Genomic DNA, 57,368 nt, shown 5'->3' on the forward strand with positions numbered 1-57,368 from the left:
AACCACAGACCCCATCAGGCCTTGGCAGGACAAACTCCCAAGGCCTTCGCCGCTACCAAGACCACCGCGATCCAATCAGCGAATTATTGAACATCGACAATTGCGAGCCAACGGGCCCGCGCCAAGCGCGGCCCGATGGCAGGCTCAGCCAAGCAATCCAGAGTCCCTCCGCGGTGATAGACTGGATTGCTTCGCTACGCTCGCAATGACGGTGGAGAGAGCCGCGCCCCTTTCAAATCTTGCACTCGCGGAAGCAAAGAGAGCGCATCCCACCGCGCCAATTCCCTCGCATTTTAGCAATTGCCTTGAAGGAAATTTCGCTCCTCACAGGGCAGGCTCGATTGCTTCCATGTGTGAGGATTGCGGATGAAGGTTTCTACCGTTGCGCCGCCGCCGATCGCGATCGTGGTTCCGAACTACGACACGACCAAGCAGCAGGACGATCAGGCCAAGGTCAAGGACGAGGATCCGACCTATAAGCCGCAGCCGCCCGCGCCGTTGCCGCCCGGTCAGGGCACGCGGATCGATCAGCTCGCCTGATCAGGCTTGCCAAGGCAGAAGCGCCCGATCCGGTCGATCGAGCCTTTGGTGCATCCGGCCGCATCTTTGCCGGATAGCGGGACCATGATCGGGCGCGGTCATCCCGGGATCCTGCGCATGATCGCACGCTTCCTGTTGCAGAACACGATCTTCGTCGTCGGCATGGGCGCGCTGTTGTTCGCCTCCGCCGGAACGTGGCACTGGCCTTCGGCCTGGGTGCTCCTCGCCACCTCTGCCCTGCTCGGTCCGCTCTGCGGCTGGTGGCTCTACCGGATCGATCCGGCGCTGCTCGCCGAACGTCTGCGGCCGGTTCTACAACGGGATCAGCCCGCCGCGACAAGATCTTCGTGACTGTCTTCGTCATCACGATGTTCGCCTGGCTGGCGCTGATAGGTTTCGACCGACGCATTCAATCCTCCGAGATGCCGGTTGCGTTCCAGATCCTCGGCCTCGTGTTGTTCCTGGCTTCGACGCTGTTCACAATGTGGGTCTTCCGCGAGAACTCGTTTGCCGCCCCCGTGGTGAAGCTCCAGGCCGAGCGCGCCCAGCGGGTGATCTCGACCGGCCCCTACGCCCATGTCCGCCATCCCATGTACAGCGGCATGATCCTGTTCTTCACCGGCGTGCCGCTGCTGCTGGGGTCGTGGTGGGGACTTGCGATGCTGCCGCTTTTCGCCGCTCTGTTTGCGGTCCGCATCGGGATCGAGGAGCGCACCTTGCGCGAGGGCCTGCCGGGCTATGCGGACTATGCGGCGCGGGTGCGCTATCGCCTCGTGCCGGGCCTCTGGTGAGGGCAATCCACTGCCGTCCGACCGGCTAATTATCCAGCTCGCGATAGCGGCGGAAGATGCCCTGCTCGTTGAAGGGAATGCGGCGGTCGCTTTCGAGATAGGCCTTGATGTTCGGCCGCGCAGCGATGCGGTCGTGCAGGCCGACCAGGGTCGGAATATCCGTCTCGAACGCCTTCATGCGCCTGGGGAAGGCATAGCGGAGCCCCGCGACGATCTGGAACAGCGAGAGATCGACATAGGTCAGTCGGCGGCCGGTGACATAGGTGCCGCCACTCTCGGTGAGAAGCTGCTCGAAATAGCCGAGATATTTCGGCACGCGCTCGCTCCAGAAATCGGCGGTGCGCTTCTTCGCCGCTGGCTTCTGGTCCTCGTAATAGAGCGAGGGTCCGAGCGGATGATGGGTGTCGTGGATCTCGACGACGAGGTCGGTGACGGTGAGCTGGAGCTGGTGCACCCAGAGCCTGCCGCCTTCGGTCTTCGGCGCAAGGCCATGGCGGGCACCGAGATAGAGCAGGATGTTGGCGGTCTGGCCGATGACGAGCTTGCCCGCTTTCAGGAACGGCGGGGCAAAGGGCGGCGTGCCTTCACGCGCATTCATTATCTTCATCATCGCAGCCGTTCCGCCCGGCCCGCGTGCGACGTCGATATAAGCGGCGCCCGCCTCCTCCAGCGCCAGCCGCACATATTCACCGCGGCCCTGGATCTCGGGCCAGTAATAGAGCTCGTATTTCATGGAGACCGTCCGTGATTGCGTTGCGGCAAGTGCAGTACGCAACCACGAACGCCATGACGTGAGAAGGAGTTCCGCGCCTCAATTCGCCGCAAAACAATAGAACAGGCCGTCGCCGCCGGTGCTCTTCAGATCGGCCTGCGAGCAGCCGCCGTCGGGGCCGCGGGACGGGTGAGAGCTGTTCCACGATTTCGAGGGCTCATCGTCGCGCAAGCCCCGTCGATCGAGATGGCCAACCATCGCGGCGCCTTGTGTGCTCGATGTCCAGTTCTTGCAGGTGCGATCGTCCGGACCGCCAAACGCGGTGCCGTCTGGTTGCGATCCCGTGAGGACGTCATGCCGGTTTGGCTGGTCGCCAACACCATTGATCCCCTCGCCCTTCTCGCTGAGCGCGGTCTGCTTGGTGAGGTTGTTGGCCGGGCTGTGCAGATCGGCAACGTCCTTGGCAATCACCGCGCCCTTGGCGTTCTGCCACGGTCCCTTGCCGATGCGGTCTCGGGCGTTGATTGCCGGCTTGCCGTCGGCGGCCTGGGTCGAGAGATAGGCGCGCCAGGTTTTGTTGCCTGCGCCGGCGGCCTGAGCGAGCTTCTGGCAGTGCGCGTCGGCTCCCTCGAGGCCGCCGAGATCGGCGCCCTTGCCGAGGCCGCTTGAGGTCACGAAAAACGTCATGTCGGCCGATTGCGCCAGCGCCGATGGGGCCGCAAGCAAGGCCAATACGAGTGCGAGGCCTGAAATCGTCGAGGATTTCGCGGTGCGGATCATGGTGTCCTCCTGTTGTGGTTGTCGTTTGGCCGCCTGATTTCAACCCGACGCACGCGTGCTTATTCCGATGCGGCGATGCGAGGCGCCCCAAAGAAGAGACGCGCATAAGAAAAGGCGCCGTGCCGGAGCACGACGCCTTGGTTTCTCATGTCACGAGCGATCAGTTGGTCTGCTGGATCGCCGACAATTCCCAGCCGGTGCCCGGCCGGCGGGCGAACGTCCAGATCTCGGTCGCCTCGCCCGGCTGCTCGCTGCCGGCAACGACTGCGCCGGTGTTGCGGTCGACCGTCTTGTCGGTGAGCGCGAAGCGCAGCGCCACCGTGGCGTAGTCCGTCTCGCCTTCGCGCCAGGCTTCCGCGAGGTCGCCCTGCAACAGCTTGACGTTGGTCACCTTGTTGACGACGTTGCGCGCGCGGTTCTGGGCGAGGTCCTGCTCGAAGTACGAGACCATCTCCGGCGTCGCGAGCGTGTGCAGCTTGGCGACGTCCTCGTTCGACCAGGCGGCCTGGACCTCGCCGAGCAGGCGCTCGAACGCTTCATAGTCGTCCGGCTTGATCTCGAGCGGCGCGTTGTTGGCGCCGAAGCCCAAGCCACCGAGACCGCTGCGATAGTTCGGCTGCGGTCCGGGACCTGCGCCCGCATCAGCATTGGCATAGGCCGCCTGCGGCGAGTGACGGCGCTGCCACCAGGACATCGCCAGCCGTACCACGAGTACCACCAGCGCGATCTGGATGATCAGGCCGAGGATCGAGGACAGGCCGCCGAGGCCGCCGAACAGACCGCCGCCGAACAGCATGCCGAGCAGGCCTGCGCCGAGGAAGCCGGCCGCAAGGCCGCCCAGGAAGCCGCCGCCGCGACCGAACAGGCCGCCGCGCGCCGGCGAGGTCGCGGCCGAATTCATGCCTGCGCCCGGCTGGGTGTAGGTGCGGTTGAACTGCGAGGTCGAGCCCGGCGCGGTCGTGGTCGATGGCGGCGCCGAATAGGTCCGCGAGCCGCGCGAACCCGAGGAGAAGCCGCCGCCAGCGCGGGCGTCGGCAGACGAGATCGCCAGCGCGGTCGGCAGCGCAAGCGCCAGCACGACGGCAATCGCCTTGAAGACACTGCGGGAGCGTTGCGAGAAAGTCATGTGCGTTTCCCAAATCCCCGGCATGGGGACGTGCGCTTAAGATGGGCAGACTTCCCGAAAAGTGAAGCGGGTTTCGGAACCTGTGGCTGCGGCCCTCAGTCGCGGGGATGTGGCAAAAGCCCATATTTGGCGAGGTTTGGCCGAGTAAACGGGGGAACGGGGGTCGCTGGATACCGGCGGGTTTGCAATGCGATTTCCGCTTTCTCCCCTCGTCATTGCGGAATAACTGGAGAGGACGCGCCTCATCCCGCCTTCGTCATCGTCTCCTTCACCGCCGCCACGAGCTGGCTGAGCGTGAACGGTTTTGGCAGGAAGTCGAACTGCTGGCCTTCGGGGAGGCTCTTCTCGAACGCATCCTCGGCGTAGCCGGAGACGAAGATGAACTTGATATCCGGGTTCTTCTGCCGCATCGCCGTCAGCAGCGTCGGGCCGTCCATCTCCGGCATCACCACGTCGGAGACGACGAGATCGATCGCGCCGCTCTGCTCCTCCAGCACCTCCATGGCCTCGACGCCGTTCTCGGCCTCGACCACCGTGTAGCCGCGCGAGCGCAGGCCGCGTGCATTGAGGGCGCGCAGGCCCTCTTCGTCTTCGACGAGAAGGATGGTGCCCTGGCCAGTGAGATCGGTGCGCGGCTTGGCCTCCGCCGCCGGTGCGGCGTCCTTCGCGGCGCCATGGCTCGCGCTGACCACGGCAGCGGGCTGCTCGACCTGTAGCTCCGGCTCCGCATGATGGCGCGGCAGGAAGATATGGAACGAGGTGCCCTGCCCCGGTTCGGAATCGACGTAGATAAAACCGCCGGTCTGCTTGACGATGCCGTAAACGGTGGAAAGCCCGAGGCCGGTGCCCTTGCCCACCTCTTTCGTGGAGAAGAACGGCTCGAAAATCTTGTCGCGGATGTCGGCGGGGATGCCGGTGCCGGTGTCGGCGACCTCGATCCGGACATAGTCCGCGGCCGGCATGCCCTTGTAGGCGAGCTTGCCGGCATCGTCGCTGGTGACGTTGGCGGTGCGGATGATCAGCTTGCCACCATCAGGCATGGCATCGCGCGCGTTCACCGCGAGGTTGACGATCACCTGCTCGAACTGAGAGACGTCGACCTTGACCGGCCAGAGGTCGCGGCCGTGGACGAGATCGAGCTTGACCTTCTCGCCGATCAGCCGGCGCAGCAGCATGGTAAGATCGCTCAAAGCATCGCCGAGATCGAGCACCTGCGGCCGCAAAGTCTGCCGACGCGAGAACGCCAGCAGCTGCCGCACCAGGGTGGCGGCGCGCGTCGCGTTCTGCTTGATCTGCATGATGTCCTGGAACGACGGGTCGGTCGGTTTGTGCGCGTTCAGCAGGAAATCGTTCGCCATCATGATGGCGGAGAGCACGTTGTTGAAGTCGTGGGCGATGCCGCCGGCGAGCTGGCCGACGGTCTCCATCTTCTGCGACTGGTTGATCTGGTTCTCCAGCGCGCGCCGCTCGGTGGTCTCGAGCATGTGCACGATCGCGGCTTCCGCGTCATTCTCGGCCGAATCGACCGGCGTGACGAAGAACTGGCCCGAGCGCTCCTTGGTCCCTTCCAGCGCCACTTCGACCGGCGCGACGTCGGCCTGGCCTTCGGCGGCCTGGTTGATGGCCGCGATCAAAAGGTGCCGGTCGCGCGAACTGACCGCGCGGAAGATCGACTTAGAGGCGCTGTCGAGCCCCAAGGCTTGCCCAAGCTTGGCGTAGCGGGCGTTGGAGCGCACGACGTTGCCGGCGCGGTCGACGGTCGCGATTGCCATCGGCGTGTGGTCGAAGAAGCGCATGAAGCGCACTTCGGCGGCGCGGTCGGGATCGCTGCGCTCGTCGCGGGCACGGCTGATCACGAGCGTGCGCGACGGCCCCGGCGCGCCGTCGGCGCCGAAGGCAAGCTTGTGATAGAGCCGCACCGGCATGGTCTTGCCCGTGCGCATGCGCAGGTCGATATCGAAGACCTCGGTCTTCACCTCGCCAGGTACCGCCACGATCGAGGTCAGCAGCGAGGCGCCGTCGCCGGAGACGATGTCGGTAAGCTTCAATCCGCCCGAGCCGATCTCGGCGAGGTCGTAGTCGAGCCAGTTCGCCAGCGTCGCGTTGACATAAGCGAGCTCGCCGGCCGGATTGACCGAGAAGAAGCCGCACGGCGCGTGATCGAGATATTCGATCGCGTGCTGGAGCTCCTGGAACACGTCCTCCTGGCGCTCCCGATCGCGGGTGATGTCGGCGATCGACCACACCGCATATTTCGCCTCGCGCTTGCCGGTGCCGAGCGGGCGCACCCGCATGCGCAGCCAGCGGCCCTGGTTGCCGTCATGACCGGAGATGCGCACCTCCTCCTGCTGCCGTTTGCCTTCGCGGGCGGCTTTGAGCAGGCGGAACACGGCTTCGGAGACGTCGGGGTTGCCGATAAAGACGCGCTCGACCGGACGCACGTCCTGTGGACCGGTGGCGCCGGTCAACGTCAGATAGGCCGCGTTGGAATAGACCACATGGCCGCGCGCATCGGTGACCGCGAGCCCGTCGAACGCGTGATCGGAGATGCGGCCGATGATGGGATCGTAGAGATTGCGGTCGGCGAAGCGGATGATGCCGGCGGCGAAAGCGAACAGGTTGAACAGGCCGACCATCGCCAGCACGGCGAGGATGCCGAGAATATATGGCTGCGCCTGCGCGCGCCCAAGCGTCATCAGCCCGACGGCGACCGCGACGAGCCCGGCGGCCACCAGCAGCACGAGCGCGATGCTGCCCGAGCGCGGCGACGGCTCATGCGCCGCAACGGGCTCGCGTGACAGGTCGTGGTCGGTCTCAGCAGTCATTTCACGCTGGCGTAGCCTGTCGGCAGAGAATCAACGCGCTACGGGGCGCGCAGGGTCCTCCCTGCCTGAATCGGACCCGAAGGCGCAAGGGCAGCAGGGGCGAAAGGTACGCTGATTCCCAGATTACGGCCATTTCCGGTACTTTCCGGGCATTTTATCCCCGCCCGGCGCTGAATCCGCGCTTCAGCCGCATGACGTAGCCGATGACTTCGGCGACCGCATGGTAGTGCTCGGTCGGGATTTCCTCATCGATGTCGACGGTGGCGTAGAGCGCGCGGGCGAGCGGCACGTTCTCGACAATCGGAATGTCGTGCTCGCGCGCGATTTCCCGGATCTTGAAGGCGAGGTTGTCGACGCCCTTGGCGACGCAGACCGGCGCCGACATGCCGCGCTCGTAGGACAGCGCCACCGAATAGTGGGTCGGGTTGGTGATGATCACGGAGGCCTTGGGAACCGCCGCCATCATGCGCTTCTTGGCGCGCTGCTGCCGCAGTTGCCGGATCTTGCCCTTGATGTGCGGGTCGCCTTCGGACTGCTTGTACTCTTCTTTGATCTCCTGGAGCGACATCTTCTGCCGCTGGAACCAGCTTCGGTACTGGAAGAAATAGTCGGCGATGGCGACGATCGCGAGCGCCGCCACCACTGCCCCGAGCAGATGGATGGTCATGCTGATGGTGGCTCCGAGCATGGCAGCCGGATCGAGCTTGACCATCGCTTCCATGCGGTGCCGCTCCGGCCACAGGATCATGGCCATGACGACGCCGAGCCCGATCAGCTTGCCGAGACCTTTCAGGAAGTTCGCCGCCGCCTGCTTGCCGAAGATGCGCTTGAAGCCGGCACCGGGCGAGATTTTGCTGAATTTGGGTTTCAGCGATTCGGCGGACCACACCAGGCGATGCTGGAGCATGTTGCCGGCAATCGCCGCCAGCACCAGCATCAAGAGGGGCACGCCGATCGCGGCGAGCACGGCGAACTCGATCTGCTGCATCAGCGCGAGCAGAGCCCTGCCGTCGGTCTTGATCATCCAGGAATTGGCGAGCAGGTTGCGCATCGGCGTCAATAGCCCGCTGCCGACCGAGGCCGAGAAGGTCGAGACCACGAGCGTGCCGCCCGCCATCATGAACCAGGTGTTGATCTCCTGGCTCTTGGCGACGTCGCCACGTTCGAGTGCATCGTCGAGGCGCTTTTGCGTCGGGTCTTCTGTTTGACTCTCCGGATCGTTGTCCTCCGCCATCGATCGATCCCTATCATTTGAGCGGCATCATCTGGTGCATGACACCGATGAAGTAATCCAGATACGTACCCATCATCGCCGTGAGCACCACGGCGAGCACCAGAAAGCCCGCGAAGATCGACAGTGGCACGCCGACGAAATAGACCTGCATCTGCGGCATCAGCCGCGCCAGCACCCCGAGCCCGATGTTGAAGACGAGGCCGAACACCAGAAACGGTCCGGAGAGCTGCAAGCCGAGGCGAAAGGCGGCGGCGAAGGCCCGCGTTGCCAGCGAGGCGACATCGCCGCTCGAGACGGTCTCGCCCGGTGCGAAGATCGTGTAGCTGTCGTTCAGCGCCGCGATCACCAGATGATGGCTATCGGTGGCAAACAACAATGTCACGCCCAGCATGGTCAGGAAATTGCCGACCAGCACGCCCTGCTGTCCCTGCGTCGGATCGACCGAGGTGACGAAGCCGAGTCCCATCTGCTGCGCGATCACGGAGCCGGCGACTTGCAGGGCCGAGAGCGTCACACGGGCGGTCGCACCCAGCACGATGCCGATCGCGATCTCATGCAGCATGAGGACCAGGAGCGGCGCGAGCGAGCCCATGTCGACTTGATAGGCATTGCGATGCAGCGGCAGGATGATCAGCGTGAGCAGCAGCGCGATCGACAGCTTGATCCGCGTCGGAATGTTGGTCTCGCCCAGGCCGGGCAGCAGCATCACCATCGCACCGACCCGGGCGAAGGCGAGCATGAAGGAAGCGGCAAGCGCCGGCAGCAGCGAGATGTCGATGCGCATGACCGACGCATTGTGCCTCAGCCGCCGATGATTCGCGACGAGATCCGCAGCATGTGGGCATGGAGCGAGTCGGCCATGAACGGTAGCGCCAATAGCATCGTGGCGAAGATGGCCAGGATCTTCGGCACGTAGATCAGCGTCTGCTCCTGGATCTGCGTCAGCGCCTGGAACAGCGACACGATGACGCCGACCACGAGGCCGACCACCATCAGCGGCGACGACACGATCACGATGGTCCAGATCGCATCGCGCGCGACGTCGAGGGTTTCGGGTCCGGTCATGACACAGTTCCTTTGTTCAAGTCTCATCCTCATCATTCTGACGGGAGGGAATGTTCTCTCCCCGTCATTGCGAGCGTAGCGAAGCAATCCAGACTGCCGTCTGCGGAAAGATTCTGGATTGCTTCGCTGCGCTCGCAATGACGACGGAGGCCGAAATCAGATCGGCATCTTCATGATGTCCTCATAGGCCGCGATCACGCGATCGCGGACTGAAACCAGCGTGGACACCGCGACGTCGGTGTCGGCAACCGCCGTCACCACGTCCATCACGTTGGCTTTGCCGGCGGCCATCGCCACCGTCTGCGCGTCGGACTTGCGGCCGGACTCCATGACGCTGCCGACCGCGTCTTTCAGCAGTGAAGCGAAGGATTGTCCGGTGGGCTCGCTGCCCTTGCCGGCACCGCTGTTTTCCAGCACGCGGGCGAGATTGGCGTAAGCATTGGCGGCGATTGTCGGTGATGCCATGGCTCAGATGTCCTGTTCAGCTCTTGAGGATGTCGAGCGTGCGCTGGATCATCCGGCGCGTCGCACTGATGATATTGAGATTGGCCTCGTAGGACCGCTGCGCGTCACGTATGTCCGTCATCTCGACCACCGAGTTCACGTTGGGATATTTGACATTACCGCTCGCATCGGCGGCCGGATTATTCGGCTCGTATTTGACGCGGAAGTTGGACTGGTCCGGCTTGATCCTGCCGAGCGTGACAACCTGCGCGTCGAGCGTGCGGTCGAGCGCGGACGAAAAGGTCGGCACCTTGCGCCGGTAGGGCTCGCCGCCAGCGGTCTGCGAGGTCGAATCCGCGTTCGCGATGTTCTCCGAGATCACCCGCATGCGGCCGGCCTGCGCCCGGAGGCCGGAGGTCGCGATCGCCATCGAGCGGGCAAAGTCGCTGCTGTCATTGGCCATGATGCGTCTCTAGCTCTTCCGTTCCGGGATCATGCTCTAGCCCTTGCCGATCGCGGTCTTGAGCAGACGCAGGCTCTTGGAATAGAGCGAGGTCGCCGCCGCGTAGTCCATCTGGTTGCTGGCGGCCTTCATCATCTCCTCTTCGAGATTGACGGCGTTGCCGGCAGGGCGGGTCTCAAAACCCGCATTCTTGTTCTGGTCGAATGCGGAGGCCGCCCCTAGCGGCGTCATGTGAGAGGCGCTGGTGCGGGCAAGGGCCAGCGGCCCCATCGAGCCTGTGACGGCGCCGGTCCTGTCGAGCTTAGGCTCGACCAAGTCGCGGGGCCGGAATTTGGGGGTATCGGAGTTGGAGACGTTCTCGGACAGGACGCGCTGGCGCTCCTGGTGCCACTGCATCTTGGTCCGAAGCGCCGACAGCACCGGGAGGTCGTTAATGGACATCGTTGCGGCTCCTTCCACCCCTTGCGGACCTTGAGATCCGAAGCTAGGCAGAATTTGCCGCCTGTATGGTTAACAGCTGGTTAAAGACATCACAGGCACCGGTTCCCCGATGGACACGACAGGCGGGCAGTTCCGATTCGACCTTTCCAAAAGTGGCATTAACCCAACCATTTGGCGGCGCGTACACGGGCCAAGAAGTCGTTTTGGATCGAGCGATTCATGGGTTATTAAGAGTTGGGGACGGCAAAACTTGCCGTGGAACGTTAAGAGATCGCAGTTTGGGGCATCGTATGCCGGTGGTTGGCGCGTCTGACCACGGGCACGAGAAAAGCGCCATTTGTCGGGGACAAGTATGCAAGGCAGCCCTATCACCTTCATCGTCGCGTTCATCGTCGTTCTGGCGTTGATCGGCGTCGCTGCATGGCTGGTTCGCCGATTCGCCAGCAGCCGGCTGGGCGCCAACACCCAGCGCGGCAGGATGCCCCGACTCGCCGTGATCGATGCCGCCGCCGTCGACGGCCGGCGGCGCCTGGTGCTGGTCCGGCGCGACAATGTCGAGCATCTCCTGATGATCGGCGGCCCGACGGACATCGTTGTCGAGCCCAATATCGTTCGCGCCGGGTCCGGCCGCGACCAGTTTCCGCAGCGCTCCAGCGCTGCCGAACCGCCGCGCCTCGCCCCCATGCCCGATTCCGGCGCCTGGGCCGACGAAGCGCCGCGACCCGAACTGCTCGATCACCCCGAGCCGCAAATGCCCGAGCCGCCGCCACGGCCCGCGCGCCCGTCCTTCGCCGACGAGGTGCGCCGGCCCGCTCCCGCGCCGGCCGAGCGCCGCGGCGATCCCCTGGCCGGCTTCCCGCCCGAGCCGATCGCGCCACGGCCCGAGCGCGAACCACGGCCCGAGCCGCTGCCGCCGCGCATCGCCCGCAGCGAGCCGCCGTTGATGCCGCGTCCGCCGCGCCACAACGACCCGGGGAAGGTGCCGCCGGTGCGCGCCGAGCGTGCGGCGCCGCCGCCGCCTCCACCGATTCCACAGGCGGCTCCGCCGGCCCCTGCCCCGGCCGCCACGAGCGCCGAGCAGAATCTCGCCGAAATGGCCCAGCGGCTCGAAGCTGCGCTGCGGCGCCCGGCCGGCGAGACGGTCGCGCCTCCGGTTGCGCCGGAACCGCCGGCCGCTCCCCCACGCGCGGCACGGAGCGATCCGCCGGCGCCACCGGCCCCGCCCGCAAAGCCGGCCACGGAAAAGACCAGCTTTGAAAATCTGGAAGACGAGATGGCGTCCCTGCTCGGCCGTCCGAAGCCGTCTTCGTGAGGTTGCCGGCCCTCCCGCGTAGAGTTCTTTTTCTTTCTGTCCTAATCGGCGCGGCCTCGCTCGCGAGCCTTTCGCATGCGCAGGACATCAGCATCAATCTCGGCGGAGGTCCGGGTGGCGGCGGCGTCACCGAGCGGGCGATCCAGCTCATCGCCCTGCTCACGGTGCTGTCGATCGCGCCGTCGATCCTGATCATGATGACGTCGTTCACGCGCATCGTGGTCGTGCTGTCGCTGCTGCGCACGGCTATGGGCACGGCGACCGCCCCGCCGAACTCGGTGATCATTGCGCTGGCGATGTTCCTCACCTTCTTCGTGATGGGACCGGTCCTGCAGAAATCCTACGACGAGGGCATCCGCCCGCTCGTCGCCAACCAGATCGGCGTCGAGGACGCACTCCAGCGCGCCTCGGTGCCCTTGCGCGGCTTCATGCAGAAGAACGTGCGCGAGAAGGACCTCAAGCTATTCCTGGATCTCTCCGGCGAGGCACTGCCGGCCACGCCTGACGATCTCGCACTGCGCATCCTGGTCCCCGCCTTCATGATCTCCGAGCTGAAGCGCGCCTTCGAGATCGGCTTCCTGTTGTTTCTACCCTTCCTGATCATCGACCTCGTCGTTGCCTCAGTGCTGATGTCGATGGGCATGATGATGCTGCCACCAGCAACGATCTCGCTGCCGTTCAAGCTGATCTTCTTCGTGCTGGTCGACGGCTGGTCGCTGGTGGCGGGAAGCCTGGTGCAGAGCTACGGGGGGTGATGGGGCGTTCGGCGGCAGCTTCGCGCGACGGATCCTCTCCACTCCAGCGCTGGCCTCTCCCCGTCATTGCGAGGAGCCCTTGCGACGAAGCAATCCAGACTGCCGCTGCGAAAAGACTCTGGATTGCTTCGCTGAGCCTGTCATCGGACCGCGCTTCGCGCGGGCCCGTGGCTCGCAATGACGGAGAATGCGGCGCTCTCACAGGCCGCGCTTCGCGCGGCATCAGTCCCCTACCGCGTCATCTTGATCTGCCGCACGACCGGGATCGTGGGCAGCGAGCCGGTGTGGTCCGTCTCGTCCTTGGCCTGCGGCGCGCTAGGTGCGCGGGCGGTGGCGTCAGGGAAGCGCTGCTTCATCTCCCGTAGGAAGCCGTCGAGCGTATCGACGCTGGCGGCAAGCTTGGCGATCTCGGCGAATTCGGCGCTCGAGGCCGCGGCGGGCTTGCTGGCGATGTCGAAGGCGAGACGGTCGGCGCTCTCGCTCATCAGCGGGGCGTATTTCTCGCGGAAGCGCGACAGGCCGATCGAATCGTCGGCGAGCGCGTAGCCGACTGCGGCACGGATGATGTCGCTCTTCTCGACCGCATTGAGCGGCTTGAAGTCACGGAAGCGCTCGCCGTAATAGAGCTCGATCTGCTCGGCGGATTCGCGCCAGCGCCGCGCGGCCCAGAAGATATCGGAGCGCAGGCGCAGCACTTCGCGCCCGGAGACGTTGGAGACGATATCGAGCGCCAGATCGTGACGGCCGACGTCGCTCTGCGCCCGCCCCTCCAGGAGGAGGCGCTGCTGCCTGAGCTCGCCGGCGAGATCGCTGATGCGGCTCGCGCGCAGCGCGGTGATCGCCATGTCGGGCTTGCGGTTGGCGAGATAGATCATGGCAAGGCGCGCGGCGACCTGGGCGCGGGCGGCGCCTTCGAGGCGGTGATCGACCTGGTATTGCAGAAGCTCGGCGGCCTGGTCGAGCAGATCGACTGAGGCGAGACGATCGGCGAGACGGCGGATCAGCTCGTCGCCGCGGCGGCCGATCGGTGTGAGCTCGCGGAACTCGTAGAACATCCCGAGCGCCTCGACCGGCGGCAGATCGTCGCCCTTTGGTCCTAAGAAGATCTGCGTGAACAGGTCGGAGGCGAGATCCTGCGCCTGGCGCGAGGCTTCCGCGTTCGGCTGGAGCTTCGTCGCGGTGCGCGCCGCCGTGAGCGCGTCCCGGTAGCGCCCGTTCTCGGCATAGAGCTGCGACAGCATCTGCAGCGTCTTGACCTCGATCGCATCGCCGCGCCAGGTCATCGATAGCGTCTCGAGCTCGCGCAGCGCTTCTTCCTTGCCGATCTCGTCACGCTTCTGGCGCAGCGCGACCTCGAGCTGCTTGGCCTCGGCCGCTGCCGGTCGGTCGCTCGAGGCGACCGCGTATTTGTAGTCGTCGAGCGCATCCTTGTCGTGGCCGAGTGCCTCGGCGAGCCGGCCCCGCAGCACGGCGAAGCCGGGCGCAGCTTCGGGCGAGACGCCGACCACCTCGAGCTCGCTGCGGCGCTTGGAGGCGCCGGCATAGTCCTTCACCTCGAGCGCGGCGCGCATCGCGTCCATCGTCACGATGCGCTGGATGTCGAGCGGCAGCGAGGCGATGGCGAACTCGACGTTCTTGAATTTCTCGCGCGCGTCCGCCCATTTGCCCTGGCGCGCATAGGCGAGCGCCTTCCAGAGCTGGGAATCATGGCTGTTGCCGATCACGGGACTGGCGAGGTCCTTCAGGCCCTGCGCCGGCCGGCCGATCAGGATGTTCGCGATCGCATGCATGATCAGCGCGCCGCTCTCCTCCTTGTTGAGGGGATCGCTCAGCATCAGGTCCGTCACGGCCTTGGCCTCGTGATACATGGCCCGCGACATGTAGAACTGCGCGAGGTCGAGCCGCGGCAGCGACCGCAGCGCGGGCTCGACGGCCGAGATCGCCGTCGTCAGCTCGCTCTGGCGCGTCCAGAAATTCTCCGACTGCCCCTTGCGCCAGCCTTCAGGACTGAAGATCGGGCGCACCGCGGTCGGGGCGCGCTCGGCCGAGATGTCCACCGGCGACAGCGTCAGCCCGCCCTTCTTGCCGAGAATGACCTTGTCGGCGCCGACCTCGACCCCGACCTCGTCGGAGTTCGGCCGGATCGCGATGCCGTGCGCCGATTCCAGCAGCGAGAGATCGACCAGGTCCTGCCGCTTGATGAAACCACGCACCGGCCGCTGCGCCGTGACGACATAGAGCGTATCGCCGGCATCAGGGTCGGTGAGCTTGTGCAGCAGGCCTGGATTGGCGAAGGGGATCGCGATGTTGGCGAGCGCAGGATCGGTGATGTTGCGCGACATCATCAGCGGCAGCGGCGTCGCCTGGATCTTGTCGGCGAGCGTCAATAGCCAGTTGGTCTCCTTGCCGACCTCCTCGCTCGTCAGCGAGTAGACCAGCGGACGGGTGAGGCGGATGTGAACCGCCTGCCCCTTGTCGAGCGGCACGCAACCGACCTCGCCAATCATCGCCCCGCCCTTGCTGCGGATCGCCTCGACATCGATCGGCCTCAGTGTATCGAACACCAGCCAGACCGTATCGCCGCGGCGGAACGCCGCCGCAGGCGTTGCGACCTGAAGCGGGAACGTGACGCGCAGGCCGTCGCTGTCACGGCGCACATCGACGCCGGCAATACCGGGCTGCACAGCCGCCGGCCCCTGCGCAGGAGCAGCTTTCGGAGCTTCCTTGACGGATTCCTTGGCCGGCTCTTTCGCAGCTTCCTTTACAACCTCTTTCGGTGCTTCGGCAGGGGCGGCTTCGGCAACGTGCGGCGCCGGCTTCGAGGCTTCCATGGGCGCTGCCGGAGCGTGCGCAGCCTCAGTCGCGGGCACCGGTTTCGGCGCTTCGACCGTCGGCATCGCGGCGAGCCCTTCCGGCTTCACCTCGGGCTTGACGTCGGGCTTTGCCTCTATTCTGGCTTCACGCGCGATCGTCTCGGACGTCGGCGGCACGATGTCGCGATGAGCGTCCTTCGGCTTCTCGGCCGCCGGCTTTTCAGGCGCAGGCGCAGGTCCGTGAGATGCGGGCTTGACCTGCGCGATCGCCGCCTCGGGGGTCGCCGCCGCTCTGCCCCTGTCCGGCTGGAAGGCGATGTCGACAATATAGTTCTTCTCGTCGCGGAACGAGTGCACGTCGGAATCGCCGATCAGAGCGATCTCGACACTGGTCTGGTCGATGTCGGCCTTCTGCTTGATCGAGGCGACGTTCGGCGGCGCAGCAACGACCGCATCCGCCAGATCGAAATTGAGGTTGGCGTTGAACGCGAGCGTGAGCTTCTGCTCGTTGAGCACGGAGGACACGCCGACGCCGTCGGGCATCTCGAACACGAAGCGGACGAAGGTCGGCTGCACCGAGGCGCGGACGCGGATCTGCGGACGCTTCTTGGCCTCGGCCGCGGCGCGCTGGGCGCGCAGCGCACGTTCGGCGACGCGCGCGCGCTCGGCCAGCTCCTTGACCACCTCCATCGGCAGGCTCGGCGGCGGCCCCTTCCAACCCTCCGGCAACAGGTCGATGAAGGTGCGCTCGCCGGCATTCATGGTGTTGACGGTGACCCGGCGCGCCAGCGACAGGCGGATGGCGCCGCCATCGGGATCGCGCCGGGCGGAGTTGACGTAGTCGGGCGCGCCTTCCGGAACGCGGTCGACGGGAACGTCGACGGACCGGTCGAAACGGATCACGAGAATGGAGCCGGCCGTCGTCACCTCGGAGGGAACGTCCTCGCCGAGCTTGATCACGAGACGGGCAAAACCGCCACCGGCGGAAAAGCTCGCTTCGCCCCTGACAGGATCGGCCGCCCGGGCAGGCGCAGCGAAACCGATCAGCAGGCAGGCCGCGAGCACCGCGTTGCGGATATGACGCGACAGCCCCAGCGCCAGGGCGCGGGCTCGCGATACAAATCCAGCGGCAGCCTTTCGCGCCATTAGCGGCATTTCTTCCGGTCTGACAATCCATGCCGGCAATCGCGCCGGCCGGTGCCGTCGACTGTAGGTCTCGCCAATTAAGGACTTGTTAATGCTATATCTTGATTTGCTGTGGAGAGAGCACGCCTCGTCAAATCGAGCGTGGGCGGTCCGCCAGCTTTGGATTTGAGACGCAGGCGGTTAAGGAATTGTTCACACCTGCCCAACTGCGCTGCCGCCACCAGTCAATCGTTCGAGGGCACTCCATAGCGGGCAAAGTCCTCGCGGATTCCAGCGTCGATTCTTCTTGCCGCCGAAATATCGCTATCGCCGCCAGCTCTGTCGCCGAGCTTGAGTCTGGCAACCCCGCGGCCGTAGAGCGCGCTCGCAAGCTTGGGCATGAACCGCAGCGCCGAGTTGTAATCATCGATAGCCGCGGAGAGTTGCCCCATTTTCAGGTTTATCAGAGCTCGCGAATCGTATGTTGCGGCGTTGTTTGCTTCGAATAGAAGCGCTCTGTTGCAGTCTTCCAGCGCAGCCTGCAAAGCCCCGAGGACGGCCCGGGCCCAACAGCGTCCGCTCCACATCGCCTCGAGATTCGGATCGAGGCGAATTGCCTCGTCATAGTCCTGCGCTGCACGGTCGTACGCATTCCTCTTCAGGTAGGCCGCCGCACGGTTGGCAAAAGCAGCGGCATAGTTCGGGTTGAGCTTGAGCGCCTCCTCAAAAGCGCCAAGGGCCAGGTCGTACGCGCCCGTTCTTAGATAGGCCACGCCGAGGTTGTTGAAGGCTTTCGGATAATTCGGGTTAAGCCTGGTCGCTTCAACGAAATCCTTGATCGCGCGTTCATAGTTGTTTTTGGCGCTGTAGGCATTGCCCCTGTTGTTGTGGGCGACAGCGAAGCCGTTCGCCGTCCCATCGCCGGCATCGATAAAGGCCGTGCAACCATCGATCCGAGCTTCGGGCGACACGCGGTCTGAGCCGTTACACAGTTCAACATTCTTCAGGGAGCTGCCCTTCTTCGGCTTCTGCGCCCAGCCCGACGAACCGGACAGCACAAGGATAACAATGAGCATCACGGCCTTGATCAAACTGGCTCTTGCGGTCATTTCCACACCAGGCGTCCGACTCCGACAGCGAGCGAAGCGCTAATCCTGATCTCTCTGCCCGGCCGGCGCTGCGCGCGCATTACCGCGGCTTCGGGCCAAGCAAAGTTCTCAGCATCCCCGACAGATGTTGAGCCTGCGATTGCTGCTTCGATCAGGCTCCGGCGCCGCGGATGTCGCCGGCTTCTTCAGGAGCTTACTTTTGCCCTCTTCGATCAGGGTCGAAAACTTGACCGACCCATCATCCGAAATCTCGATATGCGGCGTCGTGCCTCGGATTCCCAGCGTGGCGACGGGAGTCTCGACCTTCATGTCGCCGGTCTTTGCGACACTGCCAGCAACGAACGTGAACGTGCCCCTGGCGAGATTGAACAGGGTTGCATTGGAATTGCCGGCCGGCTCATACACATAATGATCCAACACCATACGGGCGTTGCTCGATAGATTGAACGAGCTGCCGTCGGTGAAGTTGATTCCCACTCGGCCATCGGCCCCGGTCAGCACCACATCACCGAGATATACAGGATCACCGGTGTTGGCCCGGCCGGGCTCACTCGAGACATTCGCCTGAACGACCACTGCGCTCGCATGCTCGATGGTGACCCAGCCTGTGGCCACCACCACCTTCCCAATCGGTTTCGATGACGAGGTAGCAAGGGCGGGCTTGGCGGAATCGATTTGCCCTCGAGCCGCACTCGGCAAGAAATTGGCAAGCGCCAAAACAAGGCCGGTTGCCAAAGCGACCATCGTAGGTTTGCACATGATCCCCCCTTTCTGAGAAGATCTTGTCGGCATCGGCGGCGCATTGAAGCCGCGAACGCAGCACAACAAATATAATTGTTGTTTAATTAGTTTAATTGACTTAATTTATATCCAATATTGCGAAAGCGCCACCTATTTAAATCGTTTGTCAATGCAATCACTTTGGCGGGAGGGGCATGTCGGGAATGACAGTACGGCATCGCCGTCCCCGAGAATGCGTCTCTCTCTCTAGAGCGGATTTGATTATTTCGGCGGGCGAGCCTCGGCTGCCAGCGCCTGGGATATCTGTCCCTTGGCGAGGGTCGCCCTGAGAAGACCATGGCAGCACGCCGAGCCTGAATCGATCACCCAGGCGAGGTCGAACGATGTTAGTTGCATCCGGCATCGAGGTTGGTAACGGGGCCGCCGTGGCCCTGCCCGTCGAAATCATCGGCCATATTCATAAAGTGATCGGTTGCGGTACGCTTACGCGAGCGACCGGCATCGCCACACAGGCGGTAGCTGGTGCGCTTGTCTACCGGGGCGACGTGCTGGAGACCGATGCCGACGGACAGATCACAATTGGCTTCCTCGACGGTACTTTCTTCAACATCGCCTGCGGCACTCGCGTAGTGCTGAGCGAGTTCGCCTTCGACGTCGAAGGCATGTCACCTGCAGCCTTGTTCGACGTGACCCGAGCGAGCTTCAGTTTCGTACCAGGCCGGCTAGTAGAAACCGGGTCATTCCAGCTGAATACCCCCATCGCAGCCATTCGCGCCCGGAGCCACGCGGGCGGCTTCGGGATGCTGACGCTTGCGGCATTGACTTTCTCGACCGCGCAAAATGCCGAGGCCGCGGATCCAGATGTTACATTCTTGGATGACGATTCCATCACTTACAAGGACCTCGCGCACGGTGCATTTGAGCTCGTGACCAAGGAACCGATCCCGCGCCACATCATCGTCGAGGATCCGGGCGAGACGATCGTCCTCAAGAAGGTGGGATCCACCATCAGCGTCAATCAAGTCGCGAACACCGCCGCTCGCATGGACGAGTTGCGCGCCGCGCAACAGGATGTGCTCGCCAATCTCACACAAGGGCAAGGGCCGCATGGCTCGAGCACCCCTCCGTTCGTCAAATCCCAGCCGCTGCAGCCGATCAACTTCGTTCCGCCTGATACGCCGGAGCTGCAGACTTTGCCGATTGTGTTGCCCTTCGCCATTCTGGAGCCTGTGGGACGTCTACCGCCGACGCTCAGCACCGGGGCTGGGCCAGCTGAACGCGACAGGTGGTGTTTGACACATTCACTGCGACAACAGGAACTTTCAGTGCCAGTAGCACCAACGGCGGCGGCCAGCTGACTTTCGGTGTCATCGGGGCGAACGCCGCTCATACGGTCCTGGATGGGGTGACGTACGATCTGTCGAAGACAAGCCCCTACGGGATACTCTACGTCAACAGCACAAGCGGCGCCTATACGTTCGTGCCTAACGACGCTGCGATCAACGCGCTGAAGGCGCCCACGACTGACGGTTTCGTTATCACGGTCTCTGATGGATTCACCTCGGTCAATCAGACGTTCACGGTCACCATTAACGGTGTCAACGACGCTGCAGTGATCTCCGGCACCACGACCGGTTCGATCATCGAGGCTGGCGGTATCGCGAATGGAACGCCCGGCACGCCGATTGCGACCGGCACCCTTTCCGATACCGACGTCGACGATCCGCCCAATACGTTCACGGCCGTGAGCTCGCCAACGACGAGCGCCGGCGGCTATGGCACTTTCACGATGACGGCGGCCGGCGTGTGGGTCTACACCTTGGACAACGCCAACGTCGCTGTGCAAGCGCTCAATGCCGGCGAGACGCTGACCGACAGCTTTACGGTGACCACGATCGGAGGCACCGCCCAGGTAGTGACGATCACCATCCACGGAGCCAGTGACGCGGCGGTCATTTCCGGCACGACGACCGGCGCAGTGATCGAGGCTGGCGGCATCGCCAATGCAAATCCCGGCACGCCCACCGCGACCGGCACGCTCATCGACACCGATGTCGACACGACCGCAAATGCTTTCACGGCAATCGGCTCGCCAACAGCGAGCGCAGCCGGCTACGGCAACTTCACCATGACGGCAGCGGGCGTGTGGACCTACACGCTCGACAACACTAACGGCGCGGTGCAGGCGCTCAATGCCGGCCAGACACTGACCGACACGTTCACCGTGACCACGCTGGACGGATCCGCCCAAGTAGTGACGATCACCATTCACGGCAGCAACGATGCTGCCGTCATTTCCGGCAACACCGCCGGCTCGGTGACCGAGGCCGGAGGCGCTTCCAACGCGACACCCGGCACGCCGAGCGCAACAGGCACGCTCGTTGCGATCGACGTCGACAATACGTCCAATACCTTCACAGCTGTGAGTTCGCCCAAGGCAAGCACGAATGGGTATGGCACCTTTACGATAACCGCCGCCGGCGTGTGGACCTATACGCTCGACAACGCCAACGGCGCGGTGCAGGCGCTCAATGTCGGCGGCGCGCTCACCGACAGTTTCTCTGTCACAACCCTCGACGGCACGCCGCAGGTGGTGACGATCACTATTCAGGGCAGCAACGACGCGGCTATCATTTCCGGCACCACGACCGGCTCAGTGACCGAGGCAGGAACTTTCTCACCCGGCATTCCGATCGCGACCGGCACGCTCACCGATACAGACGTCGACAACGCGCCGAACACGTTCACCGCAGTCTCCTCGCCTGCTGCGAGCGACGATGGATATGGCACGTTCACCATGACGGCGGCCGGCGTATGGACTTACACCCTCGACAACAACAACAGCGTGGTTCAGGCGCTCGAGGTCGGCGACCCGTTGACCGACACTTTCACCGTAACTGCCATCGACGGTACCAGGCAGGCGGTGACCGTCGCCATCCATGGCGCCAGTGACGCAGACCCGAATGACTTTGATTATCTGGCCACCGGATCTGTCGTGATCTCCGATCCACCCAACGTGTATGGGACGCCGGGGCCCGAAACCATCGCGGGCGGCGGCGACACAGGTCAGATCATCTACGCGGGGGCCGGCAATGATACGGTCAATGGCACCGGCAAAGCGGACGTTCTCTATAGCGGCTCCGGCAATGACACGATCAAAGGTAACGACGGGGATGACGCCATCTACGGGGGCTCGGGCAACGATACAATCAACGGCAACAACGGCGGCGACACCATAACTGGTGGATTTGGTGCGGACCAACTCACCGGCAGCAATGGGAACGACCGTTTCGCTTATTTGTTCGTAGCCGATTCCAACGCAAGCCAGTTCGACACCATCACCGATTTCGCATCGGGGTCCGACAAGATCGACTTGACCGCTCTTGGCGCGCTTGGGTTCGTCATCTTGGCCTTGAGCTCAACCAGCACGGCCGTGCCGGCACATACGATCGCCTGGCTCTATGACAGCGCGGCGAATGAAACCATCGTGTACGTCAATCCAACGGACCAGACCCTGCACATCGGCGATTCCGGTCTGCTCGAAATCCATTTGCAGGGGATTGCAACCATCGACGCGTCGGACTTCCTCTTGGCGCCAGCTGCGGCACCTGTGATGGCGGCTGCCAGCGAACCGCTCGACCTCAGCGCAACCGCGCAGAGTGACGCGACGATGATAGCCACTTCCGAGGTCTCGTCCGATTCCGGGAGCGGCGACGGCACGCTATCCGCCAATGGGAGTTCCACGATCCCCTCAAGTGAGGCGACCTACAGCCTGAATTGGAGCTGGGACCAGATCGGACCGACCGAATATTCCAGCCTCTCCAGTTCAGACGACGTGCAAACGCACCTGACCGAACCGCCCCGCAATGACGCATTAGCTCCCTCAGCCAGCGGACTGTCTACGATCTTGCACCACATGGCCGCACCGACGGAGGTCACTTTTATCTTCGATCAGATCGATGTGGCCGACACGGAGACTATCATTGGCAAGAATGGCGAGCTCGCCGGAAGTGCCCACATGCCTGATGTTGCTCTTGCAGCACTGGACATGGCCCACAACCCCGCTGAACAGCACGCCGGGCTTGCGCTGGGGAGCGTTGCCGGGAATCATGGCGCCGCGAGGTCGGAAAACGCTGACAATGCCGCTCTTGCTCACGGCCACACCGGCCATGACGGCGCAGACACGACGCCCAACCCGAGCCTGCTGAAATCGGCTGGCGGCGTCAATCATTCGCCCTCAAGTAAAGCGGCCGACGAGGAGCATGATCCGCACCATGCACCGTCTGGGTCAGCGCCTGCCGATCCCCAGCAGCTCGGCGAATCATTCGAATTCAAGGATGACACTTCACACGGCCGGCGGTCACTGCCCAACGCAGAGCTCGATGATCTTTCTAACCCGGCCGATCATCACGACCACGCTGGAGGGGCCCACGGATCCGAGCTGGTGGCTATGCCTGAACTGTCCCCGCCAAATATTGATCCAACTGACCGGGCAGGTACAGCTCACGGCCACGTGCTGCACGATCTGATCGTGTGACGCCCAACTGCGTCTTCAGTGCTGTTTCCGGTGCCATCCGGCGCGGAGGAGTTCTGTTGATCGAGAGAAGATTCATCATCGTTGCCGTCGACTCCTTCGGGCGGCGCTGCATGCTGATGGCTTAGCGCCGATATCCAGGCGGACGTCATCGCCGCTATGAGGACCCGGTTGACGGCCTCAATTACGCGTTCTGCTGCGGACGAGTAGTTCATGGCCTCCTCCTCCCGCGCTGCTGATTGCGAATGGCCCAAGCCTACGACGATCCCTCGAGTGCCACTGTCCGCTGCTTCACACCCGCGCGCGTCAACTCACCGCAGTCTCAGAAGATGCCGCGTGCGGCAGCTGCACCCGCGACGGGAGGTTGATGTGCTGCATTGATGAGTTGCTGAGCGCGCGCACTCACAACCTTGGAGGCGTTGCGCTTCGCACGCGACTCTGAATCAGATGTGATCTCGGCGATGCGAATCGATTGGTTAGCTTTGGGGGTAATCAATGAGCGGAGAAGCCGGTTGCATTGTGTGTAGCAGGGCAAGAGCGGTCGTAGCGATCGTTCCGATTGCCAGAGGATATGCCCTGAAAGTATATGAATGCTCCTGTTGTCATAGCACGCTGCAGCTCGTGACTCGCGTCACGAAGGCCGCGCTGATCAAGCAGCAGCTCAATACTCTTCCTCGCGTTGAGAAGCAGTTGCGCCCGCCTGTTCGCAGGGTGCAACAGGCGCTTGCAAACTAACCAAGCAAGGGCGTCTCGCTGGGCTGCAGTCGGACAACCGCGCGAACGCAGGTTGCCAAAGCACGCTTCGCCTCGCGCCCTCAATTCGGCTTTTGCGTCGGCTTGCCGTCGATCTTGGGCAGATCGCCGGCCGAGGCGGACTGATCTCCGCCGCCATTGGCCCGCCGGGCCATCTCGACGGTGAGCCGCTCGGCCGCCTCGGGCGACATCAGTCCGAGGATGTCCGACATCTTGCGCGGCGCGATGGCCGAGGCGATCTCGATCAGCACGCCCATCTCGAGCCGGTCGAACACCCGCGCGGCATCCTTCGGCTTCATGCCCTCATACATGGTGACGAGGCCCTTCATGCGCTGGGCTTCGGCCGCCTTCTGCTCGGCCTGGGTTGCGGAGATGCGGGTCTCCACCGCCTTCATCTCCTCGACCTTGTTCTCGATGCGCTTCTCGGCCGACTTCAGCAGGCTCTCGCGAATGTCGATCTCGCGCTGGCGGGCCTCGATCTCCTGGCGGCGCGCCTGCAATCGCTCGAGGATCGCGCGCTCGGCGGCCGAGACCTGCGGCTGGGCCTCGTCCATCTTGATCACGGTGCCTTCGGGCTTGCTTTCGGGAGCAGCCGGCTTCGGCGCCTCCTTGGGCGCGCCATGAGTCGATCCGGTGATGTCAGGATCCTCGCGACCGGTTGGGAAGTTCAGATTCTCCTGCGCCCAGGATTTCTTGGCTTGGTTCGGATTGTAGTCGAACACATAGCCGCCATTGATCGCGAGGCCCGCGACCTTCAGCGTGGCGAGACCTGCGACGGCCACCAGAACGACGGGGATGACGCGGATGTTACGAAAGGACTTCATACCCCTGACTTCATGCGGCAAGGCCGTTGGATCGCCGGCGCTCGGAGAAAGCTTCAGCCGCCGCCGCGACCGCCTTCGCCGTCGTAGGCTTGGCCGCGGGGACGGCAACCGTTTCCGGATTGGTGACGGGACGCGCGGCGGTCGCGATCTTGGACAGGCGCCGCACCACGTTGTCGGCCTCGCCGAGCTGCTTGTGGAGCTGGTCAGACATTTGCGTCGCTGCCGCGAGCTGGCTGCCGAGGTTCTCGTTAACGTCGCGCACGGCGAGCTTCAGTCCGCCGATCGCGCGCTCGGCGATTTCAGTCGCGGTGATCAGCTCGCCGATTACCGCCTTCAGCGAATGCTCGTCCGCCTTCAGCCGCGTCAGCCGCTTGTTGAGCATGACACAATAGACGATCGTCAGCATCAGCAGGATAGCCACCAGCGACTCGATCGCCATTCCCAGGGAGTGGTTCATGGGGCCTCTATCATCTTGTTCTGCTCGTCAACCTTCTCGAACATCGCAAGTGTCGTACTTGGCTTGCGCAGGGGTTTCGTCACCCGGATCGCGACCCGGTCGCCGACCCGGCCCATCCGTCCTTCGGTCAGGGTGACGCTGCCGCAGCGCACCGACACGTTGGCATCCGCGCGCATCTCGAGCGGCAGCGTGTCGCCGACCTTGAGCCGCATCAGCTGCTTGAGCGGAATGTCGGCCTCGTAGAGCACGGCGTCGACGGCGATCTCGGCCTGCACGATCTCGGTTGCGAAATGCCCCTCCCAGACCGGGTCGCGGCCGAACTTTTCGCCCATGAACATCTGGAGCAGGACGCCCCGGATCGGTTCAATGGTCGCGTAAGGCAGCAACAGCTCGATGTTGCCGCCGCGGTCTTCCATGTCGATGCGCAGGCGCACCAGGATCGCGGCGTTGGCGGGACGGCTGATCGCGGCGAATCGCGGATTGGTCTCGAGCCGGTCGATCGTGAAGGTCACTGGGGAGAGCGGCCGGAACGCCTGCTCGGCATCGGCCAGCACCACCTCGACCAGCCGCTTGACCAGCTCGGTCTCGATCGTGGTATAGGGCCGCCCCTCGATGCGGAGCTGGCTGGTGCCGCGGCGGCCGCCGAGCAGCACGTCGATCATCGAGTAGATCAGGTTGGAATCGACCGTCGCCATGCCGAAGTTTTCCCACTCCTCGGCCTTGAACACCGAGAGCACGGCCGGCAGCGGGATCGAGTTCATGTAGTCGCCGAAGCGCACCGAGGTGATGCGATCGAGCGAGACTTCGACGTTGTCGGAGGTGAAATTGCGCAAGCTCGTCGTCAACAGCCGCACCAAACGGTCGAAGACGATTTCGAGCATCGGCAGACGCTCGTAGGAGACCATCGCCGAATCGATGATCGCACGAATGCCGGAGTGGTCGTCGAGCGTGACATCGCCGACGGTGAAGCCGAGGAGATTGTCGATCTCCTCCTGCGACAGCACCCGCTCGCCGGAATTCTTGCCGCTGCCGAGATCGCGGCTGCCGTCCTCGACCATCGCCGCCCATTGCAGGGCCATGGTCTCGGAAAGTTCGTTCTCGGCGGCAGCCTTGGCGGCCTCCGCCGGATCCTCCGAATCGAGCGAGGCCTCCCATTGGGCGGCAATCGCATCCTGGTCCATCTGCTCGGTGCCGGCCATGGCGCTAGCTCATTCCCCTCACTGCACCACGACTTCCTTGAACAGCACCGCGCTGACCTGGATCGGGGCGACCGCCGCGTTGACGCGCTTGGTCAGTTCCTCCTTGAGGCGGAAGATGCCGGCGGAGCCGTTGAGGTCGGAGGGGCGAAGTTCGCGCACATAGGTCTGGAAGATGTCGGTGACGCGCGGCATCGTCGGCTTGATCGCCTCGATCTGCTTTTCTTCCTTCAGCTCCAGCACGATCTTCAACCGCAGATATTGCACGCGCTCGCCGGGCGCGCCGGCGAGGTTGACCATCATGTCGGGAACGTCGACGAAAGCCGGCGGCTTCGGCGGCGGCGCCGCCTCGGCATGGTGCTCGTCGTCGCCATGACGGAAGAAGAAGAACCACGTCGCAGCACCGCCGCCGAGGACGGCGAGCAGGCCGACGGCCATGATGATAAGCTTGAGCTTGTTCTTCGGCGGAGCGGCTTCCGCGCCGTCAGCGGCTGCGCCGCCTTCCGCTTCATTCTCTGCCATGATCGCCGCGCCCGGATCTCTCAAAGGGGTCGAAAGAGCGAAGCCTCAGACAGTGACGCGATACAAATGCCCCAGCGCGATGCGCTCCTCTTCATGGCAAACGCTACGGTAATAATGGTTAACGGAACCTTTCGATTGGGCCTCCGCTAGGAAAAATCTGCCGGGCAAACATGGCTAACAGAACCTTTCTGCCGCCCTCCCGCACCCCTCAAATTTCATCAAGTGCTTTAAATTACACGACTTTTAGAGTTGGCACGGCTTTCGCTGAGAAAGGGCCGAGACCCGACGGTTTGGGAGAACCAGACGGTCTCGTTCACGGGGTCCGCCAAGGCGCTTGGGAGAGCGAGGTGGCAGATCTCACTCAGGGGAGAATTCCGATGCAGAACGCGCTTCTGATCGGCTTGTCACGGCAGATGACGTTGGAACGGCAGATGGATGTCATCGCCAACAATGTCGCCAATGCCAATACCAACGGCTTCAAGGCCGACCATTCGCTGTTCGAGGAGTACCTCAACTCGAACGCGCGTGAGGACAATTTCCTCGGCTCCGACCGCCGGGTCTCCTATGTGCAGGACCGCGGCACCTTTCGCGACGTCGGCCAGGGGCCGATGGAGCCGACCAACAACCCGCTCGACATGGCGATCGACGGCAACGCCTATTTCGCGGTGCAGGCCAATGGCGGCGAGCGTTACACCCGCGACGGCAAGTTCTCGCTCAACAGCACCGGCCAGCTCGTCACCTCCGACGGCAACCTCGTGCTGAGCACCGCCGGCCCGATCACCTTCCAGCCGACCGACCACGACATCAACGTTGCACCCGACGGCACCGTCACCGTGCTCGAGGGCACGGCGAAGACCGACTCCATCCGCGGCAAGATCCGCATGGCCTCGTTCGACGATCCGGCCAAGCTGACCAAGCTCGGCGCCAACCTCTATGACATCGGCTCCGCCGTCCAGCAGGCCGACACCAAATCCAGCGTGCGCCAGGGCTACGTCGAGAAGTCGAACGTCAATGCGGTCGGCGAGATGAGCCGCATGGTCGAAGTCATGCGCAGCTACACCGCCATCGCCAGCCTGCTCCAGCAGCAGAGCGACCTCCACAAATCGGCGATCGAAAAGCTCGCCGACGTTCCGGCCTGATTGAAGGAGAACTGACATGCAGGCGCTTCACACCGCAGCGACCGGAATGGCGGCACAGGAACTCAACGTTCAGGTGATCTCCAACAACATCGCGAACCTCCGCACCACCGGCTTCAAGAAGCAGACCGCGGCGTTTCAGGACCTGATCTACGAGCACGTCCGCCGCGTCGGCGCGCAGTCATCCGACCAGGGCACCATCCTGCCGGTGGGCGTCGACATCGGCGGCGGCGTCAAGACCGTCGGCACGCCGCGCAGCATGACGCAAGGCACGCTGTCGCAGACCGGTAACGATCTCGACCTCGCGGTCTCGGGCGACGGCTTCTTCAAGATCCTGATGCCCGACGGCACCTACCAGTACACCCGCGACGGCACCTTCCAGATGGACAATCAGGGCCGCATTGTCACCGCACAGGGCAACCCGGTGCAGCCGACGATCACGATCCCGAACAACGCCTCGGGCCTGACCGTCAACGTCCAGGGCCAGGTCTCGGTGACCCTGCCGGGCTCGTCGACCTCGACCATCCTCGGCCAGATCGGCCTAACTCGCTTTATCAATAAGGCCGGCCTCCAGCCCGTCGGCAGCAATCAGTTCACCGAGACACCCTCCTCCGGCCCGCCGCAGGACGGCACCGCGACGGCCGAAGGTTACGGCAATATCACGCAAGGCAGCCTCGAGCAGGCCAATGTCGACGTCGTCTCGGAAATGAGCGACCTGATCGCGGCCCAGCGCGCCTACGAAATGAACGCCAAGGTGATCAGCGCCGCCGACCAGATGATGCAATCGACGACGGCGCTGTTCCGCTGAGGTGATGACCATGATCCGGACCACCCTCGCCACGATCTTCGCTCTGCTCGCGCTGGCACTGCCGGCAGCGGCGGCCGACGATTTCATCGCAGCGCCGACGCTGCGCGCGAGCGTCACCGTGACCTCGGACGTGGTGCGGGTCGGCGATCTCATCGACAACGCAGGATCTGCCGCGCTGATCCCCGTCTACCGCTCGCCCGATCTCGGCACCACCGGCGCACTGCCGGTCGCGCAGGTGTTGTCGGTGCTCCGCGCAAAACAGGTGATCGGCATCATGACCGGCGACATCAAAGAGGTCCAGGTCACCCGGCTCGCCCGCACGCTCGCCAGCAAGGACCTCGAAACCGCAGTCGCCTCCGCGCTCGAGCGCCGCTTCGGCCTCGGGGAAGCCGCCAACATCACCGTCACGTTCGACCGCGGCATCTCCGACATGCGGTTGGATGCCTCCAACACCGGCGCGCTCCAGCCGGTTGCAACCCGCTATGACGCCCGCAGCGGCCGTTTCGACGTCGCCTTCGAGATCAACAACGACAACAATCCGACGCCGACCAAGCTGCGCTTCACCGGCACCGCGATCGAGACGGTGGAAGTGGCCGTGCTGACGCGCGACATCGACCGCACCGAGCTCCTGAAATCTTCGGACGTCGCGCTGGAGCGCCGGCCGAAGGCCGAGGTCACCGGCGAGCCCGCCTCGCGCGATCGCACCGTCGGGATGCAGCTGCGCCGGCCGATGCGCGCCGGCATGCCGATCCGCGTCGCCGACATCGTCAAGCCCGACTTCGTGGTGCGCGATCAGACCGTGACCATCATCTACCAGGTGCCCGGCCTCCACCTCACCACGCGCGGCAAGGCGATCGAGAGCGGCGCCGAGGGGGACACCGTCAGCGTGCTCAATTTGCAATCCAAGCGTACGCTGACCGGAACCGTCACCGGCCGCGGCCAGGTCACCGTCCAGGGCGCCAGCCAGTCCGCACCGATGACGCCCGCGATCGAGCAGACCTCGTCGATCAAGCGTGACGACGTGCCGGCGGCCGCAGCCCTCGCCCAAAGTCTGGTCCAAGCCCCTGTGTCTCCGGCCCAGATCGCACAAGCCCAGATCGCGCAAGTTCGCGTCTCGCAAGCTCCAGCCAAGTCAGAGTAAGTTCATGTCTCCGTTCAGTTCGGCTTTCCACCTTCGTCGCATCGCGATCTCTGCCCTGCTGCTGGCGACTTGCGCCCTCGCAACCGGCTGCTCCTCGATCGACCGCCTGTCGCAGATCGGCGAGCAACCGAAATTGTCGGCGATCGACAATCCGACGACGCAGCCCGGCTACAAGCCGGTGCAGATGCCGATGCCGAAGCCGGAAGTCGCCTCCTACAATCCAAACTCGCTGTGGCGCAACGGCAGCCGCGCTTTCTTCAAGGACCAGCGCGCCCGCCAGGTCGGCGACCTCCTGACGGTGACCGTGAACATCACCGACAAGGCCAACCTCTCCAACGAGACCCAGCGCAGCCGCACCAGCAAAGAAGACTCTGGAATTACGGACTTCATCGGCAGCCAGACAGTCACGCAGCCGCTCAAGGTTCTCCCCGGACGTCTTCTCACCACTGACTCGACATCCTCGGCCGACGGCAAGGGCTCGGTCAACCGCCAGGAAGCGTTGCAGACCAACGTCGCCGCGGTGGTCACGCAAGTGCTGCCGAACGGCAACCTCGTGGTCGAGGGCAAGCAGGAAATCCGCGTCAACTACGAGATCCGCGAGCTCGTGGTCGCCGGCATCGTTCGCCCCGAAGACATCCAGAGCGACAACACCATCGATTCCAGCAAGATCGCACAGGCCCGCATCGCCTATGGCGGCCGCGGCCAGATCATGGACGTGCAACAGCCGCGCTATGGCCAGCAGGTCATGGACGTGCTGCTGCCCTTCTAAGCTTCTTTAAGAGCTCCCACATCGTGTTCGCGAACCTAGGCGCGAACGACGATGTACGACGCGGCCTCCGGTAGCTCCCCTGCCGGAGGCCGCATGTATTTTGGAGGTGGATGCTAGCGGGCTGTGAGTCAGGTCGCGCCATAGAAACGACGTCGCTGCCTCAAACACCGTCGCAATGACGAGCTTGCCGGGCGCTATCTACTCTCCCCCCCTGTCATCGTCCGCGAAGGCGGACGAACGATCCAGTACTCCAAGGCGCCCGTTGCTAAATCGATGCGGCGCGGCTTACTGGATTCGCCGCCTTCGCGCGGAATGACAGCATAGAATGCCGTAGCCCCCTCACGTAAACTCCGCCTCCACCGTCCCCAATCCGTCCAGCTCCATGCGCACCTTGTCGCCGGCCTTCAGCCAGAGCGTCTTCACCAGGCTGCCGGTGAGCACGAGCTGTCCCGCATGCAGGCTCTTGCCTTCGGCGGCGAGATGGTTGGCGAGCCAGGCGAGTGCGTTGTGGGGATGACCGAGCACGTCGGCGCCGGTGCCTTGGCTCACCTCCTCGCCGTTGACGATGGCCCCCCCCTTCACCGCGTTCAGATCCGGCACCGACGAGCGCGGAACCAGGGGCCCCAGCACGCAGCCCGCGGCGAAGAAATCGTCGGCGATCAGCGTCGGCGCCCCCATCGTCTCCCACTTCACGTAGCGATCGTCGACGATCTCGATCGCGGGATGGTAGGCGTCGACGGCCTCGCCGACCCATTCGGCCGTGAACGGCGCCTCGCCGGCGGCAAGGTCGCGCTTCAGCCGCACCGCGATCTCGCATTCGACGCCGACGCGGACATAGTTGGACGCGGCGAGCTTGGCGCCGCTGTCATGGACGCCGTTCTGGAACACGCCGCCGCCGCAAGGGTGCGGGATACCGATGTAATCCTGCATCACCTGGCTGGTGCAACCGATTTTGTAGCCGACGAGCGGCCCGACATGAGGCAGCAGGAGATCGTGCAGCGCGCGCTGGACCTGATAACCCTCGGCTTCGTCCGTGGGGGGGCGCTTCAGCGCCGCGAGCGGCGCATGGTTGCGGCGCGCCTGCGCGATCGCCTTTGCGGCTTCGAGAATCCTGTCCATCGGCGCCGCCTCCCACGCTACGCAACATTGCGGCTCAGTTCAGCATTCCCGTCCGCGCCTGACAAGCGCTGCTCGGCGCTGGGCCGAGCCGATTACGGGGGCTCCCGCCGCTTAAGAAAATATTGAGTTGGTTCGGGCCTTATGGAGCCGCGCGCCAGGCCCACTCGCCCCACGCAGCACCGAGGCTCGGATTGCAGCGATGCGTGAAGCCGCTGCGGCGGCGCATCAAGTTGCTGGTCGATCTCGTTGATGCGACTCGCAAAACCCTCCCCGCAGCTGAAGTGAATGTTGTTTCTCATGTGAACTCATGTGAGCTTGCAGGAATCGACGCTACCTCATTGATCCTGATTCATATTTCGCGATCATGAGACGGGCGCCTTGTCGTGGTGCCTGAACCAGCACCACGACAGGCCAAGCGAAGCTGCTCGCCTCAGGCGTAGCCGAGCGCGATCCGGATCGCAATTTCGACCGGCGAGTAGTCATGGTCTACACGGTCCAGCCGATAGGGCTCGGCCGGAGGAAGGTCGGGCTGTGCCATGAAGCGTGGTGTCCGTCCGCGGTGCTTTTGCGCAGCGTGCACCAGGAAAGGATGGCACAGATAGACCGTGCCCGCCTCGCCCGTCGCAAGGGCGATCTCGCAATCGGCCCCCATGTCATCCAGCACCATCCGCGCACGACCCGCCTCTCCCGCCGGCGCGAGATAGCGCGCCATCGGCATGTGCGAGCCGCTCCTGATCCGCGTCGGCGCGTCGTGCTCGCCAACATCGGAGAACAGGAACAACATCAGCAGCGCGCGGCCGCGCGAGACAATATTGGCTCGCCACGGCGAATAGTCGTGCCGCTCGTTGGGGTCGCAGTCCTCGCCGGGAAAGCTGAGGTCGATGTGCCAGCCAGCATCGCCGGGATCGTCCGGATGTGGGAAGCGCACCGCAAAGGTGCCGCCGATATCCTTGCGCGCCCGCCAACGGCCGGCGCCGACCAGCTGGTCGAACGCGCGATGCAGCACCGGCATGTTGGCGATCTCTCGAAATGGCGGACCGCCATAGCCGGACAGCCGGATCACAGGGCGCGTCCAGGTCGACGGATCGTGTTCGCTGCACGGTAGATCGCGCCACAGGATGGCTCGTGCTTGCTCGGCGAGTGCGCGGGGAAAGGCGTTGTCGATCCGGACAAAGCCCTGTTCAATGAATTCCTGGATTTGCGCAGGCTCAAGGGCAAGCGCGTCATCTCGATCGCTCATGATTATTGTCTCTCAAGCTATCGCCAGCCATCCTTGGGCCCGCGTCATGCGGAGCCTGGCCGGCTCATTTCGGTTCACTGGAGTCAGGCCAGGCGGCAGCCTGCGCGGTCGATCAGCGCTTCCGGCTGGAAGCGGGATCAGCCCAAGCGATATTGAGAGTGCGAATCATCATAGCGGCGCGATCTACGCGCCAAACCAGCGGCGTTCAAGCGACGCCCTGCCTCCAAAAACAAAGAGCCGCAACTCTGCGGCTCGGGCTCTATTCGTCGCGATAGACCTTCTCGCGCTTCTCGTGGCGCTCCTGCGCCTCCACCGAGAGCGTCGCGATGGGCCGGGCCTCGAGCCGCTTCAACGAGATCGGCTCGCCGGTTTCCTCGCAATAGCCGTAGGTGTTGTCCTCGATGCGCTGAAGCGCGGCGTCGATCTTCGCGATCAACTTGCGCTGGCGGTCGCGGGCGCGAAGTTCGATGGCACGGTCGGTTTCAGACGAAGCCCGATCGGCGAGATCGGGGTGGTTCACGTTCTCCTCCTGCAGGGCTTGCAGGGTGAGCTTGGACTCTTTGAGGATCTCATCCTTCCAGGCGAGGAGCTTCAGACGAAAGTACTCCTTCTGCCGGTCGTTCATGAAAGGCTCTTTGTCGGTCGGACGGTAGTTTTTCAACTTTTCCAAAGGGCGGCCTATCTGTCTAAGCAACGACTCGCAAACGGAACGGGGTCCGTCGAGCGGGGCGTTATATAGCGGCCTCCTGTGACAGACAATATTTCCCTGCCGCCTCGGTCGCCGCCCCCAAGCCCTTGCACAGGAAGGTTTATCCGCAAAGGCCCGGGGGCGGCTGACAGCTCAGTAGCCGACCGTGAAACGCTGCCTCGGATGGGCCGGCCGCTCGATCTCGTCGGCGAGCGCAATGGCGTAGTCGGCGAAGGTGATCCAGCTCTTTCCGTTCGCATCTGCGAGAAGCTGGTCGCTCCCGAGCCGGAACTTGCCCGTCCGCTCGCCCTCGACGAACAGCGCCGACGGCGAGATGAAGGTCCAGTTCAGGTCCTTTTCCTGCCGCAACAGGTCCAGGAAGGCCCCGCCCTTTTCCGCCTCCGCCTTGTACTGGGCGGGAAAGTTGGGAGTCGTCACCAGTTTCACGCCCGGCGCCACTTCCAGGCTGCCGGCGCCACCGACAACGAGGTAGCGGCCAACCTTGGAGTCCTTCGCAGCGCCGATCAGCCGGAGCGGGTCGCTGGCCAGGAAGTGCACGGAACTCACGGCGACGTCGTGCCCATCCCACAGCTTGGCAAGGCCGGCCTGATCGCGCACGTCGCCCCTGGTGGGCGTGACGTTCGGCAGGGCGGCGATCTTTTCGGGGTTGCGAGCAATGGCGGTGACGCTATGGCCGCGACGAGACAATTCTCTGGTGATTTCCGACCCGGCCCGGCCCGAGGCGCCGGCAACTGCGATTTTCATGGAAGGCTCCTTTGCTTCGTTAGTACCTAGTAGTAACTTGATATCGCAAAGAATGCTGGTGTTAAGAGAGCACTTCGTGCTTACCTGATAACGCTGGAGTAACCGGCGAGCATATTCGCAAAGCACTAGGATGGAATCCGAGGACTCGACGATGAAGCCAGACGTCTATGCAGCGAACTGTCCGACGCGCCAGATCCTCGATCGCGTCGGCGACAAATGGGCGGTGCTGATCCTCTTGCTGCTGCGCGAGCAGCCGATGCGTTTCAATCAGTTGCGCCGCACGATCGAAGGCATTTCACAGAAGATGCTGAGTCAGGTTCTCAAATCGCTCGAACGCGACGGCCTGATCAGGCGCCGCGCCATCGCGACGGTGCCTGTCACGGTGGAATATTCGATCACGCAGCTCGGGCTGACGCTGGCGGCGGCGGTCGATCCCCTGCGCGATTGGGCCGAGCAGAATTTGAAGGACGTGCTCGCTGCCCAGCGCCGCTACGACGCACAACAGAAGGAGGAAGCGGCGTAGGCGCTCTCGCAGGAGCGCGCTCTGCACCCCAACCTCCGCTGTCATGCCCCGGCTTGCCGCCTTCGCTAAGCTCCGGCGGGCCGAGTACTCTTGTGGCCCCGGCGTAGCGTTGGCGGAGACGGGACCGGGCCATCCAGTCCGCCGCGGCTTCTTGAATCAACAACGTCTGTCTCTGGAATACTGGATCGCCCGCCTACGCGGGCGATGACAGCCTGCCTGTCTTACGCCCGGCCGGCCTTCGCCAGTTCGACCTCCACGCGCAGCTCGATCTCCGAGAGCACGGAATCAAGTCCGGGATCGCCCGACGACGACTTCAGGTTCGCCGCCGCGTCGCGCAGCCGCATCACGGTCGAGGCGTCGAGATTGCCGGAGAGGAGCCCCATCTTGAGATCGTCAAGCACGTCGAGCGCAGTCTTGCCGCGGGCGACCGAGCGCTTGCGGCGCGCGACCGGATCTTCTTCGACGCCTTGCAGTGCGAGCAACGCATCGATGTTCCCGGCGGCTTTCGGCGCGGCAGCGCTCCGCGTCTCCTGCGCCGACGAGGTGTCGGGCAGGACAAAGGTGCCGGAACCCGTCCGCCGGGCCTGGCTGGCCGTCGTTCCAAGCGTGGTGCCGTTCGGTCCGTAGATGCGCATCGCAGCAATCCGGGTGGTCGATGCCTCACCTTCGCCGTTTTATGGTTAACGGCGCGTAAACGGCTCGGCAAAATCTGCCGACAGGCGGCAGTTTCGCTCCTCAGGGCGAACGCCGGCTGACACCGGTCGGAACAGATTTACTCAACCTATTCAGCCATCTACCCTGCTGCCCTCGCTTGGCACGGCGCTCGCAAGGAAAGCGCCGGACCAGCTCGTCATGGGAGTGTCGCAGACGGTCCTTTGATTTGAGGAGCCCTTTTTGGGGGGGACCTTTGGGGAGCAGAGGATGCCAGGCGTTCGTTGGGTGAGGATTGTTGGGGTGGCCTGTGCCGCGCTGTCGGCGCTGGCGCTCTCGGTCACGCCTGCAAGCGCGACATCGCGCATCAAGGACCTCGCCAATATCGAGGGCGTGCGGCAGAACCAGCTCATCGGCTACGGCCTCGTCGTCGGCCTCAACGGCACCGGCGACACGCTCAATAACATCCCCTTCACCAAGCAATCGCTGCAGGCGATGCTCGAGCGCATGGGCGTCAACATCCGCGGCGCCACCATCCGCACCGGCAACGTCGCCGCTGTGATGGTGACGGGCAATTTGCCGGCGTTCGCCACCCAGGGCACGCGCATGGACGTCACTGTCTCCGCGCTCGGCGACGCCAAGAACCTCCAGGGCGGCACCCTGCTCGTCACCCCCCTGCTCGGCGCCGACGGCAACGTCTATGCGGTCGCGCAGGGCTCGCTCGCGATCTCCGGCTTCCAGGCCGAGGGCGAAGCGGCGAAAATCGTGCGCGGCGTGCCGACCGTCGGGCGCATTGCCAACGGCGCCATCATCGAGCGCGAGATCGAGTTCGCGCTCAATCGCCTGCCGAACGTCCGCTTGGCGCTGCGCAACGCCGACTTCACCACCGCCAAACGCATCGCGGCCGCCGTCAACGACTATCTCGGCGTCAAGACCGCCGAGCCGATCGACCCCTCGACGGTGCAGCTGTCGATACCACCGGAGTTCAAGGGCAACGTCGTCGCCTTTCTCACCGAGATCGAGCAGCTCCAGGTCGATCCCGATCTCGCCGCCAAGATCGTCATCGACGAGCGCAGCGGGATCATCGTGATGGGCCGCGACGTCCGCGTCGCCACGGTTGCGGTGGCGCAGGGCAACCTCACCGTGACGATCTCCGAGAGTCCCCAGGTGAGCCAACCCAACCCGTTGTCGCGCGGGCGGACCGTGGTTGCGCCGCGCAGCAGCGTCACCGTCACCGAGGACGGGAAGAAACTGGCCGTCGTCAAGGACGGCGTATCGCTCCAGCAACTCGTCGACGGCCTCAATGGCCTCGGCATCGGTCCCCGCGACATGATCAGCATCCTCCAGGCGATCAAGGCCGCCGGCGCGATCGAAGCCGACATCGAGGTGATGTGATGCAGACCGGCGCAATCAACACCCCGCGCGTCGCCAACGCTTCGGCCTTCTCGGTCGAGAGCCGCAACGGCCGGCCGGATTTCGAGCTCGCGAGTGCCTTGCAAAAGGTCTCGCCGCAACAGCAGGCCAAGGCGCAGAAGACCGCCACCGATTTCGAGGCGATGTTCCTCAACAGCATGTTCTCGCAAATGACCTCCGGCCTGAAGGGCGAAGGCCCATTCGGCGACACGCCTGGAACCGGGGTGTGGCGCTCGATGCTGACGGAGCAATATTCGAAGAACTTCGCCAGTGCCGGCGGCGTCGGTGTTGCCACCGAAGTCTACCGCACCCTGATCATGCAGCAGGCGAAAACGATCCGCACGGCATAAGGTCAACCGAGATGAACCATTCCCACGCCTCACGTCAGCCGATGCAAGCGCAGCGCCCAAACCCTGTGCATGGCAGCGCCGAGGCACGTAAGATCGGCGAGAACCTGATGGATGCTATGAGCGCCCTGCTCGGACTGATCGAGCGCGAGACCGAGCTCGTCCGCGCCGGCAACGTCCGCGAGGCGATGACGCTCGAGGGCAAGAAGCAAGAGTTGTCGCGCAACTATGTTGGCGCCGTCAGCCAGCTGAAAGCGAACCAGGCCCAGCTCGCCAAATCCGCGCCCGAGTTGCTCTCGACGTTGCATCGCCACCACGATGCGTTCCGCGCCATGCTTCAGGTCAACCTCACCGTGCTCGCCACCGCACACGCGGTGTCCGAGAGCGTTGTGCGCGGCGTCAATGCCGAGATCCAGAAGCGCAACGTGCCGAACACCTATACGGCTGCGGGTCGTCGCGCGGCCCCTGGCCCGCGCCACATCACGCCGCTCGCGGTCAGCCGCTCGCTCTGAGCGCCCGCAAGAACAAGAGACAATTTTACGAAAAACCGCGCGGCGATGTCGTCGCGCGGTTAGGCACGTTTGCTTACCCGGTCTTCAGTCCTGGTGTTCCATGCTTGCGCAATGAGAGGGGTTGGGATTTGACTCAATACTAGGCAACCAGGAGGCTGCCAATGAGTACAGATTTCAGCATCCGGCCGGTGGGGATCCCGGCCCCCGTGCAGATCGTACCGACGTCCAACGCGGCGGCGAACGAGGCTGTGCAAACTGATCTTCCGGTGCGGCAGACGGTCGCCGCCAGCGATACGGGCGCGCCCGTGCGCAATGATCCGCCAAACCACGAGAACGTCTCGCGCCAGGTCGTGTTCGACCAGGCGGCCGCATCCTTCGTCTTCCAGGTCGTCAACGACAAGACCGATGCGGTGGTCAACCAGTTCCCCGACGAAGCGATGCTGCGCCGGCGGGCCTATTTCCATGCGCTGGATCTGAAGTCCGAACCCTCGCGCCCGCTCAGCACCGACCGCAGCGCCTGACGATCAAGCGTCGAGCGGCGTAACGGCAATATCGAAATAGGTCTGGCTTGCCGCATCTGTCGGCGTGACCTTGGCCCGCACTCGACAGAATGCTCGACCATGACGCAGACGGCTTGCTGTCACGGCCTTCCGGACAGACCAGCTGCGATATTGCGGTTGATCTCGATCAGCGGACGGAAGTGATCGAACTGCGGGCTCATCTGCAGCGCGGCGGTCTGGCTCAGCACGAAGACGCTGATGTTGGCGATCTTCTGCCGGACGTCGATCGGTTGCGGATTGTTGTCGCGCATCGCCTCGCTCAAGAAGATGGTCCAGAGCTTGCGGTTGAACATCAGGGCCTGCATGGTCTGCTCGCTGAGCGGATCGGCGTTGTTCACCGCATCCTGAAGCTTGTTCGCGGCCTTGAGCAGGGTTTGAGCCTCGATGTCGCGAGGAGATGCAGTGGTCGTTGCAACACGCGCGTAGGCCGAGGCAGCGGAATTCGACATCAATCACACCCTGGAGGTTACCTAGCGCGTTGAACGCGCTTAAGGATTTCTTTCCCGACCCTAGGCAGCACCGCTTAAGATTTTGCTTACGTGACGAGTGGAAGGACTCCGGATTATTACGGTCGCGGAGTCCTTCGTCACCGCAAGGCTAGATGCGCGCACGCATGCTGTAAACACGCCTCGCACGACGCGCATCAATCTCGGCTAATCCTGCCTTAGCGATCTCCATAAAAACGGCGGAGCGTGAGCCCCGCCGTGATGTTCAATTCAGTATCTTGCATCGTGAAATTAGCGGAGCAGCTGGAGCACGCTCTGCTGGGACTGGTTGGCCAGCGATAGCGCGGAGACTGCGATCGACTGCCGGGTCGACAGCGCCTGGCTGTTGGCCGCTTCCTCGTTGGTATCGGCGAGCGTCAGGTTCGACGAGCCGGTCTGGAGCACGTTGATCAGGTTCTTGGAGAAGTCCTGACGCACCTGCACGATCGAGAGGTTGGAGCCGAGAGCAGAGCCTTCCGAGCGTAACGTGCTCGAGGCCGCATTGAGGCTCGCGAGCACCCTGTTGGTGGCGCCGTTGTCGATGAAATCGACGCCGTTGACGAGATTGGACAGGCCGAGGCCCGCCGCGTTGAACACCACGCCATTGATGCCGAGCGTCGAGCTGCCGGTCTCATTGAAGATCAGCTTCAGCGTGTCGCCGTTGAGCAGGTTGACGCCGTTGAAGGAGGCGTCCTGCGACGTCGTGTCGATCTGGGCCAGGATGTTGTTGAACTGGTTGACCAGGTTCGAGCGCGCCGTCTGCGCGACCGGATCCTGGATCGGCGGCTGGGCCGTCGTAAAGGCAACCGTACCGGTGATCGTACCACCGACGACGCCGCCGGCCGTCACCGAGCCGAGCGTCGAAGACGCGTATTCGTTCACGGTGGTGATCGTGAGCACGCCGTTGGCGTCGATTGTCGCCGTGAGGTGATTCGCCTGAAGCTGCGAGTTCAGCTGATCGAGTGTCTTGACGGTGCCGTTGGTGCCGTCGCCGAAGGTGACGTTGACCGCCGTGCCGCCGTTGAAGGAGGTAAATGTCAGGGTCTTGCCCGAGATGCTGCCTACTCCCGGCGCGCGTCCCGCGGTGAAGGCCGTGCCGGTGCCGGTGGGACCGGTCAGACCGAACGAGGACAGCGCGTTGCCGGTTCCAGTGATCGACAGATCCGCCGTGGTGCCGGTGCTGAGCTTGAGAGCGCCATTCACGACCGAGGACAGCGACGAACCGCTCGCCGCAACCACGGCGCCGCTGCTGACGATGCCGGCCCCCGAAGCCAGATCGATCGCGTTCAACGAATCCTGAACGTTTCCGCCCTGGAGATACACGACGGAGTTGCCGTTGTTGTCCGTCACGATGTTGCCGATCTTGGTGGAGCCTGTCGGCGCGGCAGCAGGAGCGGCCGCATTCTTGAACGTGACCGTCTTGCCATCCACATTGAGCGTGGAGCCGTCCTGAACGAGAGTGCCGAGCGTCGCCGAAGTCGTCAGGCGCGCCTTGGTCACATTGACATTGCCGGACCCGGTCGCGGTTGTCAGACCGAGCGCCTTGAGGAAGTCGGCCTTGCCGGTGATGCTGAGGTCGGCGCCGGTACCAGTGGTGAGGGTGAGAACACCAGAGGTGATGGAGGCGTTGGCGCCGGACGAGCTCGACAGCGTCGCGGTGCCGCCCGTGATGGCAGCCTTTTGCACGCCACTTGCAAGGTCGATCGCATCCATCACGTCCTGGACGGTTGCGGCCGGAGCGGCGTTTGTTCCGAGATAGACAGTCGAGTTGCCATTGCCGTCCGTGACGACGTTGTTGTTCTTGCCGGAGCCGGCAGGAACGTTGGCCACCGCGGGCGCAGCGCCGGCCCTGAATGTGATGGTCTTGCCGTCCACGACGAGCACATCACCATCCGACGGAGCACCGTTCGTCGCGATAGTGCTCGCGCTGGGCGTGCCGAGCAGCGTCAGACCCGCAGCCAGGCTGGCCGCGGTGCCGGCACCATCAGGAGCAGCCGAGCCGACCAGCGACTGCGAGATGCCGCCGAGCGTGGTCGTGGTGGTCGCCGGTGTCGTACCGCCAGCGGTACCGTTGGTGACCACATTGCCGGTTGCCGTTGCGTATGTATAGCTCGTGGTGCCGCGCAGATCAGCCGGCGTCGCGCCAGGGATCGTGGTCGAGATGTTCGACTTGGTCGAGTAGCCGACCGTGGTCTGGAGCGCCTGGTTGGCGATCGACTTGGCGCTGTCGATCAGCTTCTGCAGCGAGGTGATGCCGGTGTTGGCGGCCTGCAACACCTGCACACCGTTGTTGATGCCGTCGAGGAGATTGCTGATATCGCTCGCCCTATTGTCCAACCCCTGTGCCGTGAAGAAGTTGGTCGGGTTGTCGAGCGCGGTGTTGACCTTTTTCCCGGTCGAAAGGCGCTGCTGCGTCGTGGACAGCAGGTCGGCCGTCGACTGCAGCGACAACAGGTTCTGGCGAACTGACGCCGAGAGAACGATGTTGGACATTGGCGAGTCTTCCTCTTGAACCGGGTACGAATCGGCCGCGCGGTCTCGAAAGCGGGCTTCTGTCCAGTTTTAGGAGGTGTCCTTTAAAGTATGGTTAACGCCGGTTTAAGCGATAGGGTTAATAGCGGGTGAACGCCCCTGCCCGCCTCCGGACGCAAAAAAGAGCGGCGGGAAAATAGCCCCGCCGCTCGATTTTATCCAGTTAGTTCAGTCGCTTATTAGCGGAGCAGCTGGAGCACGCTCTGCTGCGAGGTGTTGGCCAGCGACAGCGCGGAGACCGCGATCGACTGCCGGGTCGACAGTGCCTGGCTGTTCGCTGCCTCGACGTTAGTGTCGGCCAGCGTCAGGTTGGACGAGCCGGTCTGCAGCACGTTGATCAGGTTCTTGTTGAAGTCCTGACGGATCTGCACCACCGACAGGTTTGAGCCGAGCGCCGAGGCCTCCGAGCGCAGCGTGCTGGACGCGGCATTCAGATTGGTCAGCACCCGGTTGGTGGCAGCGTTGTCGATGAAGTCGACACCGACTGTCAGCGCGGCGAGACCCAAACCCTTCGAGTTGTAGGTCACGCCGGTGATGTTCAGGCTCGACTTGCCGGTTTCGTCGAACACCAGCTTGAGCTGGTCGCCATTCAAGAGGTTGACGCCGTTGAAAGAGGAGTCGACGGAGGTGGTGTCGATCTGGTTCAGGATGTTGTTGTACTGCGACACCAGATTTGCGCGAGCCGACTGAGCCACCACGTCCTGGACCGGTGGGGAGGCGGTCGTGAACGTCAGCGTGCCGGTGATCGTACCGCCGATCGCGCCGCCAGCCGTCGCTGAACCAATCGTCGACGACGCGTAGTCGTTGGATGCCGTGATAGTGAGTTGACCGTTGGCATCGATCGTCGCGGCCAGGTTGTTGGCCTGAAGCGCGGTGTTGAGTTGATCGAGGGTCTTGACCGTTCCGTTGGTGCCGTCGCCGAAGGTGACGTTGACCGCCGTACCGCCGTTGAAGGAGCTGAAGGTCAAGGTCTTGCCGGCGATGCCGCCGATGCCGGAGGTACGGGCCGCGGTAAAGGCCGAAGCCGTACCGGTGTTGCCGGCGAGACCGAACACCGACAGGGCATTGCCGGTGCCGGTGATCGACAGGTCGGCATTGACGCCAGTCGAGATCTTGAGCTGGCCGGAGGTGTTGATCGACGAAGCCGTCTGACCCGAGGCGGTCGCAAGCGTACCGCCGCCGCTGCCGTTGAGCGTGAAGGTCTGCACGCCCGTGGCGAAGTCGATCGCCTTCAGCACGTCGGCGATCGTCGAGCTCTGCAGGTAGACCGTCGAGTTGCCGTTGCCATCGGTGACGACGTTACCCGACACGCCCTGGGTGGAGGCCAGCGAAGCCGCCGTCGGCGTCGGACCGTCCTTGAAGGTGATGACATGGCCATCGACGTTCAGGGTCGAACCCGACGAGATGAACGACGACAGGGTCGCCGAGCTCGTGGTACGGGCCGCCGTCGCAGTGACGCTGCCGGCGCCGGTCGCGCTGGTCAGGCCGAGCTTGTTGAGGATGTCGGCCTTGCCCGTTACGCTGAGGTCAGAACCGATCGTGCTCTTCAGGACGAGCGCACCGCCGCCGCTGACGGACGAGATCGTCTGGCCGCTGTTGACCGTCAGGGTCCCGGCAACGTTGCTCTGCACCCCGCTGGCGAGGTCGATGGCAGTCAGGACGTCGCCTACCGCAGCCTTCGTGCCCGAACCGAGATAGATCGTCACGTTACCGCTGGTGTTGTCCGTGTAGACGTTACCGGTCGTGATACCGGTGGCAGCGACCCGGGTCTGACCGGTCGGGGCGGTCGTGGGCACGTCGCCGGCGGCAAAGGTGATGGTCTTGCCGTTGACGGTGAACGTGTCGCCCGCGGCAACGCCGGCGTTGGCGTCGCCAGCGGTCGCTGTGCCGTTCAGCAGGCTCGCACCAGTGGTCGCAGCGTTGATGACGGTTCCCGTATTCGTGCCCTGAACGCCACCGAGCTTGGTACCGGACGCAGCAGCGGTTACACCGCCGGCCGCACCGCTGTAGAGCACGTTGCTCAGCGCATCCGCGCTGGTGTAGCTGGTCGTGCCACGCAGATCCGAAGCTGTCGCACCGGCGATCGTGGTGGAGACGTTGGACTTGGTGGAATAGCCGACGGTGGTCTGAAGCGCCTGGTTGGCGATCGACTTGGCGCTGTCGATCAGCTTCTGCAGCGAGGTGATGCCGGTGTTGGCAGCCTGCAGCACCTGCACGCCGTTGGCGATGCCGTCGAGCAGATTGTTGATGTCGCTGGCGCGGTTGTCGAGCGACTGTGCCGTGAAGAAGTTGGTGGGATTGTCCAGAGCCGAGTTGACGCTCTTGCCGGTCGACAGACGGTTCTGGGTGGTGGCGAGAAGATCGGCGGTGGACTGGAGAGAGAGCAGGTTCTGACGAACCGATGCGGAGAGGACGATACCGGACATGACACTGTTACCTTTCTGGTAAACGACGCTACTGTTACGCGTCAGCTTGGATCGAGATCGACCCAGCGACCGGCGGACCGTGGCGCCGAGACCTCTAACGAAACATGAAATGAAATCCGTGCTTTTGCCGGGCCGTGCGTGATTCGGGCGTGGAAGTTGCGCACATCGCCGCACCGCCACAACAGATACAACATTGATAATGTTGCACTTTCCCGCGCATACGCCGGCGATTTACAGCTCGTTAACTAATTCCGGGCGAGAATCACGCCCTGATGAGCCGCAACGAACGCTCGGTTACAAAAGCGTTGATGGAGAACAGGCATGGCCCTCAAGGTCGAGCTCAGACCGCACGAACGCATCATCGTCGGTAACTGCGTGATTACCAACACCGACCAGCGCGCCCGCCTCCTGATCGACGGCGACAACGTGCCGATCCTGCGCGAGCGCGACATCCTCACGCCGGAGACGGCAAACACGCCCGCCAAGCTGGTCTATCTGGCGGTCCAGCTCATGTACATCTCGCCGGATCCGCAGACCCAGCACGGCACCTATTTCAATCTGGTGCGCGACATCGTCACCGCGGTGCCGAGCGCCTGGCCGATCATCGAAGGCATCAACAACAACATCCTCAACGGCGACCTCTACCGGGCGCTGAAAGACGCTCGCAAGCTGATCGCTTATGAGGAGAAGCTGCGGGATCAGTTCGAAGCCACGCATCCGAAGGCCGAAGCGGACAAGGACAACGTCAGCACCGCCGCGTGACCACACGCGTTCGCGCTGCACGCCGCGCGAACGATCAAGCCGCGCGAACGACAACGGCCCCGGATCACCTCCGGGGCCGTTGTCGTCTCAGGCATGCATCGCTGCTAGAGCGCCGCGAGCGGCGGCGCCTCGACCTCAACCACTCCGTCGCCGCTCCGGCGTCCACCGAACTCCAGCACGGCCGCGACCAGCGCGTCGATGTCCCTCTCGTCGGTGCGGTGATTGACGATCGCGGCACGGATCGCAAACCTGCCGTCCAGCGTGGTGCTCGACGGTGCCGCGACGCCCGACTCCTGGATGTCGGCGACGATCTCGCGATTGACCGCATCATCGGCGCGATAGCGGAAGCAGACGATGTTGAGATTGACCGGCGCCAGCAATTCCAGCCGCGGCTCGGCCAGAATGCGCGCCTCCAGATATTTTGCAAGCGCGCAGCTTCGCGCGATCGCCGCACCGAGCCGATCGGTGCCGAACGTCTTCAGAGTGAACCAGGTCTTCAGCGCACGGAAGCCGCGCGACAGATCAGGTCCGAGATCGCAAGGCCAGACCGCACCCGCCGCAAGTCCCCTCGCCTCCCGGCGCAGATAGGCCGCGGGCTGCGCAAACGCCTGCCGATGCTGCTCGCCGTCGCGCACCAGCAGGAAGCCGGCGTCATAAGGCACTTGTCCCCATTTGTGGAAGTCGAGCGCAATGGAATCCGCGAGCTCGATGCCGCCAAGCAGCGGTGCGAGCTCGGGCGACATGATCGCGAGCGCTCCGAAAGCGCCGTCGACGTGAAACCAGATCCCTTCCTCGCGGCACAGCTCCGCGACGGCCTTGAGATCGTCGATCGCGCCGACGTCGACCGTGCCGGCCGATGCGACCACCAGGAACGGCTTGAATCCCACCTCGCGATCAACAGCGATCTGCGCGCGCAGCGCGGCAACATCGATGCGATGATCGGCATCGACACCGATCTTGCGTAGCGCGTCCGTGCCGAGCCCGGCAATATCCATCGCCCGCGAGATGCAGCCATGTGCGGCGTGCGACGTATAGGCCGTGAGCAGCGCGCCATCATTGCCGATACCGTGCTGGCGTGCCAGCGCGCCGAGCGCGTTCGTACGTGCCACTAGCACGGCCATCAGATTGGCCATCGACGTGCCCGTGACGAAGATGCCGCTCGCGTCGTCCGGAAACGCGAACAGGCGGCGCATCCACGCAATGATCTGGCGCTCGACCTCGATCGGCATGTGGTCGCGTCCGCCAAGATTGGCATTGAGGCCGGCTGCGAGCATCTCCGCGAGCATGCCGACCGCTGTGCCGCCGCCATGGACCCAGCCCATGAAGCCCGGATGGACGTTGCCGGTCGCATAGGGCTCGACATGCTCGACAAACTCGCGATAGACATCGGCGAGGCGGCTCGCCTGGCGCGGCACGTCGGCCTTGAACGCCGCGCGGACCTCGTCGGGGATCGGCTGCCAGACTGGACGCGCCCGGATGTTGGCGATGCCGTCGATCGCCTCGTCCAGCATGCGATGGGCCAGCGCGCGAAACTCGCTCCAGTCCTGCGGATCGAGCGAGGTGTGGGTGACCGAGCCGGGCGTGTTGCGGATGATCTCATTCATGCTGCGCTCTCCTTGCCCGCGCGCGCATGCCGCGACAGCATCGCCGTGAACGCCGCAAATATCTTGCGCATCTGCGGCGGCTTGTACGGAAACACGACCGGGGAATCCATGTTGTGCACGACAGCGGTGTTGTCGGCTTCGAAGACCAGGAGCTCACGGTCCTGGTTCTCGGCGCAATCGACGATGAAATAGTCGAGCCCGACGCGTCTGCTCATCTCCTCGAGCGCGCTCCTGTGGCGCACCGCGAAGGTGTGGTCGAAGCCGAGCATGAAGACGGCCTCCTCGGCCCGCTTCTCCTCGCTGAATGCCATGTAGGCGTTGAGATACCAGATGTCCCAGCGATCGGCGATCGCCATGTGGCAAGCGTAAGGCTTGCCGTCGACCATGGCGAGGCGATATTTGCGATAGAGCCCGTCGGGACTGACATAGTCGACGAAGCGTGCGACGAAGAAGTCCTCATCCTTCCGTTCGGCAAGATAGGCCGAGAGCGCTGCCGCATCAGCGACCTTCGCGAGCCCGACGCCGGCATGCGAGCCGCGCGGTCGCGCGATCATCGGAAAGTGCAATTCTTCCGCGATGGAATCGCAGGCGATCCGCCCCAGCGCGAGCTCCGACAATTGCGCGCGCGTGGCGTGGACGGTCGCCGGAATGTCAAGGCCGGGCACACCCGTCAGCAGCCGGTACAGCTTGTCGCGATCGAGGTTGCCGATGAGATCGGGGCGATTGAGCAGCGGCCGCGGCCAGTGTGGCGCGGCCTTCTCGATCAGCGCGAGCGCGTCCCGGCATTCCTCGGAGTCGGACGCAACCACGATGGAGACGTCGTGCTCGGGCAAGTTCTCCGGCAGACCGACGCCCTTGACCACGTAGAGGGTCAACAGCTCGATGTCGGACCCTTCGAGTAGGAAGTCGATCGGCGTGTTGCCGCCCATGTCGATGTCGGCTGCAAGCGCGAGTACGCGCAAGCCCGGCTTCGGGGCAGCGCTGGGCGTACGAAATAACTGATGGAAGGTCAGCACCTCCGACTGGATCGCAAGCCCCGCCTCCTTGTCGCCAAGGAGCTGGACGATCAGCGACAGATCCAGGCCTTCGCCCGCCTGTGCCGTCCCCTCTCTGATCCGGGCCACGAGCTGGTCGCGCAACGGCTGCAAATCGACGCCTTCGAAAGCCTGGCGCGTCAGCTGCGCAAAGCCGATGCGGTCGGCGTACGCGCCGGCGCTCATCCCGAAAGGCTCACGCCGCATCGGCCGCCGCCGCTGCGGGCGCCGGCGCGAATTGCGAGGCGATATCGCCGTGGAACACCGACGGTCCGACGTGATCGAGCGAACTCTGGATGTCGGCCCAGATCTCGCCGCCGATGTCGGTCCAGCGCTTGCAGAAGGCGAAGTCCTCGGAAAGATACGTTCCGGTCGCTGGATCGATCATGCATTCGAACAGCGCGAACCGGTTGCGGCTCGCCGCCAGCGTATCCTGCGAATGCTCGCGGAAGAATTGCAAGTTGGCGTAGTCGGGGTGGCGGCACATCGCTTCCAGCACGTGGCGCCGGATCATCAGGAAGCCGGTGCCGGCATAGCGCACGCGGGTGAAGCCGTTGACGACCACGATGCGCTCGGGATCCTCGATCTCCAGCACGTAATCGAGCGCGGCCGCCGGCACGTCAGCGCGGCCGGCCTCAATCGCACGCTTCGCCTTGTCCCAGTTGACCCGCTTGATCGGATAGCAGCCGGCGACGACGTCGGCGCCGCATTCGATCAGCCGGAACACCTGCTCCGGCTTGAAGCCGATGTCGGCATCGATGAACAGGAAATGCGTCACCTTGGGATCGTCCAGGAACAGTGCGACCAGATTGGCCCGCGCGCGCGTGATCAGCGCGTCGCCGTCGCGCAAGTGCACCTTGAGCTCGAGATTGGACATGCCGTGCACGGCGCGCTGGAGCGCGAAGATCGAGCTCGCATAGATGCTCGACACCTGCCCGCCGAAGCATGGTGTCGCCACCACCAGTTGTATCTTGTCCGGCATCCCCAGCTCCGCCCCGCTCCAGTCCTCACCAAGAGGTAAAGAGGCATGGTTAACGGCGCCTTAACGCGTCCTTACAGGAACTTGACGAGCGAGAGCTGCGCCAGGCTCGAGGTCACCTGGTAGGACGCCTGGAGCGCATTCTGCAGCGCCAGGATCTCGCTCGCGACCTGGTCCGGCGAGGCCGATTCCGCTTGGTCGATGATGGTCTGGAGCTGCGCCTTGGCCTGGGTCTGGCGCGTGGACGCATCCTTCATCGTGTTCTGGGCCATCGCGATGTCGGTCTGGATGTCCTCGATGCGCTGCTGCCCGGGCTGCTGGGTCAGCGCCTGCGTCACCCGCAGGCTCAGCGCGGAAACCTGCCCGCCCGAATATTGGCCGGTCGGCGAGGTCGAGAAGGTCCCGAACACCGCGATCGCCTGCAATTGCCGGCGGATCGCATCCTCATTCGCCTGGGCGCCATATTGCACCGTCACGGCATCGTCGACCCGCGCCATCGCGGTCGAGCGCGGCGAACCCGGCCCGTCATTGCCCAAGTACCATTTCACTGTATTGGCCGAGCCGTTCACCAGCGTGGTTGCCGAACTCGCCGGCGACGAGCCGACGCGCAGTGGCGGTTGCGTGGCGGTCACGGGCGTCGAACTGAAACCGAGCGAACTCAGCGCGCCCGTATTCGAGCTCGTGATGCTGAGGCTCGCCGCATCGTCCGTGTTGATCGTGATCGAGCCGCCATGGACGGTCGAGGGCTTCGACGTCCCCGTGATCTGGTCAATCCTGCTCAAGAGGGTCTGGATGCTATCGGTGACGTTGAGCTGGTTGCCGGACGCGCCGGAAGCGACGAAGGTCAGCGTGGTGCCGTTGATGGTGATGGTGTCGCCGGCGACGAAGCCCGGCGAGATCGAGTCCGAGGGGCTCGCGCCGGACAGTGCCGTCGCGCCGGAGACAGGGGCCGGCGGCGTCGCCTGGTTGTTGACGGGCGCGCCGATTGCAGAGCTCGCGCTGTTGAAGAAGTTGTCGCCGGCGACGACCGCGGATGCCGCCACCAGCGAGGTGTTGGCGAGCTTGGTGATCGCGGTGTTCAGCGCCGTGTTGAGGTTCGCGGCCGTGTTGTTCGGGTTGACGGGGACGCTCGCATCGATCGCGAAGCTGCCGAGCGGGGTCGGCGTCGCCGTCGAGGCGGTCAGGTCGATCTGCTCGATCGTGCCGTCCGGCAGCGTGAACTGGACGCTCAGCTTGTCGCCGTTGTTCGGGTTGACGCCGTTGAGATCGACCGAGAACGACACCGGCGAGCCGCTCGGGCCGGTGACGGTCGCACCGGTCAACGTCGAGGAGACCGACTTGATCTTGAGCCCGAACGGTGACCCGGCGGCGTCTTCCGCGACTTGCACCGAGCTCAGCGTCGGCTGCGTCTGCACCAGACGGCCCATGCCGTTGGCGCCGAGGTCGGCGGCTTGGCGCTCCGCCATGACGGTCTTGAACCCCGCCTGCGTCGTGGTGCCGTTGATGATGTCGCCGGCATCGGCGACCGATTGGGTGTTGACGGCCGTTCCGGAGAACAGATAGCGGCTGCCGGTCTGCGTGTTGAGAACGCCGACCATCGAGCCGAACTGGGCGGCCGCGGTGTTCTGCGCGACCGTCTGGCCGTTGACGTTGAGATCCTGCGCGGTAGAGGCCGAGCCCGTCTGCACCGTGCTGCGGATCTTCGTCAGCGACTGCAGGGCGGTATTGGCGAGGTTGATGCTGACATTGACGTTGGTGATCGTGTCGGTATAGGCGGCGATGTTGGAGAGCTGCGCGCGCCCGGCGATCGCAAAACCCTCGTTGGTGCCCATGCCGGAATAGTTCTGCGACAGCTTGCCGGTCGAAAGCTGCGTCGACAGATCGGTGAGCTGCTGATTGATGTTGCGGATCTGCGAGCCCAGAACCGACGACGAGTAGTTGATGCTGCTGATCGACATGTTTCAGAGCCCTGTTACTTGTTACCCTTGAGCCTGGAGCAACGTGTTCATCATGCTCTGCACCACCGACATGACGTGGGCGTTGGCGGCATAGGCATTCTGAAGCTGGATCAGGTTCGACATCTCCGAGTCCAGGTTGACGCTGGAGGTCGAGTTGAACTTGGCCTGGAGCGTCGAGACCACGACGCTCTGGCCCTGCTGGAGCTGGGTCGCCTGGGTCGCGGCATTGGCCTGCACGCTCAGGAACTGCTGGAGGTAGTTCGAAACGCTGCCGGTGAAGGGCTGGCTCGCCGAGCCGAGCCCGCTCTGCGGCGAATAGGAGAACACGGCATTGGTGAGCTGGGAATAGAGATAGTCCGAACGCGTGGTGTCGCCCGCGGACGTCACCGGCGAGGTGTTGTAGACCGACAGCCGGGTCGGATCGGAAACCAGCTGCGTGTTCACGGCGATGCGTCCGGCAAGGCCGGTCATCTGCGAACCCGACGCGGTGATCGCGCCGGTGTAGAGCGCCTGGCCGCCGTCGGTGAACAGCGGCAGTTGCGGGTTGCCCGAGGTCAGCGTCGAGATCGTCTTGGTGGTCGAGGCCGAATTGACCTTGGCAAGGCCGGTGTTGTCGTCGGCTACCCGCAGCGTCGTGGCCGTCGCCGGCGACGGGGCGGCGGCGAACGACAGATGCGTGCCTGATAGCGCGGTGTTGAGCGCAGAGGCGATCGCGCCCATGCCGCCGGCGAAGTTGATGCCGATCCGCATCGGGTTGGCATTCGTCGCGTTCTGCAACGGCAACGCGGCCGGATCGGTCACGTTGACCAGCGTGATCTGGCGCTGCGTGTTGGTGGTCGTGTCCGTGTAGGTGATGTTGACGGTGTTGCCCGGCGCCGCACCGGCGAGGTCGAGATCGAATCCGGCCGGCGGACCGGAGACCGTGCTGCCGGCCGTGGTCTTGTCGGACAGCGCGCTCGACATCGTGGCGGCGAGCTGGTCGATCTGGTTCTGCGCCTGCACCAACGTCTGGTCGCGCAGCTTCAGGTCAGCCGCGATCTGGCCGGAAGACACCACGTTGTTGGCGACGACGTCGACCTGCGAGCCGTTCGGCAGCTTGATGTTGAACGCGCCGACGCCGGACTTGGCCGGATCGATGTTGTAGAGCGAGGTCGCCGACAGCGCGCCCGCGGACGCAAAGGAGAATTCCGAGGCGAGCCCGGCGCCGACGAGCTGAATCCCGGTCGTGGTGTAGATGTTGGCCTGGTTCGAGCCGTCCGTCGTGACGCGGACGTCGACATATTTCGACAGCGTGTTGATGGCCTGGTCGCGCTGATCCATCAGCGTCGCGGCGGAGGGATCGTTGGCCGACAGGCCCTGGAGCCTGGTGTTGATCTCGGCGATCTGCTGCATTGCCGCGTTGGCGGCTTGCGCCGAAGTGCCCAGATCCTGCTCGACGTTGGAGCGCAGCGACTGGATGCCTTTGGTCGTGACATTGAGCTGCTGTGCCAGCGCCTGGGCCGCGCCGAGGGCCACGGTCTGCGCCGACGACGCGCCCGAGCTTGTCGACAGCGCCTGCAGCGCCGTGGTGAAATTGTTCAGCGCAGTTTCGAGCGTGCCGGAATTGCCGGGCGTGCCATAGACATTCTGAAGCTGCTTCAGGATGTTGGCCATCTGGTCGGCGTAGCCGCTGCCACCGGTCTCGGTCCGTAGCTGGTTCAGCACGTAGCTGTCGAGCTCGCGGCTGACACCGGTGGTCATCGCCGTCGAGCCGAAGTCGCCAGTGGTTACCTCGATCTGGTTCGGCGTCTGGACGACGTAACCCGGCGTCTGCGAATTTGCGACGTTCGAGGAGACGATCGAGAGCGCGGCCTGGTTGGCACGCAGACCGCTCATCGCACTGGCGAGGGCCGAACTCAAACCCATGTTACTAGCCGCCTTTGGTTACGTTACGCGCCGATCAGCGCAACACGTTCAAGAGGTCCTGCACCATCGAATTCGCGGTCGTGATCACCTTGGTGTTGGCCGAATAGGCCTGCTGGGTCACGATCAGCTTGGTGAATTCGTCGGCGATGTCGGTGTTGGATCCCTCCAGCGACGAGCCGCTGATGGTGCCCGAAGCGCCATCGATGGCGTCTCCCGACTGTTCAGTCGCGGCATAAGCGCCGCCGTCGAGCGCCTTCAGATAGTTTGTGCCGTTGAAATGCGACAGCTGGACCTGAGCGAGGTTGAGGTTCTGGCCATTCGAGAAGGTTCCGACCACGATGCCATTGTTGTTGACGGCAACCGAGCGGAGCTGACCGGCGGAATAGCCGTTCTGGGTGATGGTGTTGATGGTCACCGCGCCGCTCGTGCTGGCATATTGCGTTAGCCCGCCCGAGGAGATGTTGAAGGCGACGGAGCCGAGCGACTGGCCGCTCACGCTGACATTGTTGATGGTGATGCCCGAGCCGCTCGGCGAGGTCAGCGAGCCGTCCGAGGCAAAAGTGAAGGCCTGGCCGGTATTGACCCAGCCGACCGTCGTGCCGGTCGCATTCGGGTCGGTCTGGTAGAACAGGTTCCAGGTATCGGAATGGCCCGCGCCCAGCGAAGCGCTGTCCGTCTTGGCCCAGCGCAATTGCAGATTCACCGGCGTGCCGGCGGCGTTGTAGGCGGTCACGGCACCGCCGCTGATCGATTCCTTGGTGAAGGTGGCGATGTCGTTGCCGATCACACCGCCGGTGCCGGCGGTGCCGCCGCCGTCGCGATTCTTGGTGATGGTCGAGGTGAAGCCGAGCGCGGCAAAGGCCGCGCTGTTCGAGCTCGACACTGTGAGATTAGAGACGGTGCCGGTATTCAGCGTGATCACGCCACCGCTGCTCACCGACGACCCCGACCCGCCGGAGAGTGCGTCGATCTTGCCGAGCAGGGTCGTGATGTTGTCGGTGATGTTGATCTGGTTCGGACCCGAGGCACCCGAGGCGACGAACGTCAGCGTCTGACCGTTGACGGTGATCGTGTCGGCGGGCGGGCCTGCGGAAAAACCCGACGAGAGCACTTGCGCGCCGCCGGCGGTCGCCGTGCCGCTCAGCACCGTTGAGCCCGAGATCGCGGGCGAGGACAGCACGTTTCCGCCGCGCGTCACGCTGCTGATGCCGAGCGCGGTGGCTGCCGTACCGCTGCCCACCGCCACGTCGGTACCGGTACCGCTGGAGATCACGATGTTGCCGCTGGCGGAGAGCGACGCCGTGACACCGGCGCCGCCGGCGGTCTGGATCGCGTTCAGGATGTCCGCCACCGTAGCCGTCGTGCCCGCACCGAGACCGATCGTGGTGTTGCTGCCGACCGTCGAGACCGTCGTGCCGGCGTTGAAGGTGACCGTGTTGCCGTTAATGGTCAGCGTCTGGCCGCTCAGCGCGGTGAGAATGCTAGAGGCGAGATGCGTACCTACCGTGTTGTCGAGGGAGGTGGTGGTCGAAGCCACGGCGGACGAATTGTTCTGAAGCGCAACCGTACCCGTGCCCGTGGTCGACGAGTAGGGCGAGCGGACGTTGCCGGTCGCCGCCGCGCCGGAAACTTTTGCGTTGGCATAGGGTGCCGGCGGTGTGCCGACGGGCAACGGGTTGGCGGCGAAGTCGGATGGGTTCAGTCCACCAGCCGCCAGCAGCGTGCCCGTCGCCGCCGTCGTGCTCGCCACCGTGTTCGGCTGCGTCGGCAGGTTCGCGGCGTACTGGATCGAGGTGGTCGCCTGCGCCGGAATGAAATTGTTCTGGAATTGCAGGACGGTCGCCACGTTGCCCTGCGGATTGCCCGTCTTCGGGTCGACCGTGACGCCCATCAGGTAATAACCGGCGCCATTGACCAGATTGCCGTTGGCATTGAGCTGGAAGTCGCCACGCCTGGTGTAGTAGGTGACGCCGCTGAACACCGGTACGTTGTCGACGACGCCGGTCGCCTTCTGGATCGAGAAGAAACCGTCGCCGGTGATCGCCATGTTGGTGGCGACGGTGGACGACGAGATCGTTCCCTGCGTCGTGATGGTGGCCTTGGCGTTGGCCGTCACGCCGCCTGCGACCTGCTTGCTCGGCACGGACGAGTCGGGAATGAGATCGACGAAGCTGGTGCCGATGCCCTTGTAACCGGTGGTCGATGAGTTCGCGATGTTGCCGGAAATGTTCTGAAGCGCGAACGACTGCGCCTGCAGGCCACCCACCGAGGTGTTCATTGCATCGAAGATACCCATAACTTTGTCTCCAAATCCGATCCCGGCGGCCGGTCGAGCCTGGCCGCAGTCGGAGGAGACAGTCGCAAAGGCTATGCCAATGCGGGTATCTTCAGGAAATCAACGACTTAAATCAACATGCCCCGGTCGGACGACCGGGGCACAATTGCCGGGCCGGCAACAATTGCCGGATCAAACTTCACGTCGCCGACGCCGCCGCGGGATGGAAGACCAGCCCGAAACCATCGATGCAATAGCGCAGTCCGGTCGGCTTCGGACCGTCGTCGAAGACGTGGCCGAGATGGCCGCCGCAGCGCCGGCAATGCACTTCGGTGCGGATCATGCCGTAAGCACGGTCCTCGGTCTTGCCGACATTGCCCTCGATCGGCTGGTAGAAGCTCGGCCAACCGGTGCCGCTCTCGAACTTGGTGTCGGAGCTAAACAACGGCAGGTCGCAGCCGGCGCAGGCGAAGATGCCCTTGCGATGCTCCTTGAGCAGTGGGCTGGAGCCGGGCCGCTCGGTGCCGTGATTGCGCAGGATCTCATATTGCTGCGGCGTGAGCTGGGCACGCCATTCGGCCTCCGTCTTCACGATCTCGAACTTTTCCGCGGCCTTCTCGCCAGCCTCGGCCGGCGATGCCCTCAGCCAGCGGAAGGCCGAAAGGCCGAACAACCCGGCGGCAGTCGATAGCAGGATGCGGCGATCAAACATCTCATTCTCCGTGCGGGAGCGTTCACGCCCTGAGATACGGGCTTCTGACGGCCGACGTTACACTTCCGGGCAGAATTATTCTCGGGTCTATTGCGAGACGCTGTCCTCCTGCGGGGCTGGTTCCGACGCCTGGGCCGCAGCTCGTGGCGGCGGTGCCGGCCGTGGCCGGACCCCGGGCGGCAGACGGCGCGGACCGGTGCCAGCCGCCCGGTTGGCTTCGGCGAGGCGCGCCTCGCGTTTCCCGTCCTTGACCCGCGCCCGCTCGCGGTAGCGGGCGAGCGAGCCGGCGGCCGCGGAACTCGCCCTGCCCCAGAGCCCGACCAACTGGCCCGCGACCCGTCCGGTCATCCCTCCCGCCCAGACCAGCTCGAAGGGCGAAAACAGGCGCCAGCGTTCATCACCCCGCAGGATGCTGCGCGCGATCAACTGTCCGGCCATGGCCGAGGTGTTCATGCCCTGGCGGCCGAACCCGCTCGCCACCCACAGGCCTTTGCGCAGTTGGCCGATCTGCGGCATGCCGTGCACCGTCTGGCCGGTGGCGCCGCCGAACATATCGGTGATCTCGACATTGCCGAGCTGGGGAAAAATCGTGCGGATCCGCCGCCTGACCGCGCCGGCGAAACGCTGCGGACGCGCCGCCCAGGTGGTCACCGGGCTCTCCCACATCAGCCGGTCGCCGTCGACGATACGGAAATGGTCGATGCCGCCAGCATCCATCACCGATCCTTTGAAGGCGGTGATCTCGTGCACGCGCTCGCCAAGCGGCGCGGTGATGCCGGCATAGCGCCAGACCGGAAGCAACGTCTCCGACAGGCGCCGCAGGGGCGCGCCGAGATGGATGTTGCCGGCGAGCACGATATGAGTCGCGCGCAGCCGCGCCGAGGGCGTGACGATGCGCTTGCGGATGCCGGAATGATCGATGCTGACGACCGGGGTATCCTCGAAGATGCTGGCGCCTGCCCGCCGCGCCAATGCCGCAAGGCCGTGCACATATTCGCGGCCGTCGACCTGGAACGCGCGGGGATAATGGATGCCGTGGAAGTAGCGATCGGTCTTGAGCGCTGCGCGGACGCGATCGACCTGCCAGCCCTCGACCTCGGTGTCGAAATCCTCGTGCAGCATCTGCAGCCGGCTGATCAGCCGGTCGCCGTCATCGACATTGGACACTTCCAGCGCGCCCTCGCGGAGGCCGATCCCCGGCATGTTCTCTTCGGTGGCGTTGGCGCGGACGAACTCGGCGCCTTGCTTCGACAGCGTCCACAATTCGCGCGCGTCCTCGAGACCGACGCGCTCGATCAGATCCGCGAGCGACAGTGCAAAGCCCGGCATCACGGTGCCGAGCTGGTTGCCGGAGGCGTTCCAGCCGATATGGCGGCCCTCGAGCACCGCGACGCTGGCCCCGAGCCGGGCCGCCTCCAGCGCGATGGAGAGGCCGGCAAGCCCCGCCCCGATCACGCAGATGTCGGCATCGAGATCGAACGTCAGCCGCGTCCGCTCGCGAAAGCCGGCTTCTTCCTGGGACACGCTTGTGAAAGTCTCGCTCATGTCGTTTCTTAACGGACCCATCGGGCGCTTGTCACCTTGTCCTCAACCCGCGCCTGTTGATTATCCTGGATGCGTAACGATTCGAGAATGCCATGCGCCGTTTGATGCTGCTGCGTCACGCCAAGACCGAGACCGACGCGCCGAGCGGCCGTGACCAGGATCGCCGGCTCGACGACCGCGGCCACAAGGATGCTGCGCGGATGGGCGACTGGATCGCCGCCCATCCGCCCTTCCCCGAGACCGTGCTGGTGTCGCATGCCGTCCGGGCCCGGCAGACCTGGGACATCGCCTGGGAGGCAATGAAGGACCGCGTCGCTGCGCCGCAGGTCGAGGTCCTGCCGGAACTTTATGGCGCCGATCCCGCGCAGATCCTGGACGCCATTCGCACTGCAACCGCCCCGGCCGACCCTAAGCAATTGCTGCTGGTCGGCCACAATCCCGGCATGCACGAGGTCGCGCTCATGCTGATGGGCGGCGGCGATCCGGCCGGCGCGCGGGCACTCGGCCACAACCTGCCCACCGCGGGGCTTGCGATCTTCGACTTTGACGTCAAGGATTGGGGTGACGTGGCCTACCGCCGCGGCAAACTGGTGCTGTTGGTCAGCCCCAAGCTGCTTCGATCGGGATGATCGCGCGACGTACCGCTAAGACGTGCTGACCGAAAGATTGGAGGCGCAGATGTTCAAGTCCATCCTCGTGCCCATCGACCTCGCCGACACCGAACTCGCTAAGCCGGCGATCGCGACCGCGGCGACGTTGTCGCAAACCTGGGGCGGCGTTGTACGCCTGCTCAACGTGCTGCCGATGACGCCGGTGATGCTGGCCGAATACGTGCCGGCCGATTTCGACGAGCAGCAGCGCCAGACCTCGGAAGAAGCGCTCGCCATCGTCGCGCGGGAGTCCGGGATCGAACCCTC

At 64.2% G+C, this 57,368-nt stretch carries 51 protein-coding genes and 1 pseudogene (1 of these 52 running past the window's edge); 18 read left to right on the forward strand and 34 right to left on the reverse strand.

Features of this window, described 5'->3' with window-relative positions; translation table 11 throughout:
* The first annotated feature begins 366 nt into the window (after positions 1-366).
* Both IVA96_RS33230 and IVA96_RS33235 read left to right on the forward strand, forming a co-directional pair.
* Positions 367-540 (forward strand): hypothetical protein, encoded by a 174-nt coding sequence (locus IVA96_RS33230; RefSeq protein WP_247278050.1) that lies wholly within the window; start codon positions 367-369, stop codon positions 538-540.
* 117 nt (positions 541-657) lie between these two features.
* Positions 658-1,331: pseudogene (locus IVA96_RS33235) on the forward strand (isoprenylcysteine carboxylmethyltransferase family protein).
* A 25-nt stretch (positions 1,332-1,356) separates the two neighbouring features.
* Here IVA96_RS33235 and IVA96_RS33240 read toward each other — a convergent pair.
* From IVA96_RS33240 to flgB, 10 genes are all read right to left on the reverse strand, one after another.
* On the reverse strand, positions 1,357-2,064 hold the full coding sequence (locus IVA96_RS33240) for a glutathione S-transferase (RefSeq protein ID WP_247278051.1): 708 nt from the start codon (positions 2,062-2,064) through the stop codon (positions 1,357-1,359).
* A 78-nt stretch (positions 2,065-2,142) separates the two neighbouring features.
* Positions 2,143-2,823: a lectin gene (locus IVA96_RS33245; protein WP_247421825.1), complete on the reverse strand. Its 681-nt coding sequence runs from the start codon at positions 2,821-2,823 to the stop codon at positions 2,143-2,145.
* Positions 2,824-2,983: 160 nt separating this feature from the next.
* Positions 2,984-3,973: a Tim44 domain-containing protein gene (locus IVA96_RS33250; RefSeq protein WP_247278053.1), complete on the reverse strand. Its 990-nt coding sequence runs from the start codon at positions 3,971-3,973 to the stop codon at positions 2,984-2,986.
* A gap of 218 nt (positions 3,974-4,191) precedes the next feature.
* Entirely contained in the window at positions 4,192-6,774 is a 2,583-nt protein-coding gene (locus tag IVA96_RS33255; protein ID WP_247421827.1) for a PAS domain-containing protein, read from the reverse strand.
* Positions 6,775-6,928: 154 nt separating this feature from the next.
* Positions 6,929-8,008: a flagellar biosynthesis protein FlhB gene (gene flhB / locus IVA96_RS33260; RefSeq protein ID WP_247421828.1), complete on the reverse strand. Its 1,080-nt coding sequence runs from the start codon at positions 8,006-8,008 to the stop codon at positions 6,929-6,931.
* Positions 8,009-8,021: 13 nt separating this feature from the next.
* Entirely contained in the window at positions 8,022-8,792 is a 771-nt protein-coding gene (fliR, locus tag IVA96_RS33265) for a flagellar biosynthetic protein FliR (RefSeq protein ID WP_247278056.1), read from the reverse strand.
* Positions 8,793-8,809: 17 nt separating this feature from the next.
* Entirely contained in the window at positions 8,810-9,073 is a 264-nt protein-coding gene (fliQ, locus tag IVA96_RS33270) for a flagellar biosynthesis protein FliQ (protein WP_011088555.1), read from the reverse strand.
* 156 nt (positions 9,074-9,229) lie between these two features.
* A complete protein-coding gene (gene fliE, locus IVA96_RS33275) occupies positions 9,230-9,538 on the reverse strand; it encodes a flagellar hook-basal body complex protein FliE (RefSeq protein ID WP_247278057.1) in 309 nt (102 codons plus the stop codon).
* A 16-nt stretch (positions 9,539-9,554) separates the two neighbouring features.
* The gene (flgC, locus tag IVA96_RS33280; protein ID WP_247421829.1) at positions 9,555-9,980 is read right to left on the reverse strand and encodes a flagellar basal body rod protein FlgC; all 426 of its coding nucleotides are present in this window, start codon (positions 9,978-9,980) and stop codon (positions 9,555-9,557) included.
* 36 nt (positions 9,981-10,016) lie between these two features.
* The gene (gene flgB / locus IVA96_RS33285; protein WP_247278059.1) at positions 10,017-10,421 is read right to left on the reverse strand and encodes a flagellar basal body rod protein FlgB; all 405 of its coding nucleotides are present in this window, start codon (positions 10,419-10,421) and stop codon (positions 10,017-10,019) included.
* Between the two features lie 352 nt (positions 10,422-10,773).
* Between flgB and IVA96_RS33290 the strand changes: the two genes are divergently transcribed.
* Both IVA96_RS33290 and fliP read left to right on the forward strand, forming a co-directional pair.
* Positions 10,774-11,733, forward strand: coding sequence for a flagellar biosynthetic protein FliO (locus IVA96_RS33290; RefSeq protein WP_247421831.1), 960 nt, complete (start codon positions 10,774-10,776; stop codon positions 11,731-11,733).
* Positions 11,730-12,488 carry a flagellar type III secretion system pore protein FliP gene (fliP, locus tag IVA96_RS33295; RefSeq protein WP_247278061.1) on the forward strand — a complete coding sequence of 253 codons (759 nt, stop codon included), beginning with the start codon at positions 11,730-11,732 and terminating at the stop codon, positions 12,486-12,488. The genes IVA96_RS33290 and fliP overlap by 4 nt, the downstream gene beginning before the upstream one ends.
* 230 nt (positions 12,489-12,718) lie before the next feature.
* Here the strand turns inward: fliP and IVA96_RS33300 are convergent, their stop codons facing one another.
* The 3 genes from IVA96_RS33300 to IVA96_RS33310 form a co-directional block, all read right to left on the reverse strand.
* Positions 12,719-16,447 carry a tetratricopeptide repeat protein gene (locus IVA96_RS33300; protein ID WP_247421832.1) on the reverse strand — a complete coding sequence of 1,243 codons (3,729 nt, stop codon included), beginning with the start codon at positions 16,445-16,447 and terminating at the stop codon, positions 12,719-12,721.
* Positions 16,448-16,671: 224 nt separating this feature from the next.
* Positions 16,672-17,517, reverse strand: a complete 846-nt coding sequence (locus IVA96_RS33305; protein ID WP_346015467.1) for a tetratricopeptide repeat protein — start codon at positions 17,515-17,517, stop codon at positions 16,672-16,674.
* A 126-nt stretch (positions 17,518-17,643) separates the two neighbouring features.
* On the reverse strand, positions 17,644-18,279 hold the full coding sequence (locus tag IVA96_RS33310) for a FecR family protein (RefSeq protein ID WP_247278064.1): 636 nt from the start codon (positions 18,277-18,279) through the stop codon (positions 17,644-17,646).
* A 380-nt stretch (positions 18,280-18,659) separates the two neighbouring features.
* Between IVA96_RS33310 and IVA96_RS33315 the strand changes: the two genes are divergently transcribed.
* Both IVA96_RS33315 and IVA96_RS33320 read left to right on the forward strand, forming a co-directional pair.
* Positions 18,660-19,634: a hypothetical protein gene (locus IVA96_RS33315; protein WP_247421834.1), complete on the forward strand. Its 975-nt coding sequence runs from the start codon at positions 18,660-18,662 to the stop codon at positions 19,632-19,634.
* Positions 19,565-22,813: a VCBS domain-containing protein gene (locus IVA96_RS33320; RefSeq protein ID WP_247421836.1), complete on the forward strand. Its 3,249-nt coding sequence runs from the start codon at positions 19,565-19,567 to the stop codon at positions 22,811-22,813. Before IVA96_RS33315 ends, IVA96_RS33320 begins: the two co-directional genes overlap by 70 nt.
* Here IVA96_RS33320 and IVA96_RS33325 read toward each other — a convergent pair.
* The 5 genes from IVA96_RS33325 to fliL form a co-directional block, all read right to left on the reverse strand.
* Positions 22,780-23,025 (reverse strand): hypothetical protein, encoded by a 246-nt coding sequence (locus IVA96_RS33325; protein WP_247421838.1) that lies wholly within the window; start codon positions 23,023-23,025, stop codon positions 22,780-22,782. The two genes, IVA96_RS33320 and IVA96_RS33325, sit on opposite strands and share 34 nt — an antisense overlap.
* Positions 23,026-23,625: 600 nt before the next feature.
* Positions 23,626-24,387: a flagellar protein FlbB gene (locus IVA96_RS33330; protein ID WP_247421840.1), complete on the reverse strand. Its 762-nt coding sequence runs from the start codon at positions 24,385-24,387 to the stop codon at positions 23,626-23,628.
* Between the two features lie 10 nt (positions 24,388-24,397).
* A complete protein-coding gene (locus IVA96_RS33335) occupies positions 24,398-24,844 on the reverse strand; it encodes a DUF6468 domain-containing protein (protein WP_247421842.1) in 447 nt (148 codons plus the stop codon).
* Positions 24,841-26,043, reverse strand: coding sequence for a flagellar motor switch protein FliM (gene fliM, locus IVA96_RS33340; protein ID WP_247278069.1), 1,203 nt, complete (start codon positions 26,041-26,043; stop codon positions 24,841-24,843). The genes IVA96_RS33335 and fliM overlap by 4 nt, the downstream gene beginning before the upstream one ends.
* An 18-nt stretch (positions 26,044-26,061) precedes the next feature.
* Entirely contained in the window at positions 26,062-26,562 is a 501-nt protein-coding gene (fliL, locus tag IVA96_RS33345) for a flagellar basal body-associated protein FliL (protein WP_247278070.1), read from the reverse strand.
* A gap of 377 nt (positions 26,563-26,939) precedes the next feature.
* On the opposite strand from fliL, the gene flgF reads away from it, so the two are divergent.
* Genes flgF through flgH form a run of 4 tightly spaced genes read left to right on the forward strand, consistent with a single transcriptional unit; the run spans position 26,940 to position 30,416 of the window.
* Entirely contained in the window at positions 26,940-27,701 is a 762-nt protein-coding gene (gene flgF, locus IVA96_RS33350; protein WP_247421844.1) for a flagellar basal-body rod protein FlgF, read from the forward strand.
* Positions 27,702-27,717: 16 nt separating this feature from the next.
* Entirely contained in the window at positions 27,718-28,506 is a 789-nt protein-coding gene (gene flgG / locus IVA96_RS33355) for a flagellar basal-body rod protein FlgG (protein ID WP_247278072.1), read from the forward strand.
* Between the two features lie 10 nt (positions 28,507-28,516).
* Complete coding sequence (gene flgA / locus IVA96_RS33360) at positions 28,517-29,647, forward strand: flagellar basal body P-ring formation chaperone FlgA (protein ID WP_247421847.1); 1,131 nt, start codon at positions 28,517-28,519, stop codon at positions 29,645-29,647.
* A gap of 4 nt (positions 29,648-29,651) precedes the next feature.
* The gene (flgH, locus tag IVA96_RS33365) at positions 29,652-30,416 is read left to right on the forward strand and encodes a flagellar basal body L-ring protein FlgH (RefSeq protein WP_247300082.1); all 765 of its coding nucleotides are present in this window, start codon (positions 29,652-29,654) and stop codon (positions 30,414-30,416) included.
* Positions 30,417-30,755: 339 nt separating this feature from the next.
* Here flgH and IVA96_RS33370 read toward each other — a convergent pair whose 3' ends face one another.
* The 4 genes from IVA96_RS33370 to IVA96_RS33385 form a co-directional block, all read right to left on the reverse strand.
* The gene (locus IVA96_RS33370; RefSeq protein ID WP_247421849.1) at positions 30,756-31,535 is read right to left on the reverse strand and encodes a fumarylacetoacetate hydrolase family protein; all 780 of its coding nucleotides are present in this window, start codon (positions 31,533-31,535) and stop codon (positions 30,756-30,758) included.
* A 430-nt stretch (positions 31,536-31,965) separates the two neighbouring features.
* Positions 31,966-32,775, reverse strand: a complete 810-nt coding sequence (locus IVA96_RS33375) for a phytanoyl-CoA dioxygenase (protein ID WP_247421852.1) — start codon at positions 32,773-32,775, stop codon at positions 31,966-31,968.
* A 259-nt stretch (positions 32,776-33,034) separates the two neighbouring features.
* Complete coding sequence (dksA, locus tag IVA96_RS33380) at positions 33,035-33,400, reverse strand: RNA polymerase-binding protein DksA (protein ID WP_085966600.1); 366 nt, start codon at positions 33,398-33,400, stop codon at positions 33,035-33,037.
* 216 nt (positions 33,401-33,616) lie between these two features.
* The gene (locus IVA96_RS33385) at positions 33,617-34,228 is read right to left on the reverse strand and encodes an NAD(P)-dependent oxidoreductase (protein ID WP_247421854.1); all 612 of its coding nucleotides are present in this window, start codon (positions 34,226-34,228) and stop codon (positions 33,617-33,619) included.
* A 151-nt stretch (positions 34,229-34,379) separates the two neighbouring features.
* Here IVA96_RS33385 and IVA96_RS33390 point away from each other — a divergent pair, with 151 nt between their 5' ends.
* Positions 34,380-34,751 (forward strand): helix-turn-helix domain-containing protein, encoded by a 372-nt coding sequence (locus IVA96_RS33390; protein WP_247421857.1) that lies wholly within the window; start codon positions 34,380-34,382, stop codon positions 34,749-34,751.
* Positions 34,752-34,972: 221 nt separating this feature from the next.
* Here the strand turns inward: IVA96_RS33390 and IVA96_RS33395 are convergent, their stop codons facing one another.
* Positions 34,973-35,386 carry a flagellar assembly protein FliX gene (locus IVA96_RS33395; RefSeq protein WP_247421860.1) on the reverse strand — a complete coding sequence of 138 codons (414 nt, stop codon included), beginning with the start codon at positions 35,384-35,386 and terminating at the stop codon, positions 34,973-34,975.
* A gap of 286 nt (positions 35,387-35,672) precedes the next feature.
* On the opposite strand from IVA96_RS33395, the gene IVA96_RS33400 reads away from it, so the two are divergent.
* From IVA96_RS33400 to IVA96_RS33415, 4 genes are all read left to right on the forward strand, one after another.
* Positions 35,673-36,797 carry a flagellar basal body P-ring protein FlgI gene (locus tag IVA96_RS33400; RefSeq protein WP_247278668.1) on the forward strand — a complete coding sequence of 375 codons (1,125 nt, stop codon included), beginning with the start codon at positions 35,673-35,675 and terminating at the stop codon, positions 36,795-36,797.
* A complete protein-coding gene (flgJ, locus tag IVA96_RS33405) occupies positions 36,797-37,165 on the forward strand; it encodes a flagellar assembly peptidoglycan hydrolase FlgJ (protein ID WP_247421864.1) in 369 nt (122 codons plus the stop codon). Before IVA96_RS33400 ends, flgJ begins: the two co-directional genes overlap by 1 nt.
* A gap of 11 nt (positions 37,166-37,176) precedes the next feature.
* Positions 37,177-37,674 carry a hypothetical protein gene (locus IVA96_RS33410; protein WP_247300105.1) on the forward strand — a complete coding sequence of 166 codons (498 nt, stop codon included), beginning with the start codon at positions 37,177-37,179 and terminating at the stop codon, positions 37,672-37,674.
* 161 nt (positions 37,675-37,835) lie between these two features.
* Positions 37,836-38,195 carry a hypothetical protein gene (locus tag IVA96_RS33415; protein ID WP_247334423.1) on the forward strand — a complete coding sequence of 120 codons (360 nt, stop codon included), beginning with the start codon at positions 37,836-37,838 and terminating at the stop codon, positions 38,193-38,195.
* 119 nt (positions 38,196-38,314) lie between these two features.
* Here the strand turns inward: IVA96_RS33415 and flaF are convergent, their stop codons facing one another.
* From flaF to IVA96_RS33430, 3 genes are all read right to left on the reverse strand, one after another.
* Positions 38,315-38,683, reverse strand: coding sequence for a flagellar biosynthesis regulator FlaF (flaF, locus tag IVA96_RS33420; RefSeq protein ID WP_008554779.1), 369 nt, complete (start codon positions 38,681-38,683; stop codon positions 38,315-38,317).
* Positions 38,684-38,971: 288 nt separating this feature from the next.
* Positions 38,972-41,212, reverse strand: a complete 2,241-nt coding sequence (locus IVA96_RS33425; RefSeq protein ID WP_247421866.1) for a DUF1522 domain-containing protein — start codon at positions 41,210-41,212, stop codon at positions 38,972-38,974.
* Between the two features lie 218 nt (positions 41,213-41,430).
* Positions 41,431-43,677, reverse strand: coding sequence for a DUF1522 domain-containing protein (locus IVA96_RS33430; RefSeq protein WP_247421870.1), 2,247 nt, complete (start codon positions 43,675-43,677; stop codon positions 41,431-41,433).
* Between the two features lie 321 nt (positions 43,678-43,998).
* Here IVA96_RS33430 and flbT point away from each other — a divergent pair, with 321 nt between their 5' ends.
* Positions 43,999-44,439, forward strand: a complete 441-nt coding sequence (gene flbT, locus IVA96_RS33435) for a flagellar biosynthesis repressor FlbT (RefSeq protein ID WP_247421873.1) — start codon at positions 43,999-44,001, stop codon at positions 44,437-44,439.
* A gap of 104 nt (positions 44,440-44,543) precedes the next feature.
* Here flbT and IVA96_RS33440 read toward each other — a convergent pair whose 3' ends face one another.
* The 8 genes from IVA96_RS33440 to IVA96_RS33475 form a co-directional block, all read right to left on the reverse strand.
* Positions 44,544-46,043, reverse strand: a complete 1,500-nt coding sequence (locus IVA96_RS33440) for an aspartate aminotransferase family protein (protein ID WP_247421876.1) — start codon at positions 46,041-46,043, stop codon at positions 44,544-44,546.
* A complete protein-coding gene (locus IVA96_RS33445) occupies positions 46,040-47,263 on the reverse strand; it encodes a hypothetical protein (RefSeq protein WP_247421879.1) in 1,224 nt (407 codons plus the stop codon). The genes IVA96_RS33440 and IVA96_RS33445 overlap by 4 nt, the downstream gene beginning before the upstream one ends.
* A 10-nt stretch (positions 47,264-47,273) precedes the next feature.
* Complete coding sequence (locus tag IVA96_RS33450; RefSeq protein WP_247421882.1) at positions 47,274-48,059, reverse strand: hypothetical protein; 786 nt, start codon at positions 48,057-48,059, stop codon at positions 47,274-47,276.
* Positions 48,060-48,130: 71 nt separating this feature from the next.
* Positions 48,131-50,014 (reverse strand): flagellar protein, encoded by a 1,884-nt coding sequence (locus tag IVA96_RS33455; RefSeq protein WP_247421884.1) that lies wholly within the window; start codon positions 50,012-50,014, stop codon positions 48,131-48,133.
* A gap of 21 nt (positions 50,015-50,035) precedes the next feature.
* Positions 50,036-51,919 carry a flagellar hook-associated protein FlgK gene (gene flgK, locus IVA96_RS33460; RefSeq protein ID WP_247421887.1) on the reverse strand — a complete coding sequence of 628 codons (1,884 nt, stop codon included), beginning with the start codon at positions 51,917-51,919 and terminating at the stop codon, positions 50,036-50,038.
* Between the two features lie 34 nt (positions 51,920-51,953).
* Positions 51,954-54,215 carry a flagellar hook-basal body complex protein gene (locus IVA96_RS33465; protein ID WP_247278680.1) on the reverse strand — a complete coding sequence of 754 codons (2,262 nt, stop codon included), beginning with the start codon at positions 54,213-54,215 and terminating at the stop codon, positions 51,954-51,956.
* Positions 54,216-54,393: 178 nt separating this feature from the next.
* Positions 54,394-54,906, reverse strand: a complete 513-nt coding sequence (msrB, locus tag IVA96_RS33470) for a peptide-methionine (R)-S-oxide reductase MsrB (RefSeq protein WP_247421890.1) — start codon at positions 54,904-54,906, stop codon at positions 54,394-54,396.
* A gap of 87 nt (positions 54,907-54,993) precedes the next feature.
* A complete protein-coding gene (locus IVA96_RS33475) occupies positions 54,994-56,451 on the reverse strand; it encodes an FAD-binding oxidoreductase (RefSeq protein WP_247421893.1) in 1,458 nt (485 codons plus the stop codon).
* Between the two features lie 92 nt (positions 56,452-56,543).
* Here IVA96_RS33475 and IVA96_RS33480 point away from each other — a divergent pair, with 92 nt between their 5' ends.
* On the forward strand, positions 56,544-57,080 hold the full coding sequence (locus IVA96_RS33480) for a histidine phosphatase family protein (RefSeq protein ID WP_247421894.1): 537 nt from the start codon (positions 56,544-56,546) through the stop codon (positions 57,078-57,080).
* Positions 57,081-57,129: 49 nt separating this feature from the next.
* Positions 57,130-57,368: the 5' portion of a universal stress protein gene (locus IVA96_RS33485; RefSeq protein ID WP_247421898.1), read on the forward strand. The gene runs 187 nt beyond the window's last position; 239 of the gene's 426 nt are visible here — the first part of the coding sequence; it begins with the start codon at positions 57,130-57,132; its stop codon lies beyond the right edge, outside the window.

Source organism: Bradyrhizobium sp. 159 (assembly GCF_023073795.1).
GTDB lineage: Bacteria > Pseudomonadota > Alphaproteobacteria > Rhizobiales > Xanthobacteraceae > Bradyrhizobium.

Coding starts and splice junctions, on each gene's coding strand:
- flgK (WP_247421887.1), bottom strand. CDS start 51,919: ATGGGTTTGAGTTCGGCCCTCGCCAGTGCGATGAGCGGTCTGCGTGCC.
- IVA96_RS33410 (WP_247300105.1), top strand. CDS start 37,177: ATGAACCATTCCCACGCCTCACGTCAGCCGATGCAAGCGCAGCGCCCA.
- IVA96_RS33475 (WP_247421893.1), bottom strand. CDS start 56,451: ATGAGCGAGACTTTCACAAGCGTGTCCCAGGAAGAAGCCGGCTTTCGC.
- flaF (WP_008554779.1), bottom strand. CDS start 38,683: ATGTCGAATTCCGCTGCCTCGGCCTACGCGCGTGTTGCAACGACCACT.
- IVA96_RS33230 (WP_247278050.1), top strand. CDS start 367: ATGAAGGTTTCTACCGTTGCGCCGCCGCCGATCGCGATCGTGGTTCCG.
- dksA (WP_085966600.1), bottom strand. CDS start 33,400: ATGAACGACCGGCAGAAGGAGTACTTTCGTCTGAAGCTCCTCGCCTGG.
- IVA96_RS33445 (WP_247421879.1), bottom strand. CDS start 47,263: ATGAGCGCCGGCGCGTACGCCGACCGCATCGGCTTTGCGCAGCTGACG.
- IVA96_RS33480 (WP_247421894.1), top strand. CDS start 56,544: ATGCGCCGTTTGATGCTGCTGCGTCACGCCAAGACCGAGACCGACGCG.
- flgC (WP_247421829.1), bottom strand. CDS start 9,980: ATGGCCAATGACAGCAGCGACTTTGCCCGCTCGATGGCGATCGCGACC.
- IVA96_RS33245 (WP_247421825.1), bottom strand. CDS start 2,823: ATGATCCGCACCGCGAAATCCTCGACGATTTCAGGCCTCGCACTCGTA.
- flgJ (WP_247421864.1), top strand. CDS start 36,797: ATGCAGACCGGCGCAATCAACACCCCGCGCGTCGCCAACGCTTCGGCC.
- IVA96_RS33425 (WP_247421866.1), bottom strand. CDS start 41,212: ATGTCCAACATCGTTCTCTCGGCGTCAGTTCGCCAGAACCTGTTGTCG.
- flbT (WP_247421873.1), top strand. CDS start 43,999: ATGGCCCTCAAGGTCGAGCTCAGACCGCACGAACGCATCATCGTCGGT.
- flgA (WP_247421847.1), top strand. CDS start 28,517: ATGATCCGGACCACCCTCGCCACGATCTTCGCTCTGCTCGCGCTGGCA.
- IVA96_RS33465 (WP_247278680.1), bottom strand. CDS start 54,215: ATGGGTATCTTCGATGCAATGAACACCTCGGTGGGTGGCCTGCAGGCG.
- IVA96_RS33375 (WP_247421852.1), bottom strand. CDS start 32,775: ATGAGCGATCGAGATGACGCGCTTGCCCTTGAGCCTGCGCAAATCCAG.
- IVA96_RS33455 (WP_247421884.1), bottom strand. CDS start 50,014: ATGTCGATCAGCAGCATCAACTACTCGTCGTCGGTTCTGGGCTCGCAG.
- IVA96_RS33310 (WP_247278064.1), bottom strand. CDS start 18,279: ATGGTCGCTTTGGCAACCGGCCTTGTTTTGGCGCTTGCCAATTTCTTG.
- fliE (WP_247278057.1), bottom strand. CDS start 9,538: ATGGCATCACCGACAATCGCCGCCAATGCTTACGCCAATCTCGCCCGC.
- IVA96_RS33250 (WP_247278053.1), bottom strand. CDS start 3,973: ATGCCGGGGATTTGGGAAACGCACATGACTTTCTCGCAACGCTCCCGC.
- flgF (WP_247421844.1), top strand. CDS start 26,940: ATGCAGAACGCGCTTCTGATCGGCTTGTCACGGCAGATGACGTTGGAA.
- fliQ (WP_011088555.1), bottom strand. CDS start 9,073: ATGACCGGACCCGAAACCCTCGACGTCGCGCGCGATGCGATCTGGACC.
- fliL (WP_247278070.1), bottom strand. CDS start 26,562: ATGGCAGAGAATGAAGCGGAAGGCGGCGCAGCCGCTGACGGCGCGGAA.
- IVA96_RS33240 (WP_247278051.1), bottom strand. CDS start 2,064: ATGAAATACGAGCTCTATTACTGGCCCGAGATCCAGGGCCGCGGTGAA.
- IVA96_RS33300 (WP_247421832.1), bottom strand. CDS start 16,447: ATGGCGCGAAAGGCTGCCGCTGGATTTGTATCGCGAGCCCGCGCCCTG.
- IVA96_RS33335 (WP_247421842.1), bottom strand. CDS start 24,844: ATGAACCACTCCCTGGGAATGGCGATCGAGTCGCTGGTGGCTATCCTG.
- IVA96_RS33430 (WP_247421870.1), bottom strand. CDS start 43,677: ATGTCCGGTATCGTCCTCTCCGCATCGGTTCGTCAGAACCTGCTCTCT.
- IVA96_RS33330 (WP_247421840.1), bottom strand. CDS start 24,387: ATGAAGTCCTTTCGTAACATCCGCGTCATCCCCGTCGTTCTGGTGGCC.
- flgG (WP_247278072.1), top strand. CDS start 27,718: ATGCAGGCGCTTCACACCGCAGCGACCGGAATGGCGGCACAGGAACTC.
- IVA96_RS33325 (WP_247421838.1), bottom strand. CDS start 23,025: ATGAACTACTCGTCCGCAGCAGAACGCGTAATTGAGGCCGTCAACCGG.
- IVA96_RS33315 (WP_247421834.1), top strand. CDS start 18,660: ATGTTAGTTGCATCCGGCATCGAGGTTGGTAACGGGGCCGCCGTGGCC.
- flgH (WP_247300082.1), top strand. CDS start 29,652: ATGTCTCCGTTCAGTTCGGCTTTCCACCTTCGTCGCATCGCGATCTCT.
- flgB (WP_247278059.1), bottom strand. CDS start 10,421: ATGTCCATTAACGACCTCCCGGTGCTGTCGGCGCTTCGGACCAAGATG.
- msrB (WP_247421890.1), bottom strand. CDS start 54,906: ATGTTTGATCGCCGCATCCTGCTATCGACTGCCGCCGGGTTGTTCGGC.
- fliM (WP_247278069.1), bottom strand. CDS start 26,043: ATGGCCGGCACCGAGCAGATGGACCAGGATGCGATTGCCGCCCAATGG.
- IVA96_RS33255 (WP_247421827.1), bottom strand. CDS start 6,774: ATGACTGCTGAGACCGACCACGACCTGTCACGCGAGCCCGTTGCGGCG.
- fliR (WP_247278056.1), bottom strand. CDS start 8,792: ATGCGCATCGACATCTCGCTGCTGCCGGCGCTTGCCGCTTCCTTCATG.
- IVA96_RS33290 (WP_247421831.1), top strand. CDS start 10,774: ATGCAAGGCAGCCCTATCACCTTCATCGTCGCGTTCATCGTCGTTCTG.
- IVA96_RS33450 (WP_247421882.1), bottom strand. CDS start 48,059: ATGCCGGACAAGATACAACTGGTGGTGGCGACACCATGCTTCGGCGGG.
- IVA96_RS33440 (WP_247421876.1), bottom strand. CDS start 46,043: ATGAATGAGATCATCCGCAACACGCCCGGCTCGGTCACCCACACCTCG.
- IVA96_RS33400 (WP_247278668.1), top strand. CDS start 35,673: ATGCCAGGCGTTCGTTGGGTGAGGATTGTTGGGGTGGCCTGTGCCGCG.
- IVA96_RS33390 (WP_247421857.1), top strand. CDS start 34,380: ATGAAGCCAGACGTCTATGCAGCGAACTGTCCGACGCGCCAGATCCTC.
- flhB (WP_247421828.1), bottom strand. CDS start 8,008: ATGGCGGAGGACAACGATCCGGAGAGTCAAACAGAAGACCCGACGCAA.
- IVA96_RS33385 (WP_247421854.1), bottom strand. CDS start 34,228: ATGAAAATCGCAGTTGCCGGCGCCTCGGGCCGGGCCGGGTCGGAAATC.
- IVA96_RS33415 (WP_247334423.1), top strand. CDS start 37,836: ATGAGTACAGATTTCAGCATCCGGCCGGTGGGGATCCCGGCCCCCGTG.
- IVA96_RS33370 (WP_247421849.1), bottom strand. CDS start 31,535: ATGGACAGGATTCTCGAAGCCGCAAAGGCGATCGCGCAGGCGCGCCGC.
- IVA96_RS33395 (WP_247421860.1), bottom strand. CDS start 35,386: ATGCGCATCTACGGACCGAACGGCACCACGCTTGGAACGACGGCCAGC.